The following is a 55,895-nucleotide window of genomic DNA, read 5'->3' on the forward strand; positions in this document are numbered from 1 at the left end:
AGGCGTCGAGGCCGTCAGCTTCCTGTTGACGCCCTGGCATCCGCCGTCGGTCTTCCGGCACTACGAGGACGGACGGCACATCTGCTCGTTCGGGATCGGGGCCGAGACCCACCGCCTGGGCAGCGACCCCGACCTGCTGGTGCCCGCCCTGACGGAGCTGGCGGTCCTGCCGGTGGTCCGGGGGCTCGACGGCGCCCGGCGCGAGCGCTCCCACCGGCGGACCATGCGGGCCGTCCAGGACCACTTCGGGCTGCGCCTGCCCCGGCACGACGTCGTCGAGGGACGGCTTCCGCTCCATGTCGTACGGGAGCGCTGAGCCGGAGGACGCGGAAGACACGGAAAACACGGAGGACACCGGCCGCCGGATTCCGTAACCTCGCCACGGTCACAGCAAACGATCACAGCACCCGGCCGCGCGAACCCCATGCGCGGTACGCGGCGAACCGGCACGGGGACAGGGGCAGGGGCAGGCGTATGCGGACAGCAGGACGGCGGATCGACGAGGTGCTGGACGGATACCGGCCCCATGATGCGGTCGAGGCCGCCGATGTCGCCCGCGTACGGGAACTCGCGCGCGACACCGAGGACCCCTGGCTGCGCTCCGTCCCGCTGCATGTGACGGCCTCGGCCCTGATCGTGCACCCCGCCGGCGGACGCGTCCTGATGCGCAGGCACCCCCGGATGGACACCTGGCTCCAGGTCGGCGGCCACGGCGACCCGGGGGAGACCGAGCCCCTGGACGTCGCCCTGCGCGAGGCCCGCGAGGAGACCGGACTCGGCGATCTGACGCCCTGGCGGGACGCCTCCCTCATCCAGGTGGTGATCGTGCCCGTACCCGCGGGCGGCGACGAGCCCGCGCACGAACACGCCGACCTCCGGTACGTCCTGACCACGGCGGAACCGGACACGGTCCGCCCGGAGAGGCCCGACGCGCCCCTGCGCTGGATGACCCCGGCCGAGGCGTCGCAGGCGACCTCCGAGGAGAACGTACGCGAGGCGCTGCGGCGCGTCGGGAAGCTGCTGGCGGCGACGGGCTGACCAGCCGGGCCACGACCCGCGGAGGTCCCGGGCCGGACACGGAGCACACCGCGCACCGGGCACCGGGCATTCCGGGCCGGACACGCGGTACGCCGCGCGCCTCCCCGGGCACCTGCCCTCAGGCCGGCACGCCCACCGGCAGCGGCGCCCGCGCGAACACCCAGGACACGCCCGCGACCAGCACGGCGGCCAGCGCCACGACCCCCGCCAGAGTCACCTGGAGCAGCAGCGCCCCACAGGCCGCCCCGGCGAACATGGCGAGCACCGACCCCACCCTGCGGTGCGGCCGAGCACCGGTCCCGGCGCCGAGCACGCTCTCCGCGGTGAGCGCCGTGAGGGTCTGGGTGAGCACCGTCGTGGTGAGATCCCGGGGCCCCAGCAGCCGTACCGTCGCGTTCTGCAGCCCGCAGCAGAGACCGAGCAGCGCGACGATCGCCAGCAGCGCCCGGCCCTCGGCGCGCAGCACCCCCGTACCGATCAGCAGCGCCGTCAGCGCCAGCCCGGCCGCCTGCCCGGCGAACGCGCCGCCGAGCCAGAGCCGAGGCCGGCCGCCGAGGAGCCTGCTGAGCTGACCGCCGAGGAACGCCCCGAGCACGAAGGCCGTCATCGCCACGATCGGCGCGACGACCGGCAGCCGGTCGCTCCGCACCACGGAGAACCCGAGGAAGACCACATTGCCGGTCATGTTGGCGACGAAGACATGGCCGAGCCGCAGAAAACTCACCGCGTCCACCAGACCGGTCGCGAACGTCATCACCAGCAGCGCCCCCACGGCCCACCGCCGCGCCACGAGAAGGTCCTCCGCCACCGCGCCCCACCTGCTCTCCGCCGTGCTTCTTCCGCTCCGCCGTCACCTGCCGGTCCGGCACGTCACAGACCCTAACCAAGCAGGTGGGAGTCCTGATAAGAAGAACCCCGAGCGGGCATGGCCCCCGCGCCCCGACGCAGCGAAGGAGACTCCGTGCCCCACACGCCCGGACGCACCGAAGAACCGCGCGACTCCTCCGTACCGCCCAAGGTGCGGAACTGGGCGGGCAACATCACCTTCCAGGCGGCGCGTCTGCACACCCCCGCGTCGGTGGAGCGGCTGCGGGAGATCGTCGCGGGCGCCGACGCCGTACGGGCCCTCGGCAGCGGCCACTCGTTCAACACGATCGCCGACACGCGCGGCGACCTGGTCTCGGTGGCCGGACTGCCCAGGACCGTGGAGGTCGACACGGCGGCGGCCACGGTCACGGTCGGCGCGGGACTGCGGTTCGCCGAGTTCACCGGCGCCGTCCACGCGGCCGGCCTGGCCCTGCACAACCTCGGCTCGCTCCCGCACATCTCCGTCGCAGGCGCCTGCTCAACCGGTACCCACGGCTCCGGGGCCGGCAACGGCACCCTGGCGTCGGCCGTACGCGCGCTGGAGATCGTCACGGCCGACGGCGAACTGCTGCGGCTCGCCCGGGGCGACGCGGACTTCCCCGGCGCCGTCGTCGCCCTGGGCGCCCTCGGGATCGTCACCCGGATGACGCTCGGCCTCGTACCCGCCTACGAGATACGGCAGCGGGTGTACGACGGGCTGCCCTACGAGCGGCTGCGTGAGCACTTCGACGAGATCCTGTCCGCCGCGTACAGCGTGAGCGTCTTCACCGACTGGCGCCCGGACGGCGCGGCCCAGGTGTGGCTGAAGCAGCGGACCGGCGACCCCGGCACCGATGCCGCGCCGGACGCCTGGCACGGCGCCCTCCCCGCGGACGGCCCCCGCCACCCGGTGCCCGGCATGGACGCGTCGACCTGCACCGAGCAGGGCGGCGTCCCGGGGCCGTGGCACGAACGGCTGCCCCACTTCCGCGCCGGCTACGTCCCGAGCAGCGGCGACGAACTCCAGAGCGAGTACTTCGTGGCCAGGGAGGACGGCCCCGCGGCCTTCGAGGCGCTGGCCCGCATCGGGGAGCGGATCGCGTCCGTGCTCCAGATCGGCGAGATACGCACCGTCGCCGCCGACGACCTCTGGCTCAGCCCGGCGTACGGGCGGGACACGGTGGCCTTCCACTTCACCTGGTTCCCGGACACCGACGCGGTGACCCCGGTGCTGGAGGCGATCGAGGAGGCACTCGCACCGTTCGGCACCCGGCCGCACTGGGGCAAGCTCTTCGTGATGGGCCCCGAGCGCGTCAGGGAGCTGTACGCGCGCTACGCCGACTTCGAGTCACTGGCGGCGAAGGCCGACCCACGCGGCGTGTTCCGCAACGCCATGCTGGACCGGTACTTCCCTGGCGCAAGGTGACGTACATCACCGATTCGATGGTGTGTCAGAAAATAAGTCATAGAAGTTTAACCTGCGACACAGACAAGCCTCAGTCGGTGTTCCTAGCCTCTCCCGCATGCCCCAGCACCGTTCCGCCCGCTCCGCCCGCCTCTCCCTGCCGCGCAGGGCCGCCTTCCCCGCGGCTGCCGCCGCTGCCGCCTGCCTGACCGTATGGACGGCGACGGGATTCCCGTCGCCGTCCATCGGCGACTCCGGCGCGGCGCCGGGGGCGGACGGACTCTCGCGGTCGGCCTCCGCCGCCCTGTCCTCACGGGTGTCCGAACCCGACCAGGTCCTGACGCGGCGGCTCGCCGCCCTGCCCAAGCCCGCCAAGGCCTCGGTCTCGGTGGCGGTGATCGACCTCAAGGACGGCCGCGAGGCGGACTACGGCGTCGGCACGGGGAAGCCCGGCGCGGGCGGGACCTACGACACGGCGAGCATCGTGAAGGTCGACATCCTGGCGGCGCTGCTGCTGCGGGCACAGGACGAGCACCGGGCGCTCACCACGGCGGAGAAGTCCCACGCGACCAAGATGATCAAGGTGAGCGACAACGCGTCGGCGACCGCGCTGTGGCGCGTGATCGGCAAGGGCGACGGCCTGGACGCGGCGAACCGGCGGCTGGGCCTGACCGGCACGACCGCGGGCAGCGGCGCGCTGTGGGGGCTGACGCAGTCGACCGCGGCCGACCAGATCGCCCTGCTGTCGTCGGTCTTCGGAAACGGTGACGGCTCCCCGCTGACCGCCGCCTCCCGCGCGTACGTACGGGGCCTGATGGGCGGGATAGCGGCCGGCCAGGACTGGGGCGTCTCGGCGGCGGGCACGGTGACCGGGCTGAAGAACGGCTGGCTCTCGCGGAGCGCGACCGGCCTGTGGGACGTGAACAGCATCGGACGGATCGAGGAGAACGGGCACAGCTATCTGCTCGCCGTGCTCTCCCGGGGCAGCGTCAGCATGAAGGCGGGGATCTCCCTGGTGGAGAAGGCGGCCACCACCGCGGTCTCGGCCTCCCGCGAGTGGGCGTAGCGTCCCCGGACCAGCTTCTGGTGGCCACCACTCAGCTTCTGGTGGCCACCACCAGGACGCAGCGGGGGCTGCCGTCCGGCCGTGCGCCGAGGTCCGCCAGGGGCAGCAGACCGGTGGCGAAGCCCGCACCGGCCAGGTCGTCCAGCACGTCCGGCAGCCGGAAGGTGCGGTAGTACATGACGAACGGCGGATGCCGGAGCAGATTGCGCAGCCGCATCGCCCCGTCGAACCCCCACATCGCCCAGTACGCCGCCGAGCCGATCCGGGGCGGCGCGGGCACCGGGAAGACGAATCTGCCGCCCGGCCGCAGCGCCGTGTACGCCTGGGCGAAGAGCCCGGGCCGCTCACCGGGCAGGAAGTGACCGAACGCCCCGAAGCTCACCGCCAGATCGAAGGCGGCCCTGAACGGAAGGGCGCGCGCGTCGGCCCGTACCCAGTCCACCGCCGGCGAGCCGGACCGCCCCGCGGGGCCGGGGGAGTCCCGCAGTTTGGCGCGGGCGGCGGCGAGCATCCCCGCGCTGAAGTCGACACCGGTGGCGCGCTCCGCGCAGAGCCGCCGCAGCACCTCCACCCCGGCGCCGGTCCCGCAGCAGATGTCGAGTCCGGTACGGAAAGGACCGAGCGGCGCGGTCGTACGGACCACCGCGTCCAGCAGCGGACCGGGCGTACGGAACGGCGTCCGGTCGAACTTCGGGGCCAGCAGGTCGTAGCCGTGCTCGACGGACGACAGCGCCTGCACGGCGAGTTCGCGAAGGGTGGGTCCCTGAGGGGTGAACATCACGCTCAGGGTAGCCACCGCGCGGGGCGTGCCCTCACGGGGCCGTCAGCCCGGCGCGGGCGGCGGCGATCCGGCGCACCGCGTCCCGCAGCCGGTCGGGCGGCTGGGTGAAGGGCAGCCGGAGCCACCGCTCCAGCCGGTCCTGCACGCCGAAGCGGTCCCCGGGGGTGAGCAGTACGCCGTACTGCCGTGCGGCGGCGGTCAGCCGTGAACCGATCGGTTCCGGCAGCCGGCACCAGAGGTTCACCCCGCCGTCCGGCGTGCGGAAGGACCAGTCGGGGCAGTCGGCGCGCACCGCGGCGACCAGCGCGTCCCGCTGCGCGCGCAGCTCACGGCGGCGCGGCCCGAGGCTCGGCTCGGGGTCACTGAGCAGCCCGGAGAGCCAGAGCTGTTCGAAGAGCGGCGAGCCCAGATCCAGCGAGGCCCTGATGTCGCCGAGCCGGCCGATCAGCTCCTCGGAGGCCCTGATCCAGCCGATGCGCAGGCCGCCCCAGTGGGTCTTGGCCGGCGAGCCCACCGTGATCGTCCAGCGCGGCGCGAACGCGGCCAGCGGCGGCGGCGCGCTCCCCGGCCCGCCTCCGTCCCCGTCCGGGTCCCCGTCGCCGAGGCCGAGATCCACCGCCGACTCGTCGACGACCGTATGGGTCCGGGTGGCGGCCAGCGCGGCGCCCAGCCGCTCGCGGTCCCCGGCGCCCATGCGCCGCCCGGTGGGGTTGTGGAAGTCGACCATCAGATACGCCAGCCGGGGCGAGGACTGGCGCAGCGTCGCCGCGATCCCGTCGACGTCCCAGCCGGACGCGGCGAACGGATCGACCGGCACGGGGACGAGATGGCACCGCGCCGCCGTCACCGCGTCGAAGGCGTGCGGATAGCCGGGCTCCTCGACCAGGACCCGGTCGCCGGGCCCGGCCAGCAGCCGCAGCGCCAGGGCGAAACCGTGGTGCGCCCCATTGGTGATCATGATCTCCGACGGTGCGGTGGGCAGACCGCGCGCCGTGTAACGGGCCGCGATCCGCTCGCGCAGCGGCGCGATGCCCAGATCGTCGTACGTCTCGTCGCGCAGCGCCTCCCGCAGGGCCCGCTGCGCCGCCTCGAAGGCGGGCAGCAGACCGTCCGCCGCGCCGGGGGAGGCCCGGGTGAGATTGATCGGCCCGGCGCCGTCGTGCGGTCCGGCGTCCGGGTGCCGTCCCTCGGAGGGCGCCGCCGTCCAGGACCCGGAGCCCTGCCGGGACGCGACCAGACCCGCGTCACGCAGCCGCTCCAGCGCCGCGCCGATCATGGTCCTGCTGACGCCGAGCGCGACGGCCAGTTCCCGCTCGGACGGCAGCCGCGTCCCCGGAGGCAGTCTGCCGTCCAGGATCCGGGTGGCGAGGGCGTCGGCCAGATCGTGCCCGCCGCTGCGCGGACCGCCCAAGTGCCACTGCCCGAGCGTGCTCGCCAGCCGGGTGGCGGAGATACGGCCCGTGGTGCCACTGCTGAGAGGCGGCAATCCATTCATCGGGCCACTGTAATGAGATTGGTCATGGAGTGGTATGCGGAATCCGGCCAATCAGGCGTCGCGGAGAGAAACAGAGGGAATTGGAGGGAAGCTGAGGGAAGTGGGCTCATGCGGCAGGCACGGTCAGACACCGGATGACCGGTGCAGCCGCCGTGCCATGAGCGCGAGTTGGAGCCGCAACCGCCCGTACGGATCCTGCACCGGCCAGCCGAGCCACTGCTCCGCCTGCGCCAGCCGGTCCTGGAGCGTCGAGTGGTGCAGGGTCAGCTCCGCCGCCGCGGCGCGCAGACTCGGCGCGAACGCCACCGCGTGCAGGGTGAGCGCCGCCCAGGGCGCCCCGCCGACCGCCCGCTCCAGCGCCCGTACATCGGGGACCGGTTCGCCACCGGCACCGACCGCGTCCGCCAGCAGGACCAGGGTGCCCAGGTCGTCCGCGTACACCGTCCTCGGTCCGGGGTCCCGCGCGTCACCCTCCGCCGTGAACCGCAGCGCGACCCGCGCGGCGGCCCAGGAGGCCGGGAGGCCGAGCAGCGGCACGGCCGGGCCGATCCCGGCCCGCCGGCCCCCGGTCACGGCAGCCTCCCGCTCGGCGGGCACGCGCGCCCCCTGCGCGGGCACCGGCGTGATGACGGGCGGCGCCCCGGCCGGCGCCACCGCGCGGGCCAGGACCGTGTCCCGCAGGCCGAGCCGCCCGGCCGCCTGCCGCCGCGCGTGCTCCGGGGCGGACGCGTCCAGCAGCACCTCCACGGACGCCGGGTCCTCGCCGGGCTTCTGGACCGGGGCCCGGCCCCGGGTCCGGTCGAGGACCACCCGCGCCGCTGACGCGGCCCGCTCCAGCACCATCGCGTGGACCCCGCCGGGCGGCCCGGCCAGCTCCAGCCACACCGCGGGGACGCCGCCCGGCTCCAGCGGGGCGGACATCCAGCGGGGATCGGGCGGAGCGCCACCGCCCAGCCGTACGCCGTCGGCGCCGACCCGGATCCGTACACACCGCTCCGCGTCCACCAGCCGGGCCGTACCGCCGGAGAGCACCGCCGCGCCGCGCACCAGCGCCTCCAGGCCCGCCCGGCCCTCGACCAGCCGGTCGAAGTACGCGATCACATGGAGCGCCGCCCCCGCGTCGGGGTCGAGCGCGGCGAGCCTGCCCGCGAGTTCCTTCACCCCCTCATCCTGCGGCGCGGGGCGCCCGGAGCCAAGGGCGTCCCGGCCGGCCGCGCCCGCGGCTCAGTTCCCCAGCAGCCGGGTGAGCCAGCGGAGCTGGGCGGTCCTGGCGTCCTGGGCGAGCGCGGTCTGCGGCGCCAGCGTCTCGAAACCGTGGAAGCCACCGGGCCACACATGCAGCTCCGCCCGGCCGCCCGCCTGCCACAGCCGGGACGCGTACGCCACGTCCTCGTCCCGGAAGGTCTCGGCGGAGCCGACGTCGATGAACGCGGGCGGCAGCCTCGACAGATCCGTGGCCCGCGCCGGAGCGGCGTACGGGGAGACGTCCGGGCCGCCGCGCGCCTCGCCCAGCAGCGAGGTCCAGCCGATGTGGTTCGCGGCCCGGTCCCACACGCCCTGGCCCGCCATCTGCAGACTCGACGGGGTGTCGTTGCGGTCGTCGAGCATCGGGCACATGAGCATCTGCCCGGCCAGCGCGGGACCGCTCCTGTCGCGGGCCAGCAGCGCGACGGCCGCGGCCAGCCCACCGCCCGCGCTGCCGCCGGCGACAATGATCCTGGCGGGGTCGATGCCCAGTTCGGCGGCGTGCTCCGCCGTCCAGACCAGCCCCGCGTACGCGTCCTCCACCGGCGCCGGATGCGGGTGCTCGGGGGCCAGCCGGTACTCCACCGACACCACGACCAGGTTCAGCTCCAGCGCCCAGTCGAGGGCGTTCTCCAGCCCGGTCCTGTTGTTCCCGAGGATCATGCCGCCGCCGTGGATCTGGTACAGCGCGGGCAGCCCCGTGGCCGAGGCGGACGGACCGGTTCCGGCGGGCCGGCAGATGAGCAGGGAGATGTCCGGCTCACCCGGCGGCCCCGGCACCGTACGCTCCTCCAACTCGACGGCGCCGTCCCGGCGCAGATCCTCGTCGGACGGCCCGAGCCCCCGCCCGCTCCGTACGGCGGGGAGATCCGTGAAATCCAGCGGGCCGCCCATCCCCGCGACGATGACGTCGAGCGCCGCCGCCAGCTCCGGGTCGAACGGAGGGGGCGGTCCCGGTCGTTCGGTCCCGGTGGGCTGTGGCTCCGTGGCGGTCATCGGCTCTCCCTTTTCCGTGGTCACGTCCCTGCGACCGGTGATGACCATGGTGCCGCCGGAGCGACGGCCACCGGGAGCGCCGAACGGCGGGGATCCCCCGCCGGGCGGCGGGTGCCGGGCCCGGGGCCGCCCTCCCCGGTCACCCGCCGCACGTCCGCCCGCCCGATGCTCGTCCGCTCGCCCGCCCGCACGTCCGGTCGCTCCCCGCTCGCCCGGTCACTCGCCGGCGCGGACCGGGATCCGCGCCGGGGAGAACTCCACGGGCAGGGATTTCGGCACCCGGGTCCACGGGGAGGGGTGCCAGGCCACCTCCTCGGAGGGGATCGCGAGCTTCATGTCGGGCAGCAGATGCAGCACGGTGTTGACCGCGGTACGGGTGATCAGCCGCGCCGGCACCTGCGCGGGGCAGACGTGCGGCCCCGCCGAGAACGCGAGATGGGCGCGGTTGCCCGGCTCGCTCGCGGCGTCGTCGGGACGGATCACCGGATCGTCGTTGGCGGCGGCGATGCCCAGGATCAGCGCGTCCCCGCGCCGGATGAGCCGGCCCCCCAGCTCCGTGTCGGCGAGCGCGTAGCGGGCGGGCTGGTTGTTCATCGGCGGGTCGCGCCACAGCGCCTCGTCGAGCGCGTCGTCCACGCCGAGCCGGCCCCCGTGCATCCGGGCGGCGAAGCGCGGATCGGTGAGCAGCAGCCGCAGCGCCAGCGAGGTCCACGCGTTGACCCCCTCCGTACCGGCGGAGATCATCGCTGCCATCGACTGCAGACGCTCCTCGTCGTTGCGAAGGTTCGGATGGTTGATGAACGACGTGGTCAGATCGTCCGCCGGGTCGCTGTGCCGCTGGCGCAGCGCGTCCGCGAGGATCTCCTCGAAGTCCCGGTTGCCGTCCTGGGAGTCGTCGGCGCTGCCGAACACGGCGACCAGCGTGCCCAGCAGCTTCTGCCCCTCGGCGCTGTTCAGCCCGAAGAGCGACGCGATGGAGAGCATCGGCACGATCGTCGCGTACTCGGTCACCAGATCGGCCCGGCCGCGCTGGGAGAACCCCGCGATCAGCTCCGTGCACACCGACTCGACCTGACGGCGCGCCCGGCGCTGGTCGATCCTGGCCACCCCCTCGTCGAGGGGCTGGCGCAGCCTGCGGTGTTCCGCGCCGTCGGCGCCGAGGACATTGGCGCGCCAGCCCATCATCGGGAGCAGTCTCGACTTCGGGGACACCACCCCGTCGTTGAGATCGCGCCAGTTCCTGGCGTCACGGGAGTAGATCTGCTCCTGCCGGGTGATGGTCAGCAGTTCCCGGTAGCCGAGGACGAGCCAGGCGTGCACGCCCGGCGCCAGTTCGACCTTGGCGACATTGCCCCACCGGGCGCGCAGTGCGCGGTAGACCTCCCGGGGGTCGGGCGCGCCGGTGGCCGCGGCGAGCGGCATGGGCGCCTCCCCGTCGGCAGGTGTGACGGACGCGTGGCGCGCGGGACACTCCGGAGGGGGCGAGAGCGGGGTGAGGGCGGGGGGACGGGTCATGAGGCGGTCTCCTTGGCGGGCTCGGCGCCGACGTGCGAGACGTTCGACACGTACTGGACCAGGCTGATCAGGGCGTCCACCGACGGCATGCGCTCCCGCGCGTCGCACACCACCACGGGGGTGTCCGGCAGCAGATCGAGCGCCCCGCGCAATTCCGTCGTCCCGTGCACCTCGCTGTCGGGGAACTGGTTGACGGCGACGGCGAACGGCAGCCCGCGCAGCTCCAGTTGTTCGAGGACGTCGAAGCTGTCCTCCAGCCTCCGGGTGTCGACGATGACGAGGACGCCCAGCGCGCCCTCCGCGAGTCCGTCCCAGAGATCCCAGAACCGGCGCTGCCCCGGGGTGCCGAACAGGTAGAGCACCAGCCGGGAGTTGAGGGTGATCCGGCCGAAGTCCATGGCGACGGTGGTGGTCGTCTTCGTGCTCATCCCGGCCAGATCGTCCACACCGACGCTCGCCTCGGTCATCACCTCCTCCGTGCGCAGCGGTTCGATCTCGCTGACCGAGCCGACCAGTGTCGTCTTCCCGACGCCGAACGCGCCCACCACCAGGATCTTGACGGCCTGTTGGATCGTGTCGGGTAAATAGCGGTCAGCGGAGCCGACGGAGACCATCCAGTACCTCCTGAAGGAGTTGGGAATCGGGAAGAACGGCCTGGGGGACGCCGGAGCGCGCGCAGAGATGACCGTCGTCGATGAGATCGGACGCGAGCACCTTCACCAGGCTCACCGGCAGTTCGAGATGGGCGGCGGCCTCCACGAGGGAGAGCAGCCGCTCGCACATCCGCACCAGGGCACGCTCCTCCCGGGTCGCGGAGACCGGCAGGTCGCGCGGGGAGTCGGCGGCGATGAGAAGGCTCTCGACACCGACGGTGTTACGGCTGGGCCTGCACCGGCCCTTGGTGATCACGTACGGGCGGAGGGCGTTCGCCGCATACTCGCCGTACTCGCCGTCCGGGCCACTCACCGCACGGATTCCTGCCGGGGCGGGCTGCTCAGGTTCCCCGCACCCATCCGCAGCACCTGCGCCTGCATCTGCCGGGCGACCAGCTTCGGGTCCACCACGGGGCCCGTCACCACCGCGAGATGGGCGCCCCTGGCGCTGCGCATGAACAGATAGCCCCCGTTGAACTCCACCATCTGCTGGTGGACCGCCCCGCCTTCCTCACCGAACTCCCTGCCGAGACTGCGGGCGAGGGACTGGAGCCCCGAACAGTTGGCCGCCAGCCGGTCGGCGGAGTCCCGGTCCATCCCCTCGGAGCTGGCCAGCAGCAGCCCGTCGGCGCTGAAGACGATCACTTCGCGTACCCCCGGCACGGCGGCCACCTCGGCGATCATCCAGCCGCGTTGCTCCGGGTTCTCCGTGTAACTCATGCTCACGTCAGTCCTTCCGGTGAATCGGGGGTGGGGTACGAAGGGCCTCGCTGGCCCTGGTGGGGTACGGAGTGGCCCTGATGCGGTACGGGGTCGGGAACCGGCACGGACCGGCCGCCCTCGATGAACTGCTCCATCCAGTCGCCCGCCTGTTCGGGGGTGCCCGGCGGGGTGGTCGCGACGGGGCCCGCCTCCACCGGCGCGTACTCGTCGCGCCGTGAGCGCCGCTGCGGCAGCCGCTGCACGAGGGCGGCGCGCTCCGGCGCGGGCCGCCACACGGACTCCTGGACGTACGGGGTCACGGCGTCCGCCGTCGCCTCGGCCACCGGCGGTACGGGCGGGGGCGGTTCGGCGGAGGCGACCGGCGCGGAGAGCGTCGCCGGTTCGGGCGCCCCGGCGGGCTCGCGCACCTCACTTCCGTCCCGTCCCTCCCACACCGAAGGCGCCGGCTCCGCCGTGACCGTGACCGCCCCGGACGCGGCCGGGGATCCCTCCTCGGCGGACACCGCGGGCCTCCTGCGGACGAGCGGGACGGCGGCCGTACCGGCGGGGGGAAGCGTCTCCAGTACGTCCCGGGGGACCAGCACCACCGCGCGGACCCCGCCGTACGGGGAGGGCCCGAGGTCGACGTGGAAGCCGTGCCGGTCGGCGAAGCGCCCCACGACCGCGAAACCGGTCTGCGGGATCTCGCCGACCTCGCCGACCCCGAGGAGCCGGCGGCCGGAGACGATCTCGCGCGCCTCGGCCAGCCGGTACTCGTCCATGCCGAGACCGCCGTCGTCCACCTCGACCACCGCGCCGCGCTGCACCGTCCGTACGGTCACCGGCACCGCCGTCCGGGGCGGCGAGTACTCGGTGGCGTTGGCGAGCAGCTCCGCCAGCAGGTGGATCAGCGGCTCCACGATCGACGGGGTGACCCCGAGGTCCGGGTCGCCGGTCACCTGCACCCGCTGATACGCGACGATCCGGCCGGAGGCGGCACGCACCACGTCCACCATCGCCAGCGGCTTCTGCCACTGCTGTCCCGGCCATTCGCCGCAGAGCACCTTGAGGCTCTGCGCGTGCCGGGCCTGCTGGGTCGCCGCGTGGTCCACCCGCATGGTGGTCTCCAGCAGGTCGGCGTCGCCGGGGAAGCGGTCCGCGAGACCGGTGACGGCGGCCTGGATCCGGTGCGCCGAGGTCTGTACCCGGCTCGCCAGCTCCACCAGGGCCAGCCGCTGGGACTCCTCGCGGTACTGCACCGAACCGGTGACCGAGGAGAGCAGCAGGTCGAACCCGTCGCCCACGGCGCGCCCGAGCTGTTCGCCGCCGTGCAGCGGCGCGGGAATCTCCGAACGGGTGAGGGCCGCGGGCAGCCGTTGGTTGACGAGGTGCTCGACCTCCTCCCTCACCAGCTCGGCCTGGTGCTCGGAGCGTTGCTCGACATGGGTGCGCCAGCCGGTCTCGCGGCGCACCGCCTCGGCCTCGCGCTCCCTGGCCTCGTCCAGGAACCGGGAGGCGTCGTACTCGGCGCGCCGATGCCGGCCGCGCAGCACGGCCAGGGCGACGAACAGCAGCGCGGCGACCGCGCCGTACGCCGCGGCCGCTCCGGCGCTCATGCGGGCGAGGGGCACCAGCGGTATGGCGAAGGCCACGAGCGCGACCACGAGGGTGGCCGGCCAGAGCCACGGTGAGCTGCCCCGGGGCAGAGAAGGGGGCGCGGGGGAACGTGCCATGGAAAACCTTTGAGTTCGCTGAGAGACGTGGTCCGGCCGAGGTCACCCGGTGGAGGTCACGGGAGGTGGAGAAGGCGGCGCGTGGCCGGTATGACCTGGCGCGGGCCCAGGGGGCGGCGGACGCCGTCGGCCTCACCGTGGTCATGCCAGTTGATCATGAGATGAACTACCTCTTCACCAGACGTTGTTGGGGATCGTATCCCCGTCGGACCGGTTCTGAAGTAACTTAACGAATACGGAGGGTCACGAAAATAAATCGACCGTTACCGACTGATGCCGACAGAAAACGACTGACGCTGACTGCCGCTGGCTGTCTGCGCAGGACCATGGCCGGTCGGTTCGGCCATGTGGGTGGCGTCAGCGCTTCATGCGCTCGATCAGCCGCATCTTGTTCGTCACGTCGAGGGCGGCGACCTTGTACGACTCCGCGAGCGTCGGATAGTTGAACACCGCGTCCACCAGGTAGTCGACGGTGCCGCCGCACCCCATCACGGCCTGACCGATGTGGATCAGCTCCGTGGCGCCCGAGCCGAAGCAGTGGACCCCGAGCAGCCGGCGGTCCTCCGGGGACACCAGCAGCTTGAGCATGCCGTGCGCGTCGCCGACTATCTGGCCGCGGGCCAGCTCCCGGTAGCGCGCCACACCGACCTCGAACGGCACGCGCTCCTCGGTCAGTTGATCCTCGGTGCGGCCGATGAAGCTGATCTCGGGGATCGTGTAGATGCCGATCGGCTGGAGGTGGTGCATCGGGTTCACAGGCTCCTCGCACGCGTGGTACGCGGCGGCCCTGCCCTGCTCCATCGAGGTCGCGGCCAGCGCCGGGAAGCCGATGACGTCACCGACCGCGTAGATGTGCGGAACGGCCGTACGGTAGTGCTCGTCCACCGGTATCCGGCCGCGCCCGTCGGCGGAGAGCCCCGCCGTGCCGAGATCCAGCGCCTCGGTCAGCCCCTGCCGTCCCGCCGAGTACATCACCGCGTCGGCGGCGATCTTCTTGCCGCTCTCCAGAAGCGTGAGCGTGCCCTCCTCGTGCCGCTCGACCGCCGCGACCGTCTCCCCGAAGCGGAACGTCACGGCGAGATCGCGCAGCCGGTACTTGAGCGCCTCCACCACCTCGGCGTCGCAGAAGTCCAGCATGCCGGCGCGCTGTTCGACCACCGTGATCCTGCTGCCGAGCGCCGCGAACATCGAGCAGTACTCCATGCCGATCACACCGGCGCCGACGATCACCATGGACCGGGGAATCCGTTCCAGGTTGAGGACGCTGTCGGAGTCCATGACCGTACGGTCGTCGAACTCCACGCTCGCGGGGCGCGCCGGACGCGTTCCGGTGGCGATCACGAGGTGATCCGCCGTCAGCAGCCGCTCCTGGCCCGCCTCGTCCCGTACGGCGACGGTGTGGTCGTCCACGAACCGGCCGGTGCCGGAGACCAGGGTGACCTGGTTCCTGGCGAGCTGGCTGCGGATGACGTCGACCTCCAGGCCGACGACATGCTGGGTGCGCGCGGTCAGGTCGGCGACGGTGATCTCGTCCTTGAGCCGGTAGCTCTGGCCGTAGAGATCGCGCTGCGTCAGCCCGCTGAGATAGAGCACCGCCTCGCGCAGCGTCTTGGAGGGCACGGTCCCGGTGTGCAGGGACACCCCGCCGATCATGTGGGGCCGGTCCACGACGGCGACCCGGCGACCCAGCTTCGCGGCGGCGATGGCGGCCTTCTGGCCACCCGGACCCGATCCGATGACAAGCATGTCGAAGTCACGCACGGGAGGAGTCTGTCAGCCGGGGGCGCGTCCCGGAAGGGGGTCCCCCGGGCGATCGCTCCGGGGACGCCGCGTTCCGCGGCCACCGGACGCCCGCCTCACGCGACGACGGTGAACAGGCCCCCGTCGGGGTCGCGGAGCGTGGCCTCGTGGCCCGAGTCGGAGACGGCCGGGGGAGCGACGACGCCACCCCCGGCCGCCGCGGCCGCCGCCGCGGCGCAGGACACGTCGGCCACCCGGAAGTAGACGTGCCAGCGGGGCCGGATCTGCGGGTCGGGCGCGCTCTCGACGGCCCCGCCGCGCAGCGCGGCGACCGTGTGCGTACCGTCGCGCACCAGCACCTGGTCGTTCTCGTAGTGCACCTCGCAGCTCGGCCGCTCGTCGGAGCCCCAGGTGAGCACCTGCGCGTAGAAGATGGCCGCCGCGAAGGCGTCCCGGGTACGCAGCTCCAGGCGCGCGGGCCCGGCGCCCCGGCCCACGGACCAGCCCACGACCGTCCTGCCCTCCCAGAAGCCGAACACGGCGCCGTCCGGGTCGGCGGCGAGGGTGGCGCGCCCCGTGCTCATGGCGAGAGGGCCGACGGCGACGGTCGCGCCCCGTTCCCGGATGCGCGCGGCGGCCGTGTCCGCGTCGTCCACGGCGAAGTACGGGGTCCAGGCGACCGCGGCCTGCAGACTCGGGGCCAGCGCCCCGATCCCCCCGACGGCCCGGCCGCCGGAGAGCGCCACGGAGAACGCGTCGCCCAGATCCGTGTGGCGGAAGGTCCAGCCGAGGACCGCGCCGTAGAACTCCTGGGCCGCGCGGAGGTCGCGGGCCATCAGACTCACCCAGCAGGGGGCCCCGATCACGGCACGTGGTGACGCCTGCATGGCTCTGGTCCACTCCGTTCTGGCGGCCTGCGGGAGCGGTCCTCGACGCTCCCGTAGCCATGCTTCACCCGGGCGCGGCGCCGCGCATGTCGGCGCCTCAGGAGCGGGAGCGGTGGACGCGGAGAAAATCGACCTGGTACGAGAGGGCGGACGTGACCGGGTCGGGCGCCGGGTGGTACCGGCCGGAGGAGACCGACAGATTCACGATCAGCGAGGCCGACCAGTCGCGGCCGACCCCCGTGCCGTCCGCGAAGACCCGGATCCCGTTGACCCACCAGACCACGGTCCTGGCCCGGAACTCGACCTTCAGGGCCACCCACGCGCCCGGCCGGACCGAGGGATGGGCATAGGCGAGCCCGCCGCCCCTGACATGGTTCGACAGCTCCAGCACTCCCGGGTTGTCGGGGTGGTACTCGAAGACGTCGATCTCGTTCCCGCCGTCCCGCCAGGTCCAGATCGCGGGCCACGCCCCGAGCCCGGTGGGCAGCTTCACCCGGGTCTCCAGGACGTCACCCGTGCGCAGCGTGAATCCGTCGGGGCTGCCCTCCGTGGTGAGCAGACCGGTGTCCCAGTCGCCGTCGGGGCGGCGGGTCGCCCGGAAGACACCGTCGCGGCTGTACTCCGGATCGGTGACGAGATGGTCCAGCTTGTTGTCGCCCGGATTGGTCGGCCCACCGCCCGGATACGCCCAGGACCGGCCGGCGACCCACTGCCGCGTGGAGGAGAAGTCGGCGGTGAAGCAGGGCGACCCGGCAGGCCCGGGCGGACGGCCGGGAGCCGGTACGGTCGGGCGCGGCCAGGGCCTGAGCCGGCCGGCCAGCCACTCCAGAACTGCGGAACCGCGCTGCCCCATGGTGTTCCTCTTCCCCGGACGGGATCGCGCTCACGGGCACGGAACGGCCCACGACCGCGCTGACCCGCCATGCTAGGAAGACAGGGGCAGGGCCCGCGAGGAACCTGCCACGCGGGCCCGGGCGACCTTCAGTTCGGACACTGCCCCCAACGGGTAGGACCGTCCCTCCGTCGCCGGACGGTCCAGGGCGACATCCCGTTCAAGCCGACGCCGGGGGCGGCACGGCGGCCTGGACCCCCGGCGGCACGGAGCGCTGCGCCGCCGCCTGGTCACCGGCGGAGCCGTTGATCTTCTCGATCGCCTGCCGGGCGTGCTCACCGGGGGTACGGGCCGTCAGCGACGACACCGTGGAGGCCGGTCCGGCGACCGGCCAGTCCTGCGCGGGCTTCGCGTGACCCGCGGCGGCCCGGGTGCGCAGCCGGTGGCTCGCGGCCTCGTCCAGGCTGACGGGACGCTTCATCTGGGCGGCCAGCCGACTGGCCTCCTGCCCCAGCGAGGCGACGTCCTCCCACCCCAGCCGAACCACCAGGCGGAGTTCGGCCTCTCCGTCGGGCAGTGCGCGGAGGGAGGTGTTGACGGGGTCATTCATGGACTGAATCCTCTGGGTCTCGGAACGGAACCCTGGCGGAGAGGGCCGCACGCGCGGGCGCGGGTGCTGCAGAGTCATACGGGCCGCCGCCACGGGGTGTTCACCCCGGTGGCCGATTCCGGTCGTTCGCCGGGTTCGCCGCCCCGGCCGGCGCCCGTCCCCGTACGAGCAGCACCACGGAGGCCACCGCGGCGAGGGCGCACCAGGTGGAGACGTACTCCAGGCGCCACAGCGCCGCGCAGACGACCGCGCCGAGCGCCACCACCACACCCAGCAGCCGCACCCACCGGTCCCCGCCGAGCAGCAGGGCGCCGACCGTGGCGACCAGATAGCCCACGACGAGCGGCACGGCGTACGGCAGGTCGATCACGTACCCGACCGTGTGGTCCCGGATCTCGGCGGTCACCGTACGGTGTGTGAGGGCGTGGCCGAGGGCGCCCGCCGTGGTGAGCCCGACGGCCAGCGGAACCGCGAGCCGGCGCCGGGCCCCGGGCGGGGCGGCGACCAGCACGGCGAGCGGCACCCACACGGCCAGCAGGGGCAGGGCGACGACGGCCCAGGCCAGCGTCGCGGGACCGGAGCCCCCGCCGGCCCGCCACACGGCCGCCTCGACGATCTGGTGCGCCCCCAGGATCAGCGGCAGCGCGGCGAGCGGCAGCTCACGGGCCGAGCGCACGCGGGCCACACAGGCCACCCCGATCGCGGTGATCGCGGTGCCCGCCACGAGGTCGGCCGTCGCGCTCCAGCACATGACACTTCCAAAATAGGCGCGGACGTGCGGAAGGGCTCTCGACCGCCGGGTACGCCGCCACCGTTGTCCCGGGTGAATTTCTGCCGCACCGGTGCGAGGAAATCTGTGCCAGCGAAAGTAGACATGGGTTCCGGACTCGGTCTGGGGTCCCGTCGGAGTCGAGCGACGGAAGACGAGGATCGACGCCGCCTGCCGGATCGTCACCCTGGAGGACCGGCTCGACGAGGCGCTGCGGCTCAACGAGGAGCTGCGCGGGCGCCCCGCCGACCGGGGCGCTGCGGGCGATTCCTGAATATCTGTGGCCGCCGCTGCAGAAATAATCCTGATGCCCGGTGAACATTTGTGGTGCGACCGGCGGAGTGATAAATGCCGCAGTGCCGGACGCTCACTCCGTGCTAGTGTTGATCTCAGTTGCGGTTGTGGTTCCCAAAGACTTCAAGTGCTCTTACCGGCTTTATGTGTCGGTGGGTGCGCTTTTGTATTTCCGGAGATTTTCCGGACGGGGTAATCATCGCGGCGACGTGGGGTGCGCACAGTGCGAACCCCCGGGCATTGCCCCGAAGGAGATCAAACATGGCCAGTGGCACCGTCAAGTGGTTCAACGCGGAAAAGGGTTTCGGATTCATCGAGCAGGACGGTGGCGGCGCTGACGTCTTCGCCCACTACTCGAACATCGCCACCCAGGGCTTCCGCGAGCTGCAGGAGGGCCAGAAGGTGAACTTCGACGTCACGCAGGGCCAGAAGGGCCCGCAGGCCGAGAACATCGTTCCCGCCTGACGTTGAACATCTGACGTAGCTGGGGCCCGCATCTCAAGGGTGCGGGCCCCAGCTACGTTGCATTTATCCGGCTCGTTCTTGCGATTCTCCGCGCGGTTTTCCTGCCGGGAATTCTCGATAACGTGCCCATCGAGAAAGGTTCTGAATGAACCGCGCACCGCGCACGAACGACCGTTACTCCCGCACCCGTTCAGGTGGCCCCGCCGCCGGGCGGGGCGGCCGCTTCGGCGGCCAGCCCGCAGGCCGCTCCGGATCCCAGGGCCGCTCCGGCGCCCCCGGCCGCTCCGGTGGCTACGGACGGCGCCCCTCGGCGCCGAAGGGGGAGTTCGCGCTCCCCGTGACCATCACCCCGGCGCTGCCCCCGGTGACCGCCTTCGGCGAGCTGGACCTGCCCGCCGAGGTACTGAAGACGCTCACCGGACAGGGCGTCACCGAGCCGTTCCCGATCCAGGCGGCCACCCTGCCCAACTCGCTGGCGGGCCGGGACGTACTGGGCCGGGGCCGTACCGGATCCGGCAAGACCCTCGCCTTCGGCCTCGCCCTGCTCGCCCGTACCGCCGGACAGCGGGCCCAGCCGCGCGAGCCGCTGGCCCTGATCCTCGTCCCCACCCGGGAACTGGCCCAGCAGGTCACCGACGCGCTCACCCCGTACGCCCGGTCGCTGCGGCTGCGGACGGCGACCGTCGTCGGCGGCATGTCGATCGGCCGGCAGGCCAGCGCGCTGCGCGGCGGCGCCGAGATCGTCGTGGCCACGCCCGGGCGGCTCAAGGACCTCATCGAGCGCGGCGACTGCTGGCTCGGCCGGGTCGCGATCACCGTGCTGGACGAGGCCGACCAGATGGCCGACATGGGCTTCATGCCGCAGGTCACGGAGTTGCTGGACCAGGTGCGCACCGAGGGCCAGCGGATGCTGTTCTCGGCGACCCTGGACCGTAACGTCGACCTGCTGGTCCGCCGCTACCTGCACGACCCGGTCGTCCACTCGGTCGACCCGTCCGCCGGCGCGGTCACCACGATGGAACACCACGTACTGCACGTGCACGGCGCCGACAAGTACGCCACCACCACGGAGATCGCCGCCCGCGAGGGCCGGGTGCTGATGTTCCTGGACACCAAGCACGCCGTCGACCGGCTGACCGAGCACCTGCTGAACAGCGGCGTACGCGCCGCCGCGCTGCACGGCGGCAAGTCCCAGCCGCAGCGCACCCGCACCCTCGCGCAGTTCAAGACCGGCCATGTCACGGTGCTGGTGGCCACCAACGTCGCCGCCCGCGGTATCCATGTCGACAACCTCGACCTCGTCGTCAACGTCGACCCGCCCAGCGACCACAAGGACTACCTGCACCGCGGCGGCCGTACGGCCCGCGCGGGGGAGTCCGGCAGTGTCGTCACCCTGGTGCTGCCGGGGCAGCGCCGTGAGATGACCCGGCTGATGGCCGACGCGGGCATCACCCCGCAGACCACCCAGGTCCGCTCCGGCGAGGCCGAGCTGCACCGGATCACCGGCGCCCAGGCACCCTCGGGCGTCCCCGTCACCATCAGCGCGCCGGCCGCCGACCGTCCGCAGCGCGGCGGCTCCTCGTCGCGCGCCCGGGCCCGGGGCCGTTCGCCGCAGTCGCGCCGTAACGCCGAGCAGTCCGCGGCCCGCGCCGCCGCCGCGCAGCGCCGGGCCCCCCGGGACAACGCCGCCTGACGGAGCGCGGAGCGCGGGCGCTCCGGCACGGGAAGGGCCCCGGTACCCATCAGGTACCGGGGCCCTTCCCCTGTGTCATGGCCGGACGGAGGCTCGGTGGGGCACCGCGCGGGCGCTCAGCCGTCGGAGTAGCTGACGTCCCCCACCGTCCAGGCGCTGACGTCCTTGATGGAGATGCGGTACATGCCACCGGTCTCCGGGATGCCCAGCGTCCCCTGGAGGATCCGGGCCACATGGAAGTGCAGATGGGTGGGCGGCTCGCTGCGGGTACGCGGGCGGGCGCCCCGGCCGGGGGAGACGAAGATGGCGGCGAACGGTCCCAGACGCTCGGAGTCCTCCAGGACCTCCGCCACGCGCTCCCGCCATACGGATTCGGGTGCCAGGCGGCCCGTGAGGACGGCGCCCTGGACGACCACGGTGAGGGACATCTGATTGCTTTGCTCGGACTCCACGGTGGTGGCGATGTCAACAAGCAGATGATCAGGCTTCGACATGGGCGCCGACTCTACTACGCGGACGGCCGCCCACGGGGGTGGTCCGGTCAGTCCTGGGCAGCCGGTCCCAGCAGCGCCGACGCCGTCTCCATCGGGCTGAGGGGCGCCGGCGCCACGGGCGCGGGAACGGCCTGGCAGGTGAAGCCGAGCCGGGTCAGCGCGCGCGTCACCTCGAAGGCGGTGAAGTCGCGGCGGTCCTGCCGGGTGATCACCTCGCCCACCTGCTTGACGGGGTAGCTGCGACGGCCGATGACCACGGATTCGCCGGTGATCGGCTCGGGCTTGATGCCCTTCATCGCCTGCTGCACCTCGCTCTTGGTCAGTTCGAAGGGAAAGCGGGCGATGACGCAGCGCATAATGCCTCAGGGGGGAAGAAGGAGAAATGCGGGAAAGCTCAGCATCCCACACGTCCTCACGGCCGGGAACCGGGATATCCACGTCGGGCCGGGACGAGGGCCCTTGCCCGATCGCCGTGCGGACGCGCCCGTGTCACGGCAGCCTGCCCGGCGCGAACGTGACCCGCGACAGATGGTAGTACGCCGCGACACACCGAGCGGGCCAGGGCCTGTGCCGGTGGCCGCCGAACGGTTCGCCCATCCCGCTGATCGACACGGGGTGGTACGGCAGGACCCGCGCGCCCCGCGCCACGTGCTCCCGCAGCCACCGGTCCTGGTGGTCCCACCGCTCCGCCCGTACGCGCAGGTCCTGGCCCAGATCGCCGACGGGGACGGCCAGTCCGGCACAGCACGCGGCGCACACCGCCGCACCGGCCGCGGCCACCGCGCCCGTACGCCACCCGGCACGCCGCAGCGCGCGCCCCAGGAGGGCGCCGGCGCCCGTCAACACCAGGACGTACAGCAGGAGATAGTCGTTCCAGGTCCGCGCCGCGCGTGCCACGGCCTCGCCGAAGAGCGGATAGGTGAGGACCGTGCAGAGGTAGCCGGAGACGACGACCGCCAGGGCGCCGACGGCCAGCAGGAAGCCGGGACGGCAGGGCAGCAGCACCGAAGGGCGCGAGGACCGGCCGCGCAGGAGCAGCCCGAGGAGCAGACCGGCCGCGACGGCCCCCACGTACTGCCATGTCGTCAGGACCGTGCCCAGGATGTCCAGGAAGCCGTGGAACGACTCCGCCAGCGACGCGGGCGAGAACAGGTCGCCGGTCCTGGCCCCGTACCGCTCACGCCGCTGCCGCGACCCCGGGGAGGTGACCAGCACGAGCAGGCCGGTCGCCACGCCCGCGATCCCGGTCAGGCACCAGGCGCGCGCGTAGGACCGTACGCGGGGGACGAAGAGCCTGTGGCGCACCAGCAGTCCGGCCGCGAGCGCCACCAGGGTGACCGCCGAGGTCTCCTCGGAGAGCGTGCCGAGGAAACAGCCGATGGCGAACACGGCGGCCAGGGCGGCGCGCCGGCCGCTGTGCGAGCGGGCCCACGCGAGCGGGATCACCGCGGCGCAGGCCAGCACCGGCGCCACGGTGTGCGAGACGGAGGAGGCGGGCCAGTAGAACGTCTTGTAGATGTTGAGCGTCGGGAAGAGGAAGACCACGGCCGTCATGGCCGCCACGAGCAGCGGGACACCGCGCGGCGCCGTACACCCGGCCAGACGCAGCACCGTACGGAGCGCGCCCCACAGGAGCGCCAGTATGACGACGGCACTGACGGCGGCGAACCACTGGTGGCCCGCGATGCCCGGCTTCGCGTACAGCCCGACCAGCACGCCGTTGCCGAGCCGCCCGTTGTCCGTGCCGTAGAACTTCCCGATCAGCCCCGTGACTCCGTGGTCGCGCACCTGGGGGAGGAAGCACCAGTCGTCCGCGCTGGGGCGGACATGGCGGCCGAGCCACGCCGCCATGGCCAGGAGGGCGAGGGGCAGCGCCGCGAGCGCGGGCGGTCCGTACGCCGTCCACCCGCGTACGGACCGCCCGTTCGCCCCTTCGGGCCCGGGGACGGATCGCTCGGCCGGCTCTCCGGGGAGGGTGACGCTCGGCGCGCCCGTAGCCATGCGCACCACCGCCTTTCGGGGCTGTAGAGGAGCGGGAACGATGCCGTGCCGTCCAGGGGACTCTCGAAACACGCCTAGAGGGCGGCCCTGTTTCTCGGTCCGACACCGGTACGGGACTGCTCACCGATACGGGACTGTTCCGTTTCGCGGACCACGTAATGCGGACGGTGTTTCGCCTCGTGATAGATCCGGCCCACGTACTCACCGATGATGCCGAGCGTCGCGAGCTGGATTCCGCTGAGCGCCACGACGGAGGTGATCAGCGTGGTGTATCCGGGCGCGTCCACCCCGTTCAGCGCCACATTCCCGATGATCCACAGGGCGTATCCCAGCGCGGAGAGGAAGAGCCACAGCCCGGTGTGGATCGCCAGCCGCAGAGGGCGGCTGTTGAAGGAGAGCAGCCCGTCGATTCCGTAGTTGAGCAGATTCCGCCCGCCCCATTTCGACTTTCCGGCGGCCCGGCGCACATTCCGGTAGGTGAAGCTCGCCGTGTCGAAGCCGATCCACGAGAAGATGCCCTTGGAGAACCGGTTGGACTCGGGCAGCGAGAGCACACTGTCCACCGCGCGGCGCGAGAGCAGCCGGAAGTCACCGGCCCCGTCGACGACTTCGACCTCCATGCAGCGGCGCACCAGCCGGTAGTAGGCGAGGCTGAGCGCGGTGCGCAGGGCGCCCTCGCCCGCGCGGTCGCGCTGGGCGACGACCTGGTCGTAGCCGTGGCGGTGCAGGTCCAGCATCCGGGGGACGAGGTCGGGAGGGTGCTGGAGGTCGGCGTCCATCAGGACCACCGCGTCGCCCCGGGACATCCGCAGCCCCGCGAGCATGGCCGCCTCCTTGCCGAAGTTGCGGCTGAAGGAGGTGTAGCGGACCCGGGGGTCGGCGCCGGCGAGTCCGCTCAGCAGCAGCCTGGTCCCGTCGGTGCTGCCGTCGTCCACGTAACAGATCTCGAAGGTCTGCCGGGTCGGTTCGAGGGCGGCGAGCAGAGCGCTGTGAAAAGACCCGAGCACTTCGCTCTCGTTGAAACACGGTACGACAATGGAAACCTGAAGCATGGTCATCCCACTTCACATGGCTGATTCGGCAGGCGCGCCCGAGAGGGGCGGGGCGGAGGAATCAGCCGGATATGCTGCCGTGGAAGGCGTGGGAATTCACCGCGTGCTACCCGGCTTTCCGGTCGCCGGAATTCTGTCGCCGCATCGTGCCCACGCTGCTTCCTCCGGTCCGTTCCGCATGTCCGTTGCCGGTGGCAACCATAGGATTAATCTATCTTCGGCTCAATGGGACATGCCGGACGGCGCGGAGCTTTCGCGCCGCGCCGTCCGGGGAAGCCGTCCCGCATTCCGTCAGGTCCGTATCTCGCCTATCTCCGGTATCTCGCGTATCTCCCGTGGGGCGGGGAGGTGGATCGCGGTGACCACCAGGCCGCGCTCCGCGATCCAGCGGCCGGGGAATTCCCCGACCCGCCGGCCACCGACCAGCGGACCCGGCACCAGCAGCTCGGCGCGGAAGGTCCGTTCGACCGGGTCGATGTCGATCCGCGCCTCGGAGAAGTCCAGTTCGATCCCGGTGAGCGGGTACCAGACCTTGAAGACGCTCTCCTTGGCGCTGAAGAGCATCCGGTCCCAGCTCGTCCCCGGGTGCCGCTCCGTCAGGAACTTGATCCGCTCCGTCTCGTCCGGCAGCCCGATGAGGTCCAGCACCCCGTCCGGCAGCGGCGCGTCAGGCTCCGCGTCGATGCCCACCGACGCCGTCCCGTCCGCCCGCGCCACGGCGGCGGCGCGGTACCCGTCGCAGTGCGTCATGCTGCCGACGATCCCGTCGGGCCACCGCGGCGCGCCCCGGGGGCCCGGCAGCAGCGGTACGGGTGGCTGCCCGATCCGCAGCAGCGCGCGGCGGGCCAGCAGCCGTACGGTCGTGAACTCCCGCTGCCGTTTCGGCACGGCTCGTGCGACCCGCTCCGTCTCCTGCGGGTACATCAGCTCGCCGGGCCCCGGCCCGGGGTCGTCGTACGCCGCCTCGCAGGCGACCGCGGCGGGCAGTACGTCCTCGATCACCAGGCGTTCCGGTTGTCCGGGACGGGCAGGATCTCCCGCAGCGGGATCCTCGGCGGCCTCTTGCGCCACTCGCGCGGATAGCCGACCGAGACCTCCTCGAAGCGCACCCCGTCGTGCCAGGTGACCCGGGGGATGTGCAGATGGCCGTAGACGACGGCGGCGGCGCGGAACCGTGTGTGCCAGTCGGCGGTCCGCTCGGTGCCGCACCACTGTGCGAACTCCGGGTGGTGCAGGATACGGGTGGGGTCCCGTACCAGCGGGAAGTGGTTGACGAGGATCGTCCGCAGCCCGGGATCGACGGCGGACAGCCGCCGCTCGGTCTCCTCGACACGTGCCCAGCACCACGCGTCCCTGCCCTGATAGGGGTCCGGGTGCAGGAAGTACTCGTCGGTGCAGACGACGCCCGCCTCGTGGGCCACGCGCAGCGACTCCTCCGTGGTGGAGGTGCCAGGGGCCCGGAACGAGTAGTCGTAGAGCACGAACAGCGGTGCGACGGCGACCGGGCCGCCCGCGCCGCGCCACACCGGGTACGGGTCCTCGGGCGTGGCGATGCCCAACTCCCCGCACAGCTCGACCAGATGCAGATAACGCTTCTCGCCGCGCAGATCACACGGGTCCTGCGGGTGGGTCCACAGCTCGTGATTGCCGGGCGCCCACACCACCTTGGCGAACCGCTCGCTGAGCAGCCGCAGGGCCCAGGCCACATCGGCGTACTTCTCGGCCACGTCGCCCGCGACGATCAGCCAGTCCTCGTCGGAGTCCGGGCGCATGTCCTCGACCAGCGCGCGGTTCTCCTCGTACACGACGTGCAGATCGCTGACGGCCAGGAGTTTTCCGTCGGGCACAGTGCTGTCCTTCCGGGTCGGGCTCGAACGCCGGTCCGGCGCCGGTGTGTTCACCCTTCGAGATTACGGGGAAGCCTGCCCAGAAGTGCGCGATCTCAGGCGCCCGATGCCCTTGCCCCCGTACCCGGCAGGTGCTCCGCCGGGGCGAGGGGCGGGCCGATCGACCCTGCTGACGGGCGGCGCACCCCCGCAGTAGAGTGACGACGGCCCTGCCCCGCCGGGCGGCCTGGACCGGTGCGGTCCGTCCCCAGGTACCAGGAGGAGTGCGACACGATGGCGACGTCCACCGAGGAGAGCCTCTGGATCCGGTGCTTCCATCCGGCACCGGAAAGCCCGGGACAACTCTTCTGTTTTCCCCACGCGGGCGGCTCGGCGTCCTTCTACTTCCCGGTCTCCGCGCAACTCTCGTCCGTGACCGAGGTGTTTTCGGTGCAGTACCCGGGACGCCAGGACCGGCGCAAGGAGACCAGCCCCGATGACATCGGGGTGATGGCCGACCGGATCTACGCCGCGGTCCGCGAGCAGCTCCGCGCCCGGCCGACGACGTTCTTCGGGCACAGCATGGGCGCCGTCCTCGCCTTCGAGGTCGCACGGCGCTTCGAGGCCGACGGCGGCGAGATCTCCCGCCTCTTCGCCTCGGGACGGCGCGCCCCGTCGCGCCACCGGGACGAGGACGTGCACCGGCGCAGCGACGACGGGATCGTCGCCGAGCTGAAGTCGATGTCCGGGACGAACACGGCGCTGCTCGGGGACGAGGAGATACTCCGGATGATCCTGCCGGCCATACGCAGTGACTACCGGGCCATCGAGACATACCGGTGCGAACCGGGTGCCACGCTCCGTGCCCCCATCTCCGCTCTCACCGGCGACAGCGACCCGAAGACCTCACTGGAGGAGGCCGGGGACTGGCGCGGGCACACCACGGGCGCCTTCGACCTGAAGGTGTTCCCCGGCGGCCACTTCTATCTCAGCGCGCAGGCCCCCTCGGTGCTCGCGGCGCTGCGGGAACACCTGACGTCCGTCTCATGAACCGCTGGGCCGGGCCTGCGCGCCGGTACGCGCGGGCCCGGCCCGGACCGGCGGTGGCCGGAAGCCACCACCGGTCCGTCCAGGGGGCGTGGACGGGCGGACACCGGGTGTGACGCGGTGACCGTCAGGTGGTGGACGCCTGGTACAGACCGCGCCCGGCCCGGTGGGCGCGCGAGGTGCCGACCAGCCGGTCGAGGGTGCTCCGTACGGCGTTGATGCTGCCGGGCGTACCGTCGCGCCCCAACTGCGCCGCCACGTCACGGGCGCGCACCGGGTCTCCGCCCGCCGCGGCGAGGATGGCCAGGATCTGGTCCGTCAGTCCGGCGCCCTGCTGGTCCTCGGCGGCGGGAGCCGTCTTCTTCGCTGCGGCCTTCGTGGACTTGGCCGGCGAGGTCTTCTTCGCCGGGCGGCGCTTGGTCTCCTTCGGCGCCTTGGCGGCCGTCCCCGCCTTCGCCTTGGCCTCCGAACCGGCCGCGGCCTTCGTGGCCTTGGCGGTACCGCGCGCCTTCCCGCGGGCCGGGGCGGAGGTCTTCTCGGAGGGCGCCTTCTCGTCGGAAACCTCCTCGACGGCGGTCTCCTCGGCCGGTGCGGCCTCCGGCGCGGTCCGCTGTGCCACCAGCCGCGGAGCCGGCTCCGCTTCCACCGGTGCGGCCACCGGTGCCACCGCTTCGGCCGCATCCTGGGCGGGGGAGAGCGCCTGGAGCGCGCCCAGTGCGGTACGCACCGACTCCAACCGCTCGGTGACCGTGGCCAGTTCCTTCTCCAGCGTCTGCTGGTGTGATTCCAACTGCGGGAGTTCCGAGCGGAGAAGCGCCGTGGTCGCCTCGATGGTGCCCGGTGTACGGGATGTGGATGTCATGGTGTCGCCCTCTCGTCCTGGCCGCCGCCGTTGCCCCCGTCGGCCGCCTCATGGGTGCAGCCTAGGCCCTGCGGTGTGTCGTGTTGTGGCGGGAACGTGTGAACGGCCTTCATTCATCATTTCGGACGGCCCGAACTCGCCCTGTGCGAAGGTGAGTTCACGGCTCCCTCGTCACACGGCCACTGCCGGGCAACCGCAGGTGACAGCGCCGGCGGTGGGACCGGTGAGAGGTGTGTGGCGCGTTGTCGAGGCAAACGGCCGCGCGGACGGACATCTGCCCGTAACGGAACAGCGGCTCGAACGGTCAGGTGTGCTGTTACGGTCGGAGAGGTGCGGTCGCCGCTGCCCGCCGGTCCGCTCACCCGCCCCCGACCGGTCGCCCAGGAGACTTGTGATCGCCTTCCTCCCGCGCCGTCCCCGCTCCGCACGCCGTGCCGTGCCCGCCTGGCTCAGCCACCCGCTGGGGTGGCGCTCCGGCCCCGTTCCCCGGGCAGCCGTGGTCCGCGGCGCGCTGAGCGCCGGCCCGCTGCTCGCGCTCGGTGTGCTGACCGGAGAGGTCGGCCCGGGCGTTCTCGCCGCGCTCGGCGCGATGCTCGCCGGTGTCAACGACCGGCCCGGCACCCGCCGCACCGGAGTCGTCCACATCGGTCTGCCCGCCGTCGCCGGGGCCTTCGGAGTGCTGTGCGGCGGTCTGCTCGCGGACACCGGCGGGCGGTGGGCCGCCGTGCCTGCCCTCTTCGTGGTGGGCTGGCTCTCCGGCGCGCTGAGCGTCGCCGGTCCGGTGTGGTCGGCCGCCGCGATGCAACTGCTCGTCACCGCGTCCATCGGAGCCGGGATGCCGCTGGCGGGCCCCGCCTGGCTCAAGGCGGCCTGCTACCTCGGCGGCGCCGCCTGGCTGCTGCTGCTCCGGTTCCTCCTGCGCGCCCCCAGCCGGCGCCGCGGCGCCCGGTGGGACGGCGAGCGGGAGGCCGTCGCCGCCGTCTTCGACGCGCTCGCCGACGTGCTGCGCGCGGTGGGCGGTCCCGACGCCGGGGCCGCCAGGCGCCGGCTCACCGCCGCGCAGCAGCGCGCGGACGAGTCGGTGCGCCTGATGCGGCTGCTGTCCTGGCCGGCCAGGACCGGCGGCTCGGCCGCTGCGCACCGGATCGTCACCCGCCTCGGGGCGGCGACCGCGCTCTGCGAGGCCGGGATAGCGCTGCTCTGGGAAGGCAGGCCGCTGCCCGCCCAGGTGGCCGAGGGCCCCCGCAGGCTGGCCGCGGCCGTACGCGCGGACGCCGCGCCCGGCGCGCTGCCGAGCCCGGCCTCCGACACGGTCCAACGCGGCGCGTTCGACCGCGCGCTGCTGGACGCCGCGATCGCCTTCGACCGTACGGAGCCGGACACCGAGCCCCTGCCGTACACGACGACAACCGCCCCGCCCCGCACACCGCGCACCGTCCGCCGGCTGCTGGGCCGTGTGTTCGCGCCCGCGCGGCGGGAGAACGGGCTGCGGGTGGCGCTGTGCGTCGCGGCGAGCACCGCCGTCGCCCTGAGCCTGCACCAGGACCACTGGTACTGGCTGCCCGCCACCGCCGCCTTCCTGGTCAAGCCCGACCTGGGACCGCTCTTCTCCCGGGTGGTGAACCGTGTCGCGGGCACCGCCGCGGGCGTGCTCGTCTTCATCCTGCTCACGGCGGCGACGGCGGGCCTCGGCGGCCCCTGGTGGGTGATCGCCGTGGTGGTGACCGGCGGGGCGCTGATCCCGGTGGCCACGCGCCACTTCGGCTTCCAGACCGCCGTCGTCACCCTGCTCGTCCTGTCGTTCCTCTACGCGGCGGGGGACACCGAGGCGACCGTGGCGCGGCTGCTCGACACCGCGCTCGCCTGCGCCATCGTGCTGCTCGTCGGCCACCTGCCGCACCTCACCGATCCGCGGCTGCGGGTCGGGCACCGCTTCGCGGTCGCGCTGCGCTGCACCGAGCGGTACCTGCGCCACGTACTGGACACACCGCCCGCCGACGACACGCCGCGCGCCACGGGGGCGCCGTACGGAACGGGGACACCGGCACCGACGGGCGGCGACGCCGCCGGTGTCGCGCTGCGGCACGCCGCCTACCGCGCGCTCGCCGAGGCGCGGGCCGTGGCGGAGACGGCCGCCGCCGAGCTGCCGGGACCGCACCGTACCCACCGCCACGACTGGCTGGCGGTGGTGGCGCGCACGGAGCGGATCGTCGAGGCCGCGACCGTCTGCGCGGTACGGGTCGAACAGGGCGTGCCGGCGCCGACGGCCGCCGAGGCGCGGGAGGTCACCGAGGCGCTGGCCGCGATGGCCGACGCGCTGGAGGAGGGCCGCCCGCTGGCCGCCGCGGCCCTGCCGCCGGTCCCGAGCCGGTGCCGGTCCCTGCGGGACGTGATGACCCACCTCCACGGGATCCAGGCGCTGACCACGGCGGCCTGACCACGCCCTACGTGGACTTGCGGCGGGTGAGCGGCCGTTCGATCAGCCGGTACGAGGCGAAGGCCGCCACGAAACTGGCCGCGACCGTCGCGAGCCCCTGCCAGGCATCGAGGCCCAGGTCCGACATGAGCCGGGCCAGCGGATAGTGCCACAGATAGAGGCCGTAGCTGAGATTGCGTCCGATCCACACCAGCGGCGCCAGCGAGAGCGACCGGGACAGCCAGGATTCGGGACGCAGCTCCAGCGCCGCGACCAGCGTCGCCGACAGGATGCCCGTCACCAGGAACCCGGTGGTGTACCAGGGCACGGTCCAGGCGGTGGCGCCGGTCATCGGCACCTGCCAGACGATCAGGGCGAGCAGCGCCAACGCGGGCCAGGCCAGCCGTCCCGCCCACCGCCCCAGCGCCGCGAGCCGCCGATCGCCCGCGGGCAGCAGGGCGACCACTACGGCCAGCAGCGCGCCCGCGAGAAGCTGGTCGGCCCGGGTGTCCACGCCGTTGTAGATACGGTGTGCGGCGGTCGGATTCCACAGCACAACGCGCCACACCAGGGGCAGCAGACACACGACGGCGGTGCAGACCAGCACCGTACGGGCCCGGAAGCGGCGCAGGAGCAGCAGCAGGAGCGGCGGCCAGAAGAGGTAGAACTGCTCCTCGACACCGAGCGACCAGGTGTGCGACAGCAGAGAGGTGTCACTGGAGTAGACGCCGGGCTGGGAGGCCCTGACGATGTTGATGAGGAAGGTGGCGGCCAGCACGATCGCCGCCCACGCGCCGTCGAACGAGGGCAGCCTGGTGGTCAGCGCCAGCACGGCGCAGAACGCGCAGACGGCGAGCAGCGCCGGGACCAGCCGCAGCCAGCGCCGCCAGTAGAACGACCGCATCGCGACGTCGCCCGTCCTGGCGAACTCGGCGAACAGCAGCCGGGTGATCACGAATCCGCTGATGGTGAAGAAGACGTCCACCCCGAGTGCGCCGCCGGGCAGCAGATCGGGAGCGAGGTGGTAGACCATGACCAGCACCACGGCCAGCGCCCGCAGTCCGTCCACCCCGCGCACCCGGCCGCCCCGGCGCAGCGCTCCCGGGAAGCCGCGCCCTCCCCGGTCGGGCGCGCCGTCCGACCGTACCGGAATGAGCCCGAGCGCGAGCCCCGACGGTGCGCCGCCGTGACCGGTGCGCCGGGGCAGCTCCAGCGTCCCCCCGCCGGGTCCGGCAGGTCTGTGCCGCGCCTGCTCCTCGGCGGCTCCGTCCTCTCGGCCCGTGCGCGTCGCTGTCTCGGTAGGTGTGCTGTCCATCCCGTGCCCGTGCCCGGAAAGTGAACGGCCACGCGGTTGTTCATCGAAATCTCATGAACGCGCGGCCGTTCGGGGGAGGGAGACTACGTGAGGGGAGCGGCGAACAGCGGGACGACCTTCTCCAGCGCGTACGCCACAGAGAGCACCGAGTCCGTCGCGAACGCGTTGCTGAGCGTGTCGTTGTCGAGCATCACCGAGCGGCCCGCCTTGACGGAGGGAACGGCCTGGTAGAGCGGGTCGTCGGTGATCTTCTTCGTGTCCACGCCGATGGGCGCCATCACCGTGAGATCGGCGTCCAGCAGATCCAGGTTCTCGCGGCTGACGGGGATGGAGAACGACGCGCCGGCCTTGGCGTCGACGGCCGGGTTGTTCTTGAAACCGAGTCGTTCGACGAAGTCGACGCGGCCGGTGCCGTGGACGTACGCGCCGAACTCGGCGGCGGTCCGGGAGCCGAGGGTGATCGTTTTGCCCTTGAACTCGGGGTGGGCGGCGGCGGATTCCTGGAACTTGCGCTCGGTCCCGGCGATGAGCTGCTCGCCCTTCTCCGGGATGCCGAGCGCCGTGGAGATCATCTCGGTCTGCTTGCTCCACGAGATCTTGTACTGGTCGCCGCCCTTCGGCACCCCGATGGTCGGGGCGATCTTGCTCAGGGTGTCGTAACGCCCCTGGTCCCCACTGGACTTGGTGTCCAGGATGAGATCGGGCCGGAGCGCCGCGATCTTCTCGAACTGGGGCTCCAGCGTGCCGATGATCTGCGGGCTCTTCTTGTAGAGGCCCTTCGCCCAGGGGCCGACGCCGTCGCCGCCGAACGCCAGCCAGTCGCTGGCCCCGACGGGCTGCACACCGAGCGCCAGGGCGGCCTCGGCGTCGCCCCAGCCCAGCGCCACGATGCGCTGGGGGCGCTCGGTGACGGTGACCTCGCCGAACTTGGTCGCGACCTTGGCGGGGAAGGCGCCGTCGCCCTTGGCGGACGAGGAGCCGCCGGAGGTGTCGTCGGACGAGGAGGAACCGCAGGCGGCCAGCGCTCCGACGAGCAGCGCGGTCAGAGCGGCCGACAGGGCGCGGGCAGCCGGCCGCGACCGGCGTCTCGGGGCAGTACGAAGATTCTTTCGAAATGACATGAAGTTAGGTTAGCCTAACCTCAGGTTATTCCGTACGGGCGGGGGCCGACCGCTCGGCCGCCGGGTCCCCGGCGGATTCCCCGGACACTGGCTCCTCGACGGGCGCCCCGGCGATGTGGTGACGGCCCATCGGCACGATCATCGGCGTCAGCGAGGCCGGGTCCTCGGCGACGGAACAGCGCATCCCGAACACCTCGGTCACCAGGTCCGCCGACACGATGTCCGCGGGCGCCCCCTCCGCCACGATCCGCCCGTCCTTCATGGCGATGAGATGGTCGGCGTACCGGCAGGCCAGGTTCAGATCGTGCAGCACCACCGCGATGGTCGAGTCGTACGACCGGTTCAGATCGGTCAGCAGATCCAGCACGTCGAGCTGGTGGCTGATGTCGAGGAACGTCGTCGGCTCGTCCAGCAGCAGGATGTCCGTACGCTGCGACAGCGCCATGGCGATCCACACCCGCTGCCGCTGACCGCCCGAGAGTTCGTCCACCGGCCGCGACGCCAGCTCCAGCACGTCCGTCGCCAGCAGCGCCTGCGCCACCGCCGTGTCGTCCTCGGCCGTCCAGCGCCGGAACCACCCCTGGTGCGGATAGCGGCCCCGGCCCACCAGATCGCTCACCGTGATGCCGTCGGGGGCCACCGGGCTCTGCGGCAGGATCCCCAGCACCGAGGCCACCTCCTTGGTGGGCATCGCCTGGATGTCCTTCCCGTCGAGCAGCACACGTCCCGCGGTGGGCGCCAGGAGCCGGGCCATCGAGCGCAGCAGTGTCGACTTCCCGCAGGCGTTCGGGCCGACGATCATCGTGATCCGGCCCGGCGGTATGTCGACGCTCAGCCCGGCGACGACCTCACGCCCGTCGTAGCCGAGGCGGACGTCCCGCGCCTGGAGTGTGTGCTCCGCACTCATGTGCAGATCCTTCCCTCGTGTCACTCAGCCGCCCCTGCCCGCCCGGTTGGCGCGGGCCAGGAGCCACAGCAGATAGGGCGCGCCGATCACACCCGTCACCACACCCACCGGGAACTGGGTGGAACCCAGCAGATGCTGCGCGGCGAAATCCGCGACCAGCACGATCAGCGACCCGGTCAGCGCGGCGGGCAGCAGGGCGGCGCCCCGGCGCGGGACCAGCCGGCGGGCGATCGGCGCGGAGACGAACGCCACGAACGCCACCGGGCCCGCCGCGGCGGTCGCCACCCCGGCCAGTGCCACCGCGCAGACGATCAGCGCCAGCCGGGCGCGCTCCACCCGGGTGCCGAGCCCCACCGCGGTCTCGTCGCCCAGTTGCAGGGTACGGAGGGGCCGCGCGGCGAGGAACGTCGGTGGTACGAGGAGCGCCAGGGCCACGACGAGCGGCCAGAGCTGGTTCCAGGACCGGCCGTTGAGACTGCCCGTCAGCCACGCGAGGGCGTTCTGCGCCTCGGACAGGTTCGAACTCGTCAGCAGGTGCGAGATCATGCTGGACAGCGCCGTGCCGATCCCGATGCCGACCAGGACGAGCCGGTACCCGGCGACGCCGCCGCGCCACGCGAGCGCGTAGATCGCCGCCGCGGTCACCAGCGCGCCCAGCAGGGCACTGGCGGAGAGAGCGAAACCACTGGCACCGAAGGCCACACTGGCCAGCACCCCGGCCGCGCCCGCCCCTGAACTGATCCCGATCACATCGGGACTGGCCAGCGGGTTGCGCAGCAGCGTCTGGAACACCGCGCCCGAGAGCCCGAAGGCCGCCCCGACCAGCAGGCCGATCAGCGCGCGCGGCAGCCGCAGTTCGAGGATCACGAACCGGGCGCCCCCGTTCCCGCCACCGGCCAGCGTCGCGACCACCTCGTCCAGCGGGACGAACAGGTCGCCGACGGCCAGCGACACGCACAACGCGGCCAGTACGGCGACGGTCAGCGTCCCGCAGACCACGGCGGAACGGGTCCTCCCGGAGCGCCGTGCCCGGACGACATCGGCGACGGCGGCGGTCAGCCGCGCGTCCGCCTGCTCCCCGGGACGGCGGTCGGAACGGCCGTCGGAAAGGCCGTCGGAACGGCCGTCCGGCACGGGCGGGTTCTCGACGGCTCCAGCGGTCAGGTCCTTCACAGCTCCACCAGATGACGACGGCGCACCAGGATCACGAAGGGGACGGCCCCGATGACCGCGGTCACGATCCCCACCTGCACCTCACCGGGCCGGGCGATCACCCGCCCCACGATGTCGGAGACCAGCATCAGCACGGGCGCCAGCAGCGCGCTGTACGGGAGGATCCAGCGGTAGTCGGGCCCGGTGAACATCCGGGCCGCGTGCGGTACGACCAGGCCGACGAAGCCGATGGGACCGACGACCGCGGTGGCCGTACCGCACAGCAGCATCACCGTCGCCGCCGACACGAGCCGCGCCGCACCCACCCGCTGTCCCAGCGCCCGCGCGATGTCGTCGCCCAGCGACAGGGCGTTGAGCTGCGGCCCCAGCGCCAGCGCGAGCACCACGCCCACCGCGATGAACGGCAGGGCCTGCCACAGCAGTTCGGCGTCCCGGCCGGCGAGCGAACCGACCTTCCAGAACCGGAACCGGTCGAAGATCTGACGGTCCGTCAGGAGGATGGCGGTGGTCACCGATCCCAGAATGGCAGTGGTCGCCGCCCCGGCCAGCGCCAGCTTCACCGGTGTGGCGCCGTCCCGGCCCAGCGAGCCGACGCTGTAGACCAGTACGGTCGCGGCGAACGCGCCCAGGAGCGCGAACCAGATGTACGCGGACGGCGAGCCGAAGCCGAGCAGGCCGATCGCGCCCACCACGGCCACCGAGGCACCGGCGTTGACACCGAGAATGCCCGGGTCGGCCAGCGGGTTACGCGCCACGCCCTGCATGACCGCCCCGGCGAGCCCCAGCGCGACGCCCGTCATCAGCCCGGCGACCGTACGCGGAACGCGCTCCTCCCAGATGATGAGCTGCCCCTTGTCGGACAGATCCCGGTCGAACAGGACCCGCAGCACATCGCCGCTCGCGGCGTCGCCGGAACCGAACGCGAGGCTGGCCCAGACCGCCAGCGCCAGCAGCCCCGCGGTCACCAGCAGGCCGGCTCCGAGGAGCGGACGGCCCCTGCGCGCGCCGGGGCCCGCGCGGTCGGCGGGCTCATCGGCGGGCGGGGCGGCGGAGCCGGGCCCGGTCCGGGGCCCGGAGTGTGCCCTCACGCTTCGTGGACCTTCGCGTGGAGCGTCCCACCGTGCATCTGGCATGCCCTCACTGTGCTGCTCCGGGCACGGCCGACCGCACCGCGGAAGCTGGTCAATTCATAAAGTAAGGTGAGCCTAACATTACCGAACGGCTGTCCTGCCCCGTCCCGCCCGGCCCGTACACGGGAGAAGAACCATGCCCCACCCCGCGACGACGGAACCCGGACCGCTCCCCTTCGATCCGCTCGACGACCGGCCGGCCGACCGCGCGGACCACCGCGAACTGCGGTCCGCCGACGAACTGCGCGAGCTGCTCGGCACCCCGCACCCGATCGTGATCGACAAGGTCAGGGACCGGCTGATCCCCGAGGACCTTGAGCTGCTGGCGCGCTCGCCGTTCTGTCTGCTCTCCACCTCCGACGGCCGGGGCAACTGCGACGCCTCACCGCGCGGCGACGTCCCTGGGTTCGTCCGCGCCCTGGACTCCCGCACCCTGGTCCTGCCGGACCGGCCGGGCAACCGGCGGGCCGACAGCTTCCACAACATCCTGGAGAACCGGCATGTCGGCCTGGTCCATCTCGTGCCCGGCAGCACGGAGGTGCTGCGCGTCAACGGGCGGGCGCGCATCCTCACCGACGCGCCGTTCTTCGACGGGATGCCCCTGAAGGGCCAACGCCCGCTGCTCGCCCTGCTGGTGGAGATCGACGAGATCTTCCGGCACTGCCCGGCCGCACTGCACCGCTCCGGGCTCTGGCGGCCGGAGAGCCGGCCGCAGGAGTGACACCGCGGCCGTGCGCCCACCGTGCGGTGGCGGAACGGGCCCCCTCCGTACGGTCTTCGGCGGCGACGGTACGAGGGCTTCACGCCACCGGAACGCGGCCGTAATGTAGAAACCGGTTGCTATCCGGGTGGACCCTGACGCAGCCGTTCCTGCACCACGACTCGACGGGCCGGGTACGGCATGAAGGGGCGGACCATGGCGCGCACCGGCGGCCCCACCGGACCGACCCTCGCGATCGTGGCCAGGGAGGCCCGGGTGTCGGTGCCCACCGCCTCGAAGGTGGTGAACGGGCGCGAGGACGTCGCGCCCGAGACCCGGCGCCGCGTCACCGAGGCGCTCGACCGGCTCGGGTACGTGCGCAGGCCCCGGGCCGGCGCCGCCGGGCGGCCCTCCTCCCTGGTGGACGTCGTACTGCACTCCCTGGACAGCTCCTGGTCGGGCGCGGTGCTGCACGGCGTGGAGGCCGCCGCGGCCGAGGCCGGTCTGGAGATCGTGGTGTCGGCCGGGCTCACCAGGACCCGGGGGTACGGGCCCGGGCGCGGCCGGCTGCACCGGCTCGCCGCGCGCGGCTCGGCCGGGGCGCTGTTCAGCCGCGCGAACCTCACCCCTTCCCAGTACGCCTGGCTGGCGCAGCACCGCATCCCGTTCGTCCTGCTCGACCCGCTGGTGGAGCCCCCGCCGGGGGTTGCCTGGGTCGGCGCGGACGACCTCGGCGGCGGTGCCGCCGCGACGGGGCATCTCCTCGCCCTCGGCCACCGGCGGATCGCGGTCGTCGGCGGCCACCGCCACCGGCTCGGCACCGCCGCCCGGATCGCCGGACACCGCGCGGCGCTGGCGTCGGCGGGTCTCCCGTACCGACCCGAGTACGAGAGGTACGCCGGCTTCGCCCCGGCCCGCGCCCGCCGCCACGCGCTGGAACTCCTGGCGCTGCCCGAGCCGCCGACCGCCGTCTCCGTCTGCTCCGACGCGATGGCCCTCGCCGTCTACGAGGCCGCCGCCGAACGCGGTCTGCGGGTCCCCGGCGACCTGTGCGTGGTCGGCTTCGGCGATCTGCCGGAATCACGCTGGGCCGCCCCCGCGCTCACCACCGTCCGCCGACCGCTCTCCGACATGGCGGGCGCCGCGCTGCGCCTGCTGCTCGCGCTCACGGCGGGGGACCCGCCCGCCTCCCTCCGCACCGAGCTCGCCACGCGTCTGGTGGTACGCGGCAGCACCGCTCCCGCGTCGAACTGAGCCCCGGGCGCGGGCATGCTGCGGGTGGCGGGAGGACTCGCGGTGGCGGGGGCCGCCGGAGGCGTCGTCGCCTCGATGACCGGCGACCGGGCCGACGCCGCGCCCACGACCTTCGTCCACCCGGGGATGCTGCACGCGTACGGGGAGCTGAACCGGGCCAAGGTCCGGGTGAAGGCGGGCTCCCGGCCGTGGACGGCGGGGTGGGAGCGGCTGGTGGCCAATCCGCACTCGCAGTCGGCCTGGGCGCCCCGCCCGGCCGCGTCCGTCATCCGCGGCGGCGCCGGGCAGAACTACCCGCAGCTCTACAACGACATCCACGCCGCCTACCAGAACGCGCTGCGCTGGAAGATCGCCGGTACCACCGCGCATGGTGACACCGCCCGGGACATCCTCAACGCCTGGTCGGCCACGCTCACTTCGCTGGCTGAGCCCCGACTCCGGTGTGCGGTCCGGGCCTTCGGCGGACGAGGCCCGGACCGCAGCGAAACTTTCGCATTCCGCACCGGCGGGAGACACGGGTGCCATCTCCCCGCACCATAGGTACCGGTTTCCCTCCCCGCTGTGCGAAGCCGTATCCCCTCCCCGTTCCTTGTCTCCGTCCTTCCGTCCTTCCGTCCTTCCGTCCTTCCGTCCTTCCGTCCCTCCGTCCCTCCGTCCCTCCGTCCCTCCGTCCCCCCACCCCTGGAGTGAGATCCCGATGAGCCGCACCCGCACCTCCGCGATCAGCCGCCGCGGCCTACTCAAGGCCGCCGGAGGACTCGCCCTCGCCGGCGCCGCGGGCGGTGCCGTACAGGCCACCACCGCGCCCACCGCGCAGGCCGCCCCGGCCACCTTCGTCCACCCCGGCGCGCTGCACGCGTACGGCGAGCTGAACCGCGCGAAGGTACGGGTCGCCGCCGGCAACGACCCCTGGCTGGCCGGCTGGAACCGGCTGATCGCCAACGGGCACGCCCAGGCGGGCTGGCAGGCCCGCCCGCAGGCCACCGTCGTCCGCGGCGGCACCGGCGAGAACTACGGCACGCTGTACAACGACATCCACGCCGCCTACCAGAACGCGCTGCGCTGGAAGATCGCCGGTACCACCGCACACGGTGACACCGCGCGGGACATCCTCAACGCCTGGTCGGCCACGCTCACCACCGTCACCGGCAACGCCGACCGGTTCCTCGCCGCCGGGATCTACGGCTACCAGTTCGCCAACGCCGCCGAACTGATGCGCGGATACGCGGGGTTCGACCTCGACCGCTTCCGCCGGATGATGGCGAATGTGTTCTACCCGCTCAACAACCAGTTCCTCACCGGTCACAACGACGCCTGCATCACCAACTACTGGGCGAACTGGGACCTCTGCAACATGAACTCCATCCTGGCGATCGGCATCCTCAACGACGACGGGGCCAAGTACGACCAGGCCGTCGGCTACTTCAAGAACGGCGCGGGCAACGGCGCGATCGGCAAGGCCGTCCCCTTCGTGTACGAGAGCGAGGGACTCGCCCAGTGGCAGGAGTCCGGCCGCGACCAGGGCCACACCATGATGGGCATGGGCCAGATGGGCGCCTTCTGCGAGATGGCCTGGAACCAGGGCGAGGACCTGTACGGCTACGACAACAACCGCTTCATGAAGGCCGCCCAGTACGTCGCCAAGTACAACCTCGGCCAGAGCGTCCCGTTCACCACGTACTCCTGGGGCACCGGCCAGAACTGCGCCTACCGGGAACACACGGTCGTCTCCGACGCGAGCCGGGGCCAGATCCGCCCGGTGTGGGACCTCCTCCACTACCACTACGCGCGGCGCCGGGGCCTCTCCGTCCCGTACATCACGGCCATGGCCGAGAGCGTCCGCCCCGAGGGCGGCGGGGGTGACTACGGGCCGAACAGCGGCGGCTTCGACCAACTGGGCTTCGGCACCCTGCTGTACGCCAAGTAGGCACACCGCCCGCCCCGGAGGCTCAGCAGTGACCCGGGCGGGCGTGGACCGTGATCCGGGCCCCGGTCACGGTCCGGCTGCCGCACTCCTCGAAGTACGTACGCAGCACGGCGCGTTTGACGGCCTCCGGGCCGGTCGTCTCCAGCGGCCGGCCGGGCGGATCGTGCACGGCCACGATCCGCCGCGCCGCCAGCATCCGGGCACGCACCCGCGCCGCCGGGAGCTCCGTACCGCGCAGGGTGTGCGACGCGAGGGGGGAGCGGTCCAGGGCGAGATCCGTCAGCCCCCGGAACTCCCCGGGCCGCGCGAGCGTCCACGCCCGGCGCCGCGCCGGGATGAACAACAGAGCGTCACCGGGCCGCGCCGACTCCCGTACGGCGCGGGCGACGGCGGTGGCGTCGTTCAGACGGCTCTGCGGGGTCCGCAGATACACGCCCACCGGGCACAGCGCGGCCAGCGCCGCCGACACCGCCAGCACGGACACAGCCAGGCGCCGGGCGCGATCCGCGCACCCCGGGACCCGACACCGGTCGAGCGCGGCGCCGAGGAGCAGCGCCAGACCGACGGTGTACGAGAGGACGTACCGCTCGACGTAGAACGGCCGCAGCGGGGTGAGCGCCATCAGCAGCGCGGTCGGCAGGATCAGCAGGGGCAGCGCGAGTGCCTCCAGCCGGGGGACCGGTGGCGCGCCGCCGTCCGGGCGGGCGGCGCCGGATCCGCGCGGCGCCGTACGGGCACACACCACACCCACCGCCGTCACCACGGCGAAGCCCAGGACATGCCGGGCGCCCGGGGCGCCGATCCAGTCGACCTGCGCCGACTGCGTCGTACTGAAGAGCGCGAGTGGCAGCAGCCCGGCGCCCACCGCGCACGCGGCGGCGCCCCACGCCCGTACGGTCCGCCGGGACACGGGGGAACACACCACCGTCACCCCGTGGGCGAGCAGCGTCAGCACCGCGAACTCGTGCAGCAGACAGGCGGTCAGCGTCACCCCGGCGTACGCGGCCCACCGGCGCCGCCGCCACGGCCGGCCGAGCGCGCGCACCAGCAGCCAGCTCGCCCAGGTGACCAGGGCGCACACCAGTGCGTAGGACCGGCCCTCCTGCGCGTACCGCTGCACGGCCGGGAGCAGCGGCAGGACCAGTCCGGCCAGCAGCCCGGCGCGCGGACCGGCGAGCGCCCGGCCGAGCAGCGCGACCCCGGCGGACGCCGCCGCCACCGCGAGCACGGACGGCAGCCGCAGCGCCACGAGACCGCCGTCCCAGAGGGCGAAGACCCCGTGCATGACCAGGTAGTACAGGCCGTGGACCGCGTCGATGTGGCCCGCGGTGTGCCAGATCTGCCACGGGGCACGGTGGGCCACCGCGTACGTGACGGCCTCGTCGCCCCACAGCGTCCCGCCGCGCCGGATCCCCCACACCCCGAGCACCAGCGCCAGGGCGGCCGGGGCACAGACGGCGAGCGCCCGCGAGGCATACAGACGGGGGAACAGCGGCCGGGCGGGCCGCGGTGTGGGCGCCACCGGCGCCGGGGCGGGCCGCGAAGGCGGCGGGACGAGGGGGATGGCGGGCTCCGTTCCCTCCCGCGCGGGGCCGGTCGGCGTGGCGCGACGCGTACGGGGTGACCGGCCGCACTATCCCCGATCCGCCCGAGGGGAGTCCGCCGACGCCCCGGGACCGGCCGGACGGTCCCACCGTCGGCGCCGGGTCCGTACGCCGTCCGGGGCTCCCGGGCGTGTGGTGGCCCGGTGCGTGGTGGCCCGCTGCTACGCCTCGGGGCGTACGGGCAGATCGCGGGCGCCGAGGCGCAGGTGCTCGATGTGGTAGACGGCCTCGTCGAGCAGCCGCGCGACATGGTTGTCGTACAGGCTGTAGACGATCCGGCGGCCCTGCCGCACCCCGGTGACCAGCCCCAGCGCCCGCAGCAGGCGCAACTGGTGGGAGACGGCGGACTGCTCCATCTCGACGGCCTCGGCCAGCTCCGTCACCCCGCAGGCGCTCTGCCGCAGCCGGGTCAGGATCATCAGCCGGGAGGGGGTGGCCAGCGCCTGGAGTGTGGCGGCGATGGTGGCGGCGGAGTCCGCGTCGAGATGTCCGGTCGGTGTGGCGCGCTCGTCGACTCCGTGTCCCATGGGCTCATCGTATATCCGTCGACACGTGAAGACTTGTTCTTGTGTCCGGCCAGGGCGGGGCGTCCGTGCTCACCCGGACGGCGCCCGCCGGATGGCGGGCCCCGGCCCCGGCGGCGGACGATGACGGCACCCCTGTGACCGGACAGGGACGTCCACGCGGACGGGACGACGTCCACCGGACGGCACGGAGAGGCGGACGGTATGAGCGATCTGCGGGCGCTGGCGGCCGAGGCGTACGTCTACGGGTATCCGATGGTGTTCAACCTGGACCAGGCCGACCGCTTCACCCACGCCGGCCTCGGCCTGGTACCGCCGGCCCCCTTCAACACCCTCGCCCACGGCACCGAGCCCGCCGGGCCGTGGGACAGCTTCCCCGGCGTCGCCGACGACACCGTCCACTCCGTGGCCCAGCTCGACCTCTCCGGCGGCCCGCTGCTGCTGACCGTGCCCGACACGGCCGATCGCTACTACGTCCTGCGGTTCGTGGACGCCTGGACCAACAACTTCGCCTATGTCGGACGGCGCGCCACCGGCACCGCCGCCGGTAGCTTCCTGCTCACCGGACCCGGGTGGAGCGGCGAGGTCCCGGCCGGGACCACCCGGATCGCCTGCCCCACCGCGGTGGCCTCGCTCGTCGGCCGCTGGGCGTGCGCCGGCCCCGAGGACCGCGCCGCCACCACCGCGCTCCAGCGGGCCACCCGCCTGGAGCCGTACGCGCCCGGCTCCGGCGGTGAGCGCGCCGCACCGCTCGCGGGTCTGCCGTTCTCGGACCCGGACGTCACCGACGGCACCCTGATGTTCTTCGAGAAACTGCGGGTGCGGATGGCCGCGTTCCCGCCGGCCCCCGTCGACACCGCGTACCAGCGGCGCTTCGAGCCCCTCGGCCTGCTGGCCCCTTCGAGCCCCTACCGGTCACCGGAGTCCGAACTGGCCGACGCCCTGCGCGAGGGGTTCGCCGAGGGCAGCGAGCGCGTCGAGTACGCCGCCACCCACGCCGAGGGACCGGAACAGAACGGCTGGCGGCTCGCCTACCACGCCTTCGACTACAACGCGGACTTCTTCGGCACGGGCGTCCTGACCGGACCGGAGTGGACGGTCACCGACCGCGACGCCGCGCGGCTGCTGCGGGCCGCCGCGGCCCGCACCGACCTGTGGGGCGGCCACGGCTACGAGGCCGCCTACGCGATGATCTGGAACGACGCGGACGGAGAGCCGCTGGAGGGCCGTCACACCTACACGCTGCGCTTCGAACAGCCGCCGCCCGTCGACGCGTTCTGGTCGCTCACCATGTACGACCTGCCCGAGTACCACCTCGTCGGCAACCCCCTCGACCGGTACGCGATCGGCGACCGCACCCCGGGGCTGCGCCGCGCCGCCGACGGCTCCCTCACCCTCCATCTGCGCACCGGCCGTCCGGAGAGCGAGGAGGCCGCCGCCAACTGGCTGCCCGCCCCGCCCGGACGCTTCCGCCCCGTCCTGCGGCTGTACCAGCCGCGCCCCGCGCTCCTCGACGGCGGCTACGTTCTCCCGGCGATCCGCCGCGCGACCTGACGCGGGCGGGCCGTGCGCGGTCCCGTCACTATGATCGTAGGGCTGTCCACCGCACCACGTCTGGAGCCCCGTCGATGACGCCGCCCGCCACCGCCCGCGTCCTGGTCACCCTCGATGAACACCTCGCGCGGGCCGCCGCGGAGCGGCAGGGCGCGCTGTGGAAACTGGCCGAGCGCGGACGGGCCCTGGACGCGAACGTCGTACGGCTGCCACCGGGCGCGGGCGTCGCCGAGCACAGCGACGACGTGCTCGACGTCCTGCTCGTCGTCCTCGACGGCGAGGGGACGCTCGGTACGCCCGCCGGGACCGAGCCGCTCGCCCCGCACGCGGTGGTGTGGCTGCCCAGGACCTCGCGCCGCTCGCTGACCGCGGGGGAACGCGGCCTGGTCTATCTGACCGCGCACCCGCGCCGCCCCGGGCTGACGGTCGCCGCTCCGCCGCCGGCCGCCGCCCCCGTACCGGCGCCGCCGGCCGAGGGCGGGGAGCCGCCCTGCGCGCTGAACCGGGTCTGCGCCGGGTGCGGACGCCTCTGCGGGGAGCGCGACGCGCGGTTCTGCGCCCGGTGCGGGGACGCCCTGCCCGGCTGACCGCGGGCCGGGCGTCCGGTGACGCCCCCGGCGTCAGGCCGAGTCGCGCCGGACCAGTTCGGTGGGGAGGATGACCGTGGAGGTGTCCTCCCCACCGATCTGGGCGAGCAGCACCCGTACCATCTCCGCGCTGATGCGGTCCCACGGCTGACGGATCGTGGTCAGCGCGGGCCGGCTGTCCAGGGCGGCGGGCGAGTCGTCGAAACCGCCCACCGCGACGTCCTCGGGCACCCGGCGTCCCGCGTCCCGCAGCGCCGTGAGCACGCCCTGCGCCATCAGGTCGGACGCGACGAACACCGCGTCCAGGTCCGGTGCCCGTCGCAGCAGTTCCACGGCGGCGGCCTCCCCGCTCGCCCGGCTGTAGTCACCGGCGGCGACGAGCCGGTCGTCGGCCTCGATACCGGCCTCGGCGAGGATCTCCCGGTAGCCGGCCAGCCGCTCCGTACCGCCGGGGGTGTCCGGCGGACCGGTCACCGTGGCGATCCGCCGGCGCCCGCCGCGCAGGAGATGGCGCACCATCTCGCGCGCGCCGTCCCGGTCGTCGGCCGCCACATAGCTGACCTTCGAGCTCTGCCCGAGCGGTTTCCCACAGGCCACCAACGGGACCCGGGCCGCCCGCAGTTGCTCGGCCACCCGGTCGCCGGAGTGGCTGGACACCAGCAGGACGCCGTCGACATGGCCCGAGGTGATGTAGCGGGCGATCCGGCGCCGTTCGTCCTTCGTCCCCGCGATCATCAGCAGCAGCGGGATGTCGTGCGCGGCCAGCGCCTGCGTACAACCCCGCAGCAGCACATTGAAGTTGGGGTCCTCGAAGAACCGCTCCTGCGGCTCGGTGAGCAGGAAGGCGACCGAGTCGGAACGGCCCGTGATGAGACTCCGGGCGTGCCGGTTGACGACGTAACCCGTCCTGCGGATCGCGGCGTTGACGGCTTCCTCCGCGGCCGGGCTCACATAGTGGCCGCCGTTGAGGACCCGCGAGACGGTGCCCCGTGAGACTCCCGCCTCCCGTGCCACGTCGTGGATGGTCGGCGGCTTGCGCCGGCCGTTGCTGCCCGTGCGGCTCATACCTGTCGTTCTCTCGTGATCGTGCCTGTCGCGTCAGGACTTTACGGCCCCGGACAGCAGATCCAGGCTCCAGAACCGCTGGATGACCAGGAACAGCGCGATCAGTGGCACCACCGCGAGCAGCGCACCCGTGATGACCAGAGTGTAGAGCGAGGGGGTGTTGGAGCCCTGCTGGAGGAGGGTGTAGAGGCCGAGTGTGACGGGGAACTTCCGGTCGTCGCCGAGCATGATGTAGGGGAGGAGGAAGTTGTTCCAGATGGCCACGAACTGGAAGAGGAACACCGTCACCAGCCCCGGCAGCATCATCGGCAGCGCCACCGACCGGAAGATCCGCCACTCACCGCCGCCGTCCATCCGGCCTGCCTCCACCACATCGGGCGGTACGGACGCCGCCGCGTAGATCCGGGCGAGATAGACCCCGTACGGGGAGAGGATCACCGGCAGCAGCACGGACAGATAGCTGTCGGCCATGTCGGCCTTCGCCATCAGCAGGTACTGCGGTACGGCGAGGATGACCGGCGGCATCAGGACGCCCGCGAGCAGCACGTTGAAGATCGTCTCGCGGCCCCGGAAGCGGTAGACGGCGAGGGCGTAGCCGCTGAGCGCGGAGACCGCCGTCGAGAGCAGGGCGCCGACCCCGGAGTAGAACAGGGAGTTGAGCATCCACCGCCAGTACACGCCCTCGCGGTACGCGGACAGTTCCGCGACGTTGTCCGTGAAGCCCGTGCCGGGCAGGAAGGTGAAGGTGGAGAACAGCTCGCGGCCCGACTTGGTCGAGGCCACCACGATCCACGCCACGGGCATGAGGCAGTAGAGCGCGCCGGCGAACAGGGCGATCGTGGGCACCCAGGCGATCCGGCGCCGCTGCTTCGGCCGGGCCGGTGGCGGCCCCTGCGCGGTGCCCGGGGTGGTGCCGGCCGCGGGCGCGGTACGGCGGGTGGTGACAGCGTTCACGAGGTCTCTCCCTGGTTCGAACGGGAGTTCGCGGCCTTCAGGAAGCCGAAGGACAGGACGAGGGTGACGGCCGCGATGACCACGGAGGTGGCCGCCGCCGAGTAGATGTCCCCCTTGACGAAGGCGTCCTGATAGACCTTCATCAGCGGGGACCAGGTGGTGGAGAGCGAGTTGGTCAGGGGCTTGAGGGTGGTGGGTTCGCTGAACACCTGGAGGGTCGCGATGATCGAGAAGAAGAACGTCAGCACCAGCGCGGGCGCGACGATCGGGATCTTGATCCGCAGGGCGGTCTGGAGCTGTGAAGCGCCGTCCAGCCGGGCCGCCTCGTAGATCTCGACGGGGATCGAGCGCAGCGACGTATAGATGACGATCATGTTGAAGCCGGTGCCGCCCCACAGGGCGATGTTGGCCAGCGCGATGTACAGCGGCCCGCCGTCCAGCAGATTCGGCTGGGGGAGTCCCGCCTTGTCCAGCAGGTAGAAGAAGGGGCTCACGTCCGGCAGGTAGAGGAAGCCCCACATCAGTGCGGCGATCACCCCGGGGACGGCGTACGGCAGGAAGATCGCGAGCCGGGAGAAGCCGCTGAGCCGGGTGCGCTCGGCGTCCAGCATCAGGGCCAGGATCAGCGCGAGGCCGAGCATCGTGGGGACCACGATGGCCCCGTACCCGAGCACGCGCAGCGCGGAGGAGAGCAGTACGGAGTCGGAGAGGGCGTCCGTGTAGTTGGAGAGCCCGGCCCAGACCTCCTGGCGGGCGCCCCTGCCGAGGCCGAGCCCCTTGACCTCGACCTTGCGCAGGCTCAGATAGAGGGCGTACCCGATGGGCAGCGCGAAGAACAGCGCGAACAGCGCGACGGCGGGCACCAGGAAGACGAACGGCGCGTTGCGCACCTGCCGGCTCGCCCGGCTGCGCGGGCGGCGCCCGCCGCGACCTCGCGCGGCGGGCGGTGCGGCGGTGGTGACGGAAGCGGTGCCGGTGGTGCCGGTGGTGACGGAAGCGGGGGCGGTGCCACCCGGCGGGCGGCCCGAGCCGCCCGCCGGGCGCGAGGTGGCGGCCATCAGCCGGTGACCTCGAAGCCCTGCTTCTTCATGTCGGCGACGGTGGACTCCTGCATGGCCGTCAGGGCCGCGCCGAAGTCCGACTTGTCCTTGGCCGCGGTGGCGAAGGAGTCACGGAAGGTGGTGTACGCGACGTTCACGTTCGGGCCCCACGCGGAGGGCGCGGTGCTCTTCGCGATCCCGGCGGCCGTGGTGTAGAAGTCCGGCTGGTTCGCGAAGAACCCGGGGGCCTGGCTCAGCGCGCCGCCCGTCTGTGCGGCGGTGGCGGCCGGGTAGATCCCGCCCTCCTTGACCAGCGCGGCCAGGGCGTCGCTGTCGGTGTTCAGCCAGGTGGCGAACTTCGCGGCGGCCTTCTTGTGCTGCGAGTCGTTGGTGACACCGGTGGACGAGCCGCCCCAGCTCCCGGTCGTCGGCTTGGCCGCGTCCCACTGCGGCAGCGGCGCCATGGCCCACTTGTCCTTGGTGTCGGGCGCCGCGGTCGTCAGGGTGCCCGGCGCCCAGACCGCGCTGACCCAGGCGATCTGCTTGCCCGTGTTGAGCGCCTTGTTCCAGGACGGGGTGTACATGGGCTGGTTGTCGATGGCGCCCTCCTTGACGAGACCGCCCCAGAAGTCCGCGACCTTCTTCGTGGCGGCGTCGTCGATCCCCACGTTCCAGGTGTCGCCCTTGGTCGTCCACCACTGGGCGCCCGCCTGCTGGGCGAGACCGGCGAAGAGTCCCGCGTCGTTGCTGGAGAACGTCGTCAGCGCCTTGGACGGGTCCTTCTTCTTCAGCGCGCGGGCCGTCTCGGCGAACGCGTCCCACGTGGTGGGCACGGTGAGCCCGTACCTCTTGAAGAGGTCCGCGCGGTAGTAGAACATCATCGGCCCGGAGTCCTGCGGGACCGCGTAGACGGCGTCCGTCCCGAGCGTGGTCTGCTGCCAGACGCCGGGGGCGAACTTGTCCTTCGCACCCGGGACATCACCGGAGATGTCCGCGAGGACGTCGTTGCTGACGAGCGTCGGCAGCGCCTGGTACTCCGCCTGCACCAGGTCGGGGGCCTTCTTCGCCTTGGCCGCGGTGATGATCTTGGTGACCAGGTCGTCGCCGGACGCCTGCTTCTTCACCGTGACCTTGATGCCGGACTTCTTGCCCTCCGTCGTGTTCCACAGATCGGCGACCTTGTCCATGCCGGGGGCCCAGGCCCAGTAGGTGAGGTCGGCCGGCCCGTCGGCCCCCGCGTCGTCGTCGCCGGAGCCGGAGCCGCACGCGGCGAGCGCGGTGGCGCCGAGCGCGATGGCGAGGGACGTGGCCACGAGGCGTCTGCGCGTCGTGAATTGCATGGTGTTACTCCCCTGACGAACCCTGACGGAGGTCTCCGCCCTGCGGGCGGCGGACCGGCCCTGCTCTGTGAGCGTTCACAGTAGAGAAACGTCCCGGACACTTGTCAATGGTTGTTCCTGTGCGGTTATGTTGGATCTACCGAACCGTCGCGATGTGTGCACGTTCCCACACCCGACGCACATCATGGCCCGTCCGCTCGCCGGCCGTACCCGCACCACAGGAGGCAATCCATGCCGCACACCGCACCCGAGGGCCTGTCGGGGCTCGCGTTCGGCGGGGACTACAACCCCGAGCAGTGGCCGGAGGCCGTCTGGCAGGAGGACGTCCGCCTCATGCGCGAGGCCGGCGTCAACCTGGTGTCGATCGGTATCTTCTCGTGGGCCCTGCTCGAACCGGAGCCGGGCCGGTACGACTTCGGCTGGCTGGACCGCGTCGTCGACCTGCTCCACGAGAACGGCGTACGGGTGGACCTCGGCACCCCCACCGTCGCCCCGCCCGCCTGGTTCTACCGCGACCACCCCGACGCCCTCCCGGTCAGCCGCGAAGGCGTGCGGTACGCGTTCGGCTCACGCGGCGCGATCTGCCACAGCTCACCGGCGTACCGTGAGGCCGCCGCCGCCATCACCGAACAGCTCGCCCTGCGCTACGGCTCCCACCCCGCGCTGGCGCTCTGGCACGTGCACAACGAGTACGGCGTCCCCGTCAGCGCCTGCTACTGCGACCACTGCGCTGTCCACTTCCGCGCCTGGCTGCGCGCCACCTACCAGGACCTCGACGCGGTCAACGACGCCTGGGGCACAGCCTTCTGGGGCCAGCGCTACGGCTCCTTCGACGAGATCCAGCCGCCCAGGGCCACCCCCACCGTGTGCAACCCCGCCCACCGCCTCGACTACGCGCGCTTCGCCGACGCCACCATGCGCGAGAACTTCGTACGGGAGCGCGACCTGCTGCACCGGCTCGCCCCCGGCATCCCCGTCACCACCAACTTCATGACCGCCCTCAGCCAGTGCGACTCCGTCGACTACTGGGCCTGGGGCCGCGAGGTCGACCTCGTCACCAACGACCACTACCTCATCACCGACGGCCGCCGCACCCATGTGAACCTCGCCATGGCCGCCGACCTCACCCGGTCCGTGGCCGGCGGCGCCCCCTGGCTGCTGCTCGAACACTCCACCAGCGGCGTCAACTGGCAGCCCCACAACCCCGCGAAGGCCCCCGGCCAGATGGCCCGCAACAGCCTGGCCCACGTGGCACGCGGCTCGGAGGGCGCGCTGTTCTTCCAGTGGCGCCAGTCCCGGCGCGGCGCCGAGAAGTTCCACTCCTCGATGGTGCCGCACGCGGGCACCGACAGCCGGGTCTGGCGCGAGGTCGTCGGCCTCGGCGCCCACCTGGACAGCCTCGCCACCGTACGCTCCACCCGGACCGTCGCCGACGCCGCCGTCGTCTGGGACTGGCAGTCCTGGTGGGCGCAGCGCCTCGAATGGCGGCCGAGCGAGGACCACGACGCCCGCGAGCGCGCCGACTCCTTCTACGAGACGCTCTACGACCGCCACCTCACCGTGGACTTCGCCCACCCCGAGGCCGATCTCTCCCGCTATCCGCTCGTCGTGGTGCCCGCCCTCTACCTCGCCTCCGAGGAGACGGGCCGCAACCTCCGCGCCTATGTCGAGAACGGCGGCACCCTCGTCGTCTCGTACTTCTCCGGGATCGTCGACGAGCACGACGCCGTCCACCCCGGCGCCTACCCCGGCGTGCTGCGCGACGTCCTCGGCCTGACCGTCGAGGAGTTCTCCCCGCTCGGCGCGGGCGAGCGCGTGCGGATCACCGCGGCCGACGGCTCGGAGCTGACCGCCGACGTGTGGAGCGAGTTCGTCGTCCCGCGCGGCGCCGAGACGGTCTGGACCTACGCCGACGGACTCGCCGCGGGCCACCCGGCCGTCACCCGCCACCGCCTCGGCCGCGGCACCGCCTGGTACATCTCCACGCGGCTCGCCCCCGGCGCCCTCGACACGGTCATCGGCGCCGCCGCCGACGACGCCGGGATCGCGCCGCGCTCCGAACTGCCGCACGACGTCGAGGTCGTACGCCGGTCGGGGGAGAGCGGCGAGTACCTGTTCGCCGTCAACCACACCGGTACGGACGCCAAGGTGCCGCTGCCCGGCGCGGGCACCGAACTCCTCACCGGGGAGCGCGCCTCGGGCGGGCTCGCCCTGCCGGCCGGATCCGTACGGGTCGTGAAGCTCGACGCCTGAGCGCCACCACCCCCGGCTGCCGCCGCCGCACACGTACCACCGAGCCGCACATGTACCACCGGGCACCATCCGCACCACCGAGCCGCACACGCACCACCGGGCACCACCCGCACCGCCGAGCACCACCGGGACCCACCCGCCTGTCCGTCCATCGGTCGAAGGGACATCGACGATGCACCTCGCACACCGCACCTGGCGCACCCGACTCGGAGCCACCGCCACCGCCGCACTCGGCGCGCTTCTCCTGACCGCGCTGCCCGCGCAGCAGGCCCAGGCCGCCACGACCCTCACCAACCCCGGCTTCGAGTCCGACGCCACCGGGACCGCCACCCCCACCGGCTGGTCCACCTACTCGGGCGCCGGACAGAACGCCGCCTCGTTCACCGAGAACGGCGGCTCCGGCGGCAACCGTCGCCTCACCCACTGGTCGGCCTCCGCGTACAAGGTCGAGACCTACCAGTACCTGACCGGCCTGGCCGACGGTACGTACACACTCAGCGCCCGCGTCCGCTCCAGCGGCGGCCAGAACTCCACGTACATCGCCCTGCGCAACTGCGGCGGCGCCGAGCAGCGCACGGATCTGCCGCCCACCGCCGACGGCGCCTGGATCCGCGTCGTGACCTCGGTCCGGGTGAGCGGCGGCAACTGCACCGTCAGCCTCAACTCCGACGCGCACGCGGGGGAGTGGGCCAACTTCGACGACCTGACGTTCGCGCCGGGCGCCACCGGCCTGAGCATCAAGGGCGGCGACCTCTCCACCCTCCCGAAGAACGAGGCGTTCGGCGCCACCTACAGCAGCGCCGCCGGACAGAGCGGCAACGCGCTGGGCCTGCTGCGCGGCGCGGGCATGAACTACGTACGGCTCAAGGTGTGGGTGAACCCGGCCGACGGCTACAACAACAAGGCACGTGTCCTCGCCATGGCCAAGCGGGCCAAGGCCGAGGGCATGAAGGTGCTGATCGACTTCCACTACTCCGACCGCTGGGCCGACCCGGGCCAGCAGAACAAGCCCGCCGCCTGGGCCTCGCACACGTACAGCCAGCTCCGTACGGACGTCTACAACCACACCTACGACGTGCTCAACGCCCTCAAGGCGCAGGGCACCACCGCCGACATGGTCCAGATCGGCAACGAGATCAACGGCGGCATGCTCTGGCCCGAGGGCTCCACCGACAACTGGACCCAGCTCGCCGGTCTGCTGACCTCCGGCGCGCAGGCCGCGAAAGCCGTCTCCTCCTCCACCCAGATCGCGCTGCATCTCGCCAAGGGCGGCGACAACGGGGGCACCCGCTGGTGGTTCGACCAGGCGGTGGCCCGGCAGGTGCCCTTCGACGTGATCGCCCTGTCGTACTACGGGTACTGGCACGGCCCGCTCTCCGGGCTCCAGGCCAATCTGGACGATGTGTCCGCCCGCTACGGCAAGCCGGTGCTCGTCGCCGAGACCGCGTACGCCAGCACCCTCGCCAACGGCGACTTCCTGGAGAACAACATCGCGACCAGCGGCCAACTGGCCCCCGGCTACCCGGCGACCCCCGCCGGCCAGGCCGCCAACCTCCGGGACGTGATGAACGTCGTCGAGGCGGTCCCGGGCGGACGCGGACTGGGCATCGTCTACTGGGAACCGGCCTGGACCGCCGTGAAGGGCAGCGGCTGGGACCCGCAGGACCCGGCCTCGGGCAACGCCTGGGAGAACCAGGCGCTCTTCGGGTACGACAAGAAGCTCCTGCCCGCGGCGAGTTGGTTCGCGCACCGGTAGGTCCAGGGCGCGGGCCCGGCCCCTGGCGTGGACGTGCGAGACGCGCGTCCACGCCAGGGGCGCCCGTGCCACGGCGGACGATCACCGAAACGAGCTGACATGACGCCGACCGACCTCGGACCCGTCGAGCTCTTCTGCACCGTGGACGGGCCGCCCGACGCCCCCGTACTGCTCCTCGTGCACGGCTGGGGCGGCGACGGCCGCGAGTGGTCCTTCCACGCGGAAGCGCTCAGCGACCGCTTCCGGGTCCTCGTACCCGACCTGCGCGGGCACGGCCGCTCCGGCGTCCCCGCCACCGGGAACACCCCCGCCGCGATGGCCGCCGACCTCCACGCACTCCTCGGCCGCCTCACCACCGGCCCGGTGACCGCCGTCGGACACTCGATGGGCGGCCAGGTCGTCAACCTGCTCGCCGTCACCCATCCGCGCTCCGTACGCTCCGTCGTGGCCCTCGACCCCGCCCACGGCGCGCACGGCGACGAGCTGACCGACATCCCGCGGCGCCTCGCCGCCTACCGGGCCGGCGGCGCCCGCGAGGCCGCCCGGTTCGTCGCCGGGGCCTTCCGCCCCGACAGCCCCCGCGGACTGCGCACCGCGCACCTCCGCACCATGACCGGCACACCGGACCATGTCGTCGCACAGTCCTACGCGGGCATGTACACCGATCCCGGCGCGGTCGGCGTCCGGCCGCACAGTGAGGCGTATCTGGCCCGCCGTACCCGCCCGGCCCTCACCGTACGGACGTCGCCGGGCGCCGCCGCGTGGGAACGCACCACCCTGGGCACCGGCCCGGGCACCGCCGGTTCCCGGGTCGAGCACTGGCCGGACACCGGCCACTACCTCCACGAGGAACACCCCGAACGCACGGTCCGGCTGGTACGTACCTGGGCCGAGGAGCACGACGGACGGGCACATCACCAACAAGACCGGCATGGCTGATTACTGACGGTGTGTGGGAGAGCAGACCCGAACCGGGCACAGCGGGAGGCGCCTTCGGGCGATCCCGCTGCTACGCTCACGAATCTCGGCGCCGTGACCCGGCCGGCGACCGAGCGGTGAGCAGACAAGGAGCGGCATCGTGGGCACTGTTGTCGACGACCCCGCCGCCGCAGAGTTCCACGAGTTCTTCGAGCGGCACTACGCCGAACTCTCCAGACTGGCCTACCTGTTGACCGGTGAGGCCGACACGGCCGACGATCTCGCCTCCGACGCCCTGCTCGCCCTCTGGCACCGCTGGGACCGCGTCAGGGCGGCCGACCACCCCGTCGCGTATGCCCGCGGAGTGGTCACGAACCTGGCCAAGTCCCGTATCCGCAGCGCCGTTCGGGAGCGCCGCCGTGTCGCGCTGTTCTGGTCGCAGCGTGCCGAGCGGTTCGACGGCCCCGACGTGCCCGCCGTGCTCGACGTACGGACGGCGCTGCGCCGGTTACCCTTCCGCAAGCGCGCCTGTGTGGTGCTGCGCCACGCCCTCGACCTCTCCGAACGGGACACGGCGCTCGCCCTCGGCATCTCGGTGGGTACCGTCAAGAGCCAGACCTCCCGGGGCATGGCGGAGCTGCAACGGCTCCTCGGCCCGGGGACGTCGGCGCAGCGGGTGCATGCCACGGTGGCGGCGGACCGCACCGAAGGAGGGAGGGGCTGATGGTGGACGACGACCTGCCCACGCGGTTGCGGGAGGCGGCGAGGGAACACCGCCCCGACCGGGAGCACATGCTCGCGCGCGTGGAGCGCGGCATGGCGGGCCCGAGGCCGGCGGGGCGCACCCCGCAGCCCCTCCGCCCGGCCGGCTGGCTGCGGGTGGCCGTGGTGACGGCCGCGGCGGCCGGCGCGCTCGGCGTCGGGGCGCTCGCGCTCGTCTCCACCCAGGGCGCGCCGAACCAGACGGTGGCGGCCTCCCCGGAACCGGCGCGACCGTCCCTGGAGCCGGGTGTCCCGCCCCCGCACGCCCCTGTGGAGCAGTCGCCGAGCCGGAGTCCGGAGTCACCGGGCCGGAGTCCGGGAGACCACGCCACGGCCGGTACGTCGCGCCCCGCGGCCCCACCGGACACGCACACCTCGCCCGCCGTCCCGGACGATCCCCCGGCCGGCTCCGCCGCCCCGCCCCTGACCCCGGAGAGCGGCTTTCTGCGGTCGGACGGTGTGGTGGACCCGCACAGCAACGCCTACTGGGCGCAGAGCAACATCACCCTCAGGACCGAGCGGCCGCTGACGTCGCTCACCGTGGAACTCCGGATCGCCGCCACCGGCGGGGTCGGGGACGCCGGTTCCTGGCGGTCGCTGCCCGAGGAGGACTTCACCGTCTCCGTACGCCCGCGCGACGGCGCGCTGGTCTACCGGTGGACGCTGCGGGACGGCGCGACCGTCCCGGCCGGCGAGCATGTCTTCGCGGGCCAGTACAACCACGACGAGGGCGGACGTAACGCCGAGGACGACCGCTACACGGCACGGGCGACCTCCTCCGGCGACACGGCCGAGGTGACGGGCGACTTCGCCCCCGGCGGCTGACCGGCCCCGGCGCGCGGCATACAGGCGCGTGCGATGTCCGGTCACGCTTCGACGTTGTGTGTTCTGTGTCACATCGTGATCGCTTCCGGGTCGGGGGTGGGCCCCGGTGCCGTCCGGTGGGGCTGCCTCCGGGCGGGCATCGATGCAGGCCGGAGCGGTGCCCGAGGGTGTTCGTGCGGTAGCGCGGTGTCGTTGCGTGGGGGTGCGCGTGTGCCTGGATGTAAGGGGAGCGTCGCTTTCCGTATTTTTTCTTGGGGTTCGCGTTGCACGTTTGACCGTCCCGGTCGGAAATCCTGCCTCTTGAGGACACTCAAGTCCTCCGGCACCGGCGGGGGTTGACGGTGCTGTCCAGAAGAAGAAGGACAAGCCGTGACGACCGACGACGTCTTAGCTCTGCTGGTGTTCACCACCGCCGCGCGTGTCTTCGCCCCGGACCTGCGATGCCTGACACGGCGCCTGCTGCGCGCCGGGGTACGCGTGGGAGCCGCCGCGCTGGTGGAGGACCACCACCGCGCCGCGGCCCGGGGCGTTCCCCTCGCGCCCGCGGTCCGTGAAGAGGAGGTCCAGCCGTGAACGCCGAACTCCCCTCCCCGGACGACCGGGACGACCGCGGCGAGTACCTGGCCGAGGTGCAGTACAGCCTGCCTCCCGCCCTGGAGGCGTTCCACGACCTCTATGTGAAGGCGTACCTCAACTACGCCCACACGATGCTCGGCGACAAGG

The 55,895-nt window shown here is 72.8% G+C and carries 54 protein-coding genes and 1 pseudogene (2 of these 55 cut by a window edge); 22 read left to right on the forward strand and 33 right to left on the reverse strand.

Annotated elements, in window-relative coordinates:
- Together ACIBJC_RS07585 and ACIBJC_RS07590 are read left to right on the forward strand one after the other, a co-directional pair.
- Positions 1–316: the 3' portion of a DUF6461 domain-containing protein gene (locus ACIBJC_RS07585; RefSeq protein ID WP_399289233.1), read on the forward strand. It extends 290 nt beyond the left edge of the window; the window shows 316 of its 606 coding nt (coding positions 291–606); the start codon falls outside the window, past its left edge; the stop codon is at positions 314–316.
- A gap of 158 nt (positions 317–474) precedes the next feature.
- Positions 475–1,038 carry an NUDIX hydrolase gene (locus tag ACIBJC_RS07590; protein WP_399289235.1) on the forward strand — a complete coding sequence of 188 codons (564 nt, stop codon included), beginning with the start codon at positions 475–477 and terminating at the stop codon, positions 1,036–1,038.
- A 118-nt stretch (positions 1,039–1,156) separates the two neighbouring features.
- Here ACIBJC_RS07590 and ACIBJC_RS07595 read toward each other — a convergent pair whose 3' ends face one another.
- Positions 1,157–1,846, reverse strand: coding sequence for a YoaK family protein (locus ACIBJC_RS07595; RefSeq protein ID WP_399289237.1), 690 nt, complete (start codon positions 1,844–1,846; stop codon positions 1,157–1,159).
- 153 nt (positions 1,847–1,999) lie between these two features.
- Here ACIBJC_RS07595 and ACIBJC_RS07600 point away from each other — a divergent pair, with 153 nt between their 5' ends.
- On the forward strand, positions 2,000–3,310 hold the full coding sequence (locus tag ACIBJC_RS07600; RefSeq protein WP_399289239.1) for a D-arabinono-1,4-lactone oxidase: 1,311 nt from the start codon (positions 2,000–2,002) through the stop codon (positions 3,308–3,310).
- Between the two features lie 97 nt (positions 3,311–3,407).
- Positions 3,408–4,355, forward strand: coding sequence for a serine hydrolase (locus tag ACIBJC_RS07605; protein ID WP_399289241.1), 948 nt, complete (start codon positions 3,408–3,410; stop codon positions 4,353–4,355).
- Positions 4,356–4,386: 31 nt separating this feature from the next.
- On the opposite strand, the gene ACIBJC_RS07610 is transcribed toward ACIBJC_RS07605, so the two are convergent.
- The 14 genes from ACIBJC_RS07610 to ACIBJC_RS07675 form a co-directional block, all read right to left on the reverse strand.
- Complete coding sequence (locus ACIBJC_RS07610; RefSeq protein WP_399289243.1) at positions 4,387–5,133, reverse strand: class I SAM-dependent methyltransferase; 747 nt, start codon at positions 5,131–5,133, stop codon at positions 4,387–4,389.
- Between the two features lie 34 nt (positions 5,134–5,167).
- Positions 5,168–6,631, reverse strand: coding sequence for a PLP-dependent aminotransferase family protein (locus tag ACIBJC_RS07615; RefSeq protein ID WP_399289245.1), 1,464 nt, complete (start codon positions 6,629–6,631; stop codon positions 5,168–5,170).
- A 123-nt stretch (positions 6,632–6,754) separates the two neighbouring features.
- Positions 6,755–7,792 (reverse strand): helix-turn-helix domain-containing protein, encoded by a 1,038-nt coding sequence (locus ACIBJC_RS07620; protein WP_399289247.1) that lies wholly within the window; start codon positions 7,790–7,792, stop codon positions 6,755–6,757.
- 63 nt (positions 7,793–7,855) lie between these two features.
- On the reverse strand, positions 7,856–8,872 hold the full coding sequence (locus ACIBJC_RS07625) for an alpha/beta hydrolase (RefSeq protein ID WP_399289249.1): 1,017 nt from the start codon (positions 8,870–8,872) through the stop codon (positions 7,856–7,858).
- A gap of 216 nt (positions 8,873–9,088) precedes the next feature.
- A complete protein-coding gene (locus tag ACIBJC_RS07630; protein ID WP_399289251.1) occupies positions 9,089–10,387 on the reverse strand; it encodes a cytochrome P450 in 1,299 nt (432 codons plus the stop codon).
- Complete coding sequence (locus ACIBJC_RS07635; RefSeq protein WP_399289253.1) at positions 10,384–11,001, reverse strand: GTP-binding protein; 618 nt, start codon at positions 10,999–11,001, stop codon at positions 10,384–10,386. Before ACIBJC_RS07635 ends, ACIBJC_RS07630 begins: the two co-directional genes overlap by 4 nt.
- Positions 10,979–11,353, reverse strand: coding sequence for a DUF742 domain-containing protein (locus ACIBJC_RS07640; protein WP_329825301.1), 375 nt, complete (start codon positions 11,351–11,353; stop codon positions 10,979–10,981). The genes ACIBJC_RS07635 and ACIBJC_RS07640 overlap by 23 nt, the downstream gene beginning before the upstream one ends.
- Positions 11,350–11,760, reverse strand: a complete 411-nt coding sequence (locus ACIBJC_RS07645) for a roadblock/LC7 domain-containing protein (RefSeq protein ID WP_329825302.1) — start codon at positions 11,758–11,760, stop codon at positions 11,350–11,352. The genes ACIBJC_RS07640 and ACIBJC_RS07645 overlap by 4 nt, the downstream gene beginning before the upstream one ends.
- A 2-nt stretch (positions 11,761–11,762) precedes the next feature.
- On the reverse strand, positions 11,763–13,475 hold the full coding sequence (locus ACIBJC_RS07650) for an ATP-binding protein (RefSeq protein ID WP_399289255.1): 1,713 nt from the start codon (positions 13,473–13,475) through the stop codon (positions 11,763–11,765).
- Positions 13,476–13,832: 357 nt separating this feature from the next.
- Entirely contained in the window at positions 13,833–15,221 is a 1,389-nt protein-coding gene (gene sthA, locus ACIBJC_RS07655; RefSeq protein WP_399289830.1) for a Si-specific NAD(P)(+) transhydrogenase, read from the reverse strand.
- 110 nt (positions 15,222–15,331) lie between these two features.
- On the reverse strand, positions 15,332–16,051 hold the full coding sequence (locus ACIBJC_RS07660) for a VOC family protein (protein WP_399289257.1): 720 nt from the start codon (positions 16,049–16,051) through the stop codon (positions 15,332–15,334).
- A gap of 148 nt (positions 16,052–16,199) precedes the next feature.
- On the reverse strand, positions 16,200–16,955 hold the full coding sequence (locus ACIBJC_RS07665) for a beta-glucanase (RefSeq protein WP_399289259.1): 756 nt from the start codon (positions 16,953–16,955) through the stop codon (positions 16,200–16,202).
- 199 nt (positions 16,956–17,154) lie between these two features.
- Positions 17,155–17,544, reverse strand: a complete 390-nt coding sequence (locus ACIBJC_RS07670) for a hypothetical protein (RefSeq protein WP_399289261.1) — start codon at positions 17,542–17,544, stop codon at positions 17,155–17,157.
- Positions 17,545–17,644: 100 nt separating this feature from the next.
- Positions 17,645–18,295, reverse strand: coding sequence for a DUF6629 family protein (locus ACIBJC_RS07675; protein ID WP_399289263.1), 651 nt, complete (start codon positions 18,293–18,295; stop codon positions 17,645–17,647).
- A gap of 172 nt (positions 18,296–18,467) precedes the next feature.
- Between ACIBJC_RS07675 and ACIBJC_RS07680 the strand changes: the two are divergent.
- The 3 genes and pseudogenes from ACIBJC_RS07680 to ACIBJC_RS07690 form a co-directional block, all read left to right on the forward strand.
- A pseudogene (locus tag ACIBJC_RS07680) lies at positions 18,468–18,587 on the forward strand (MerR family transcriptional regulator); the annotation flags it as partial.
- 281 nt (positions 18,588–18,868) lie between these two features.
- Positions 18,869–19,072: a cold-shock protein gene (locus tag ACIBJC_RS07685; protein ID WP_030228921.1), complete on the forward strand. Its 204-nt coding sequence runs from the start codon at positions 18,869–18,871 to the stop codon at positions 19,070–19,072.
- Positions 19,073–19,217: 145 nt separating this feature from the next.
- Positions 19,218–20,765, forward strand: a complete 1,548-nt coding sequence (locus ACIBJC_RS07690) for a DEAD/DEAH box helicase (RefSeq protein ID WP_399289265.1) — start codon at positions 19,218–19,220, stop codon at positions 20,763–20,765.
- A gap of 116 nt (positions 20,766–20,881) precedes the next feature.
- On the opposite strand, the gene ACIBJC_RS07695 is transcribed toward ACIBJC_RS07690, so the two are convergent.
- The 6 genes from ACIBJC_RS07695 to ACIBJC_RS07720 form a co-directional block, all read right to left on the reverse strand.
- The gene (locus tag ACIBJC_RS07695; RefSeq protein ID WP_399289267.1) at positions 20,882–21,259 is read right to left on the reverse strand and encodes a hypothetical protein; all 378 of its coding nucleotides are present in this window, start codon (positions 21,257–21,259) and stop codon (positions 20,882–20,884) included.
- A gap of 47 nt (positions 21,260–21,306) precedes the next feature.
- Positions 21,307–21,615: an SCO5918 family protein gene (locus ACIBJC_RS07700; RefSeq protein ID WP_399289269.1), complete on the reverse strand. Its 309-nt coding sequence runs from the start codon at positions 21,613–21,615 to the stop codon at positions 21,307–21,309.
- Positions 21,616–21,748: 133 nt separating this feature from the next.
- Positions 21,749–23,260 (reverse strand): DUF6056 family protein, encoded by a 1,512-nt coding sequence (locus ACIBJC_RS07705; protein WP_399289271.1) that lies wholly within the window; start codon positions 23,258–23,260, stop codon positions 21,749–21,751.
- Between the two features lie 74 nt (positions 23,261–23,334).
- Positions 23,335–24,267, reverse strand: a complete 933-nt coding sequence (locus ACIBJC_RS07710; protein WP_399289273.1) for a glycosyltransferase family 2 protein — start codon at positions 24,265–24,267, stop codon at positions 23,335–23,337.
- 336 nt (positions 24,268–24,603) lie between these two features.
- A complete protein-coding gene (locus ACIBJC_RS07715) occupies positions 24,604–25,314 on the reverse strand; it encodes a 4'-phosphopantetheinyl transferase (protein WP_399289275.1) in 711 nt (236 codons plus the stop codon).
- Entirely contained in the window at positions 25,311–26,159 is an 849-nt protein-coding gene (locus ACIBJC_RS07720; protein ID WP_399289277.1) for a metallophosphoesterase family protein, read from the reverse strand. The genes ACIBJC_RS07715 and ACIBJC_RS07720 overlap by 4 nt, the downstream gene beginning before the upstream one ends.
- Before the next feature lie 273 nt (positions 26,160–26,432).
- Between ACIBJC_RS07720 and ACIBJC_RS07725 the strand changes: the two genes are divergently transcribed.
- The gene (locus tag ACIBJC_RS07725) at positions 26,433–27,188 is read left to right on the forward strand and encodes a thioesterase II family protein (RefSeq protein WP_399289279.1); all 756 of its coding nucleotides are present in this window, start codon (positions 26,433–26,435) and stop codon (positions 27,186–27,188) included.
- 124 nt (positions 27,189–27,312) lie between these two features.
- On the opposite strand, the gene ACIBJC_RS07730 is transcribed toward ACIBJC_RS07725, so the two are convergent.
- Entirely contained in the window at positions 27,313–28,047 is a 735-nt protein-coding gene (locus tag ACIBJC_RS07730) for a hypothetical protein (protein WP_399289281.1), read from the reverse strand.
- 391 nt (positions 28,048–28,438) lie between these two features.
- On the opposite strand from ACIBJC_RS07730, the gene ACIBJC_RS07735 reads away from it, so the two are divergent.
- A complete protein-coding gene (locus ACIBJC_RS07735; RefSeq protein WP_399289283.1) occupies positions 28,439–30,484 on the forward strand; it encodes an FUSC family protein in 2,046 nt (681 codons plus the stop codon).
- A 7-nt stretch (positions 30,485–30,491) separates the two neighbouring features.
- On the opposite strand, the gene ACIBJC_RS07740 is transcribed toward ACIBJC_RS07735, so the two are convergent.
- From ACIBJC_RS07740 to ACIBJC_RS07760, 5 genes are all read right to left on the reverse strand, one after another.
- Positions 30,492–31,778: an acyltransferase family protein gene (locus ACIBJC_RS07740; protein WP_399289285.1), complete on the reverse strand. Its 1,287-nt coding sequence runs from the start codon at positions 31,776–31,778 to the stop codon at positions 30,492–30,494.
- 83 nt (positions 31,779–31,861) lie between these two features.
- Positions 31,862–32,899 (reverse strand): iron-siderophore ABC transporter substrate-binding protein, encoded by a 1,038-nt coding sequence (locus ACIBJC_RS07745; protein ID WP_399289287.1) that lies wholly within the window; start codon positions 32,897–32,899, stop codon positions 31,862–31,864.
- A gap of 25 nt (positions 32,900–32,924) precedes the next feature.
- Positions 32,925–33,806: an ABC transporter ATP-binding protein gene (locus ACIBJC_RS07750; RefSeq protein WP_399289289.1), complete on the reverse strand. Its 882-nt coding sequence runs from the start codon at positions 33,804–33,806 to the stop codon at positions 32,925–32,927.
- Positions 33,807–33,830: 24 nt separating this feature from the next.
- Positions 33,831–34,865, reverse strand: a complete 1,035-nt coding sequence (locus ACIBJC_RS07755; protein ID WP_399289832.1) for a FecCD family ABC transporter permease — start codon at positions 34,863–34,865, stop codon at positions 33,831–33,833.
- Positions 34,866–34,975: 110 nt separating this feature from the next.
- Positions 34,976–36,112, reverse strand: a complete 1,137-nt coding sequence (locus ACIBJC_RS07760) for a FecCD family ABC transporter permease (RefSeq protein ID WP_399289291.1) — start codon at positions 36,110–36,112, stop codon at positions 34,976–34,978.
- A 133-nt stretch (positions 36,113–36,245) separates the two neighbouring features.
- Between ACIBJC_RS07760 and ACIBJC_RS07765 the strand changes: the two genes are divergently transcribed.
- The 4 genes from ACIBJC_RS07765 (at position 36,246) to ACIBJC_RS07780 (ending at position 39,990) form a co-directional block, all read left to right on the forward strand.
- A complete protein-coding gene (locus ACIBJC_RS07765; protein ID WP_399289293.1) occupies positions 36,246–36,830 on the forward strand; it encodes an MSMEG_1061 family FMN-dependent PPOX-type flavoprotein in 585 nt (194 codons plus the stop codon).
- Positions 36,831–37,025: 195 nt separating this feature from the next.
- Positions 37,026–38,063: a LacI family DNA-binding transcriptional regulator gene (locus ACIBJC_RS07770; protein ID WP_399289295.1), complete on the forward strand. Its 1,038-nt coding sequence runs from the start codon at positions 37,026–37,028 to the stop codon at positions 38,061–38,063.
- Between the two features lie 15 nt (positions 38,064–38,078).
- A complete protein-coding gene (locus ACIBJC_RS07775) occupies positions 38,079–38,603 on the forward strand; it encodes a hypothetical protein (protein WP_399289297.1) in 525 nt (174 codons plus the stop codon).
- A 157-nt stretch (positions 38,604–38,760) separates the two neighbouring features.
- Complete coding sequence (locus tag ACIBJC_RS07780) at positions 38,761–39,990, forward strand: alginate lyase family protein (RefSeq protein ID WP_399289299.1); 1,230 nt, start codon at positions 38,761–38,763, stop codon at positions 39,988–39,990.
- Between the two features lie 22 nt (positions 39,991–40,012).
- On the opposite strand, the gene ACIBJC_RS07785 is transcribed toward ACIBJC_RS07780, so the two are convergent.
- Together ACIBJC_RS07785 and ACIBJC_RS07790 are read right to left on the reverse strand one after the other, a co-directional pair.
- The gene (locus ACIBJC_RS07785; protein ID WP_399289301.1) at positions 40,013–41,512 is read right to left on the reverse strand and encodes a glycosyltransferase family 39 protein; all 1,500 of its coding nucleotides are present in this window, start codon (positions 41,510–41,512) and stop codon (positions 40,013–40,015) included.
- Positions 41,513–41,755: 243 nt separating this feature from the next.
- A complete protein-coding gene (locus tag ACIBJC_RS07790; RefSeq protein ID WP_399289303.1) occupies positions 41,756–42,121 on the reverse strand; it encodes an ArsR/SmtB family transcription factor in 366 nt (121 codons plus the stop codon).
- Between the two features lie 201 nt (positions 42,122–42,322).
- Here ACIBJC_RS07790 and ACIBJC_RS07795 point away from each other — a divergent pair, with 201 nt between their 5' ends.
- Positions 42,323–43,672 carry a DUF1254 domain-containing protein gene (locus ACIBJC_RS07795; protein ID WP_399289305.1) on the forward strand — a complete coding sequence of 450 codons (1,350 nt, stop codon included), beginning with the start codon at positions 42,323–42,325 and terminating at the stop codon, positions 43,670–43,672.
- A gap of 74 nt (positions 43,673–43,746) precedes the next feature.
- Positions 43,747–44,259 (forward strand): hypothetical protein, encoded by a 513-nt coding sequence (locus ACIBJC_RS07800; protein ID WP_399289307.1) that lies wholly within the window; start codon positions 43,747–43,749, stop codon positions 44,257–44,259.
- Positions 44,260–44,292: 33 nt separating this feature from the next.
- Here the strand turns inward: ACIBJC_RS07800 and ACIBJC_RS07805 are convergent, their stop codons facing one another.
- Genes ACIBJC_RS07805 through ACIBJC_RS07820 form a run of 4 tightly spaced genes read right to left on the reverse strand, consistent with a single transcriptional unit; the run spans position 44,293 to position 48,658 of the window.
- On the reverse strand, positions 44,293–45,324 hold the full coding sequence (locus ACIBJC_RS07805) for a LacI family DNA-binding transcriptional regulator (RefSeq protein WP_329825332.1): 1,032 nt from the start codon (positions 45,322–45,324) through the stop codon (positions 44,293–44,295).
- A gap of 33 nt (positions 45,325–45,357) precedes the next feature.
- A complete protein-coding gene (locus ACIBJC_RS07810; RefSeq protein ID WP_399289309.1) occupies positions 45,358–46,278 on the reverse strand; it encodes a carbohydrate ABC transporter permease in 921 nt (306 codons plus the stop codon).
- A complete protein-coding gene (locus ACIBJC_RS07815; RefSeq protein WP_399289311.1) occupies positions 46,275–47,336 on the reverse strand; it encodes a carbohydrate ABC transporter permease in 1,062 nt (353 codons plus the stop codon). Before ACIBJC_RS07815 ends, ACIBJC_RS07810 begins: the two co-directional genes overlap by 4 nt.
- Positions 47,336–48,658, reverse strand: a complete 1,323-nt coding sequence (locus ACIBJC_RS07820) for an ABC transporter substrate-binding protein (protein WP_399289313.1) — start codon at positions 48,656–48,658, stop codon at positions 47,336–47,338. The genes ACIBJC_RS07815 and ACIBJC_RS07820 overlap by 1 nt, the downstream gene beginning before the upstream one ends.
- A gap of 231 nt (positions 48,659–48,889) precedes the next feature.
- On the opposite strand from ACIBJC_RS07820, the gene ACIBJC_RS07825 reads away from it, so the two are divergent.
- The 7 genes from ACIBJC_RS07825 to ACIBJC_RS07855 all read left to right on the forward strand — a co-directional run.
- Positions 48,890–50,911 carry a beta-galactosidase gene (locus ACIBJC_RS07825; protein ID WP_399289315.1) on the forward strand — a complete coding sequence of 674 codons (2,022 nt, stop codon included), beginning with the start codon at positions 48,890–48,892 and terminating at the stop codon, positions 50,909–50,911.
- 172 nt (positions 50,912–51,083) lie between these two features.
- Positions 51,084–52,667 (forward strand): arabinogalactan endo-beta-1,4-galactanase, encoded by a 1,584-nt coding sequence (locus ACIBJC_RS07830; protein ID WP_399289317.1) that lies wholly within the window; start codon positions 51,084–51,086, stop codon positions 52,665–52,667.
- A 99-nt stretch (positions 52,668–52,766) separates the two neighbouring features.
- The gene (locus tag ACIBJC_RS07835; RefSeq protein ID WP_399289319.1) at positions 52,767–53,606 is read left to right on the forward strand and encodes an alpha/beta fold hydrolase; all 840 of its coding nucleotides are present in this window, start codon (positions 52,767–52,769) and stop codon (positions 53,604–53,606) included.
- A gap of 139 nt (positions 53,607–53,745) precedes the next feature.
- Positions 53,746–54,309: a SigE family RNA polymerase sigma factor gene (locus ACIBJC_RS07840; protein WP_399289321.1), complete on the forward strand. Its 564-nt coding sequence runs from the start codon at positions 53,746–53,748 to the stop codon at positions 54,307–54,309.
- Positions 54,309–55,172, forward strand: a complete 864-nt coding sequence (locus tag ACIBJC_RS07845) for a hypothetical protein (protein WP_399289323.1) — start codon at positions 54,309–54,311, stop codon at positions 55,170–55,172. The genes ACIBJC_RS07840 and ACIBJC_RS07845 overlap by 1 nt, the downstream gene beginning before the upstream one ends.
- A 369-nt stretch (positions 55,173–55,541) precedes the next feature.
- Complete coding sequence (locus tag ACIBJC_RS07850; RefSeq protein WP_399289326.1) at positions 55,542–55,745, forward strand: hypothetical protein; 204 nt, start codon at positions 55,542–55,544, stop codon at positions 55,743–55,745.
- Positions 55,742–55,895, forward strand: the beginning of a protein-coding gene (locus ACIBJC_RS07855) for a sigma-70 family RNA polymerase sigma factor (RefSeq protein ID WP_399289328.1). 449 nt of this gene lie beyond the right edge of the window; the window shows 154 of its 603 coding nt (coding positions 1–154); it begins with the start codon at positions 55,742–55,744; its stop codon lies beyond the right edge, outside the window. The genes ACIBJC_RS07850 and ACIBJC_RS07855 overlap by 4 nt, the downstream gene beginning before the upstream one ends.

Source organism: Streptomyces sp. NPDC050509 (assembly GCF_044457965.1).
Classification (GTDB): Bacteria; Actinomycetota; Actinomycetes; order Streptomycetales; family Streptomycetaceae; genus Streptomyces.

Bases quoted from the DNA above. Each gene is read 5' to 3' on its own strand.
- ACIBJC_RS07590 (WP_399289235.1), top strand. From the start codon at position 475: ATGCGGACAGCAGGACGGCGGATCGACGAGGTGCTGGACGGATACCGG.
- ACIBJC_RS07605 (WP_399289241.1), top strand. From the start codon at position 3,408: ATGCCCCAGCACCGTTCCGCCCGCTCCGCCCGCCTCTCCCTGCCGCGC.
- ACIBJC_RS07610 (WP_399289243.1), bottom strand. From the start codon at position 5,133: ATGTTCACCCCTCAGGGACCCACCCTTCGCGAACTCGCCGTGCAGGCG.
- ACIBJC_RS07615 (WP_399289245.1), bottom strand. From the start codon at position 6,631: ATGAATGGATTGCCGCCTCTCAGCAGTGGCACCACGGGCCGTATCTCC.
- ACIBJC_RS07625 (WP_399289249.1), bottom strand. From the start codon at position 8,872: ATGACCGCCACGGAGCCACAGCCCACCGGGACCGAACGACCGGGACCG.
- ACIBJC_RS07630 (WP_399289251.1), bottom strand. From the start codon at position 10,387: ATGACCCGTCCCCCCGCCCTCACCCCGCTCTCGCCCCCTCCGGAGTGT.
- ACIBJC_RS07635 (WP_399289253.1), bottom strand. From the start codon at position 11,001: ATGGTCTCCGTCGGCTCCGCTGACCGCTATTTACCCGACACGATCCAA.
- ACIBJC_RS07645 (WP_329825302.1), bottom strand. From the start codon at position 11,760: ATGAGTTACACGGAGAACCCGGAGCAACGCGGCTGGATGATCGCCGAG.
- ACIBJC_RS07650 (WP_399289255.1), bottom strand. From the start codon at position 13,475: ATGGCACGTTCCCCCGCGCCCCCTTCTCTGCCCCGGGGCAGCTCACCG.
- sthA (WP_399289830.1), bottom strand. From the start codon at position 15,221: ATGCTTGTCATCGGATCGGGTCCGGGTGGCCAGAAGGCCGCCATCGCC.
- ACIBJC_RS07660 (WP_399289257.1), bottom strand. From the start codon at position 16,051: ATGGCCCGCGACCTCCGCGCGGCCCAGGAGTTCTACGGCGCGGTCCTC.
- ACIBJC_RS07665 (WP_399289259.1), bottom strand. From the start codon at position 16,955: ATGGGGCAGCGCGGTTCCGCAGTTCTGGAGTGGCTGGCCGGCCGGCTC.
- ACIBJC_RS07670 (WP_399289261.1), bottom strand. From the start codon at position 17,544: ATGAATGACCCCGTCAACACCTCCCTCCGCGCACTGCCCGACGGAGAG.
- ACIBJC_RS07675 (WP_399289263.1), bottom strand. From the start codon at position 18,295: ATGTGCTGGAGCGCGACGGCCGACCTCGTGGCGGGCACCGCGATCACC.
- ACIBJC_RS07685 (WP_030228921.1), top strand. From the start codon at position 18,869: ATGGCCAGTGGCACCGTCAAGTGGTTCAACGCGGAAAAGGGTTTCGGA.
- ACIBJC_RS07690 (WP_399289265.1), top strand. From the start codon at position 19,218: ATGAACCGCGCACCGCGCACGAACGACCGTTACTCCCGCACCCGTTCA.
- ACIBJC_RS07695 (WP_399289267.1), bottom strand. From the start codon at position 21,259: ATGTCGAAGCCTGATCATCTGCTTGTTGACATCGCCACCACCGTGGAG.
- ACIBJC_RS07700 (WP_399289269.1), bottom strand. From the start codon at position 21,615: ATGCGCTGCGTCATCGCCCGCTTTCCCTTCGAACTGACCAAGAGCGAG.
- ACIBJC_RS07705 (WP_399289271.1), bottom strand. From the start codon at position 23,260: ATGGCTACGGGCGCGCCGAGCGTCACCCTCCCCGGAGAGCCGGCCGAG.
- ACIBJC_RS07725 (WP_399289279.1), top strand. From the start codon at position 26,433: ATGGCGACGTCCACCGAGGAGAGCCTCTGGATCCGGTGCTTCCATCCG.
- ACIBJC_RS07730 (WP_399289281.1), bottom strand. From the start codon at position 28,047: ATGACATCCACATCCCGTACACCGGGCACCATCGAGGCGACCACGGCG.
- ACIBJC_RS07740 (WP_399289285.1), bottom strand. From the start codon at position 31,778: ATGGACAGCACACCTACCGAGACAGCGACGCGCACGGGCCGAGAGGAC.
- ACIBJC_RS07745 (WP_399289287.1), bottom strand. From the start codon at position 32,899: ATGTCATTTCGAAAGAATCTTCGTACTGCCCCGAGACGCCGGTCGCGG.
- ACIBJC_RS07750 (WP_399289289.1), bottom strand. From the start codon at position 33,806: ATGAGTGCGGAGCACACACTCCAGGCGCGGGACGTCCGCCTCGGCTAC.
- ACIBJC_RS07760 (WP_399289291.1), bottom strand. From the start codon at position 36,112: ATGCCAGATGCACGGTGGGACGCTCCACGCGAAGGTCCACGAAGCGTG.
- ACIBJC_RS07765 (WP_399289293.1), top strand. From the start codon at position 36,246: ATGCCCCACCCCGCGACGACGGAACCCGGACCGCTCCCCTTCGATCCG.
- ACIBJC_RS07770 (WP_399289295.1), top strand. From the start codon at position 37,026: ATGGCGCGCACCGGCGGCCCCACCGGACCGACCCTCGCGATCGTGGCC.
- ACIBJC_RS07775 (WP_399289297.1), top strand. From the start codon at position 38,079: ATGCTGCGGGTGGCGGGAGGACTCGCGGTGGCGGGGGCCGCCGGAGGC.
- ACIBJC_RS07780 (WP_399289299.1), top strand. From the start codon at position 38,761: ATGAGCCGCACCCGCACCTCCGCGATCAGCCGCCGCGGCCTACTCAAG.
- ACIBJC_RS07790 (WP_399289303.1), bottom strand. From the start codon at position 42,121: ATGGGACACGGAGTCGACGAGCGCGCCACACCGACCGGACATCTCGAC.
- ACIBJC_RS07795 (WP_399289305.1), top strand. From the start codon at position 42,323: ATGAGCGATCTGCGGGCGCTGGCGGCCGAGGCGTACGTCTACGGGTAT.
- ACIBJC_RS07800 (WP_399289307.1), top strand. From the start codon at position 43,747: ATGACGCCGCCCGCCACCGCCCGCGTCCTGGTCACCCTCGATGAACAC.
- ACIBJC_RS07805 (WP_329825332.1), bottom strand. From the start codon at position 45,324: ATGAGCCGCACGGGCAGCAACGGCCGGCGCAAGCCGCCGACCATCCAC.
- ACIBJC_RS07815 (WP_399289311.1), bottom strand. From the start codon at position 47,336: ATGGCCGCCACCTCGCGCCCGGCGGGCGGCTCGGGCCGCCCGCCGGGT.
- ACIBJC_RS07820 (WP_399289313.1), bottom strand. From the start codon at position 48,658: ATGCAATTCACGACGCGCAGACGCCTCGTGGCCACGTCCCTCGCCATC.
- ACIBJC_RS07825 (WP_399289315.1), top strand. From the start codon at position 48,890: ATGCCGCACACCGCACCCGAGGGCCTGTCGGGGCTCGCGTTCGGCGGG.
- ACIBJC_RS07830 (WP_399289317.1), top strand. From the start codon at position 51,084: ATGCACCTCGCACACCGCACCTGGCGCACCCGACTCGGAGCCACCGCC.
- ACIBJC_RS07835 (WP_399289319.1), top strand. From the start codon at position 52,767: ATGACGCCGACCGACCTCGGACCCGTCGAGCTCTTCTGCACCGTGGAC.
- ACIBJC_RS07845 (WP_399289323.1), top strand. From the start codon at position 54,309: ATGGTGGACGACGACCTGCCCACGCGGTTGCGGGAGGCGGCGAGGGAA.